Here is a 54,900-nt window from a genome sequence, read left to right on the forward strand (position 1 = left end):
AGGCATGTGCGCGGACGGTCCGGGTAGGCAGGTGGGTGCAGACCGGACAGATCAGCGACCACGGTTTCCTCGCCGACGGCCGCACGGCGGCGTTGGTGGACCGCGCCGGCTCGGTGAACTGGTGGTGCCCGGGTCGGTTCGACGCGCCGTCGGTGTTCGCGCGGCTGATCGGCGAGGACGCCGGACACTGGTCGATCCGCCCGGAGGGGGACTTCACAGTCGAACGCTGCTACCTCGAGGGCACCCTGGTGCTGCGGACCGTCTTCCGCACCGCCCAGGGCGAGGTGGAGTTGACCGACGCGCTCGCCCTGGAGCCCGGCGCGCGCGAGCACGACGTGGGGCTGCGCTCACCCCAGGTGCTGGTCCGCAGCGTGCGGGGTCTCTCCGGCGAGGTGCCGATGGTGGTGCACTACCGACCCCGCTTCGAGTACGGGCGCACCACGCCGTTCCTCGTCGAGCGGGACGGGGCGGTGGAGGCCGTCGGCGGGGCCAGCCGGCTCACGCTCGTCAGCGACGTGCGGCTGGACTACGGTGACGGCGAGGCCACCGCGACGTTCGCCGTCCGCGCCGGCACGACCCACAACTTCGCCCTCGGGTACGCCCCGACGTACGACGCGCAGCCGCCGCAGGTCCCCGAGGCCGACCAGACGATCGCCGACACGGCCGAGGGATGGCGCTCCTGGGTCCGGCAGCACGAGTACCACGGGATCTACGCCGAGCAGGTGCGGCGCAGCGCGCTGGTGGTGCAGGGCATGACGTACCGACCCAGCGGAGCGGTGGTCGCCTCGGTGACCACCTCGCTGCCGGAGAAGCTCGGCGGGGACCGGAACTACGACTACCGCTACGTCTGGGTGCGCGACTTCACCCTGACGCTGCGGGCGCTGTGGCGGACCGCCTGTTACGACGAGGTGCAGCGGCAGTTCACCTGGCTGGGTCGGGCGATGGGCCGGACCGACGAGGAGCCGGTGCCGATCATGTACGGGGTGCTGGGGGAGCGCGACCTCACCGAGCACCGCCTGGATCAGCTCGCCGGTTACCGCGACAGCCCGCCGGTGATGATCGGCAACGACGCGTGGCGGCAGCGACAGAACGACATCTACGGCGAGGCGTTGGACGCCGCCTGGCTGATGCGCGATCGGCTGGAGCCGTTGGAGCCGGACGTCTACCACCTGCTCCGGTCCCTCGCCGACCAGGCGGAGCGGGACTGGAAGCTGCCGGACGCGGGGATGTGGGAGGAGCGCGGGATCCAACGCCACCACGTGTCCTCGAAGGTGCAGTGCTGGGTGGCCCTGGACCGGGCGGTCCGCTTCGGCGAACGGCTCGGTGAGCCGTCGGACGTGGCCCGCTGGGCGGCCGCCCGCGACGAGGTGCGTGCGGCGGTGCTGGACCGGGGATGGAGCGACCGGCTCGGGGCGTACACCGGCAGTTTCGAGTCCGAGGAGCTGGACGCGTCGGTGCTGATCATGCCGCTGGTGGGGTTCCTCCCGGCCGACGACCCGCGGATGCGCTCGACGACCCTCGCGGTGGAGGGGCAGCTGTCGCACGACGGCCTGCTGCGGCGCTGGGACGGCGACCCGGCGGGGTTCGTCATCTGCTCGTTCTGGTTGGTGTGCTGCCTGGCGCTCGCCGGTGAGCGGGACCGGGCGCACGAGTTGTTCGAGGCGCTGGCCGGGCGGCTCAACGACCTCGGGCTGTTCGCCGAGCAGATCGACCCGTCGACCGGGGAGCAACTGGGCAACTTTCCTCAGGCCTTCTCGCACATCGGCCTGATCAACGCCGCCGGTGTGCTCAGTGACGTCGAACAGAACCCGGCGCTGCGCGATCGCGGCATGCCGCCGGCGTACTTCACCCCGATGTCGCGCTGAACTGCCCGGAGCGAACGCCCCCGAGCGTCCCCGGGTGGACGGGCCCGGTTCGGGGGATGATGCCCGCATGAGGCTGGTGCTCACGGCGGACACGCATCTCCCGAAGCGAGCCCGGGACCTCCCGGGGCCGCTGTGGACGGCGATCGAGGCGGCGGACGTGGTGCTGCACGCCGGCGACTGGGTCGACGAGTCGCTGTTGGACGCGATGACCGCCCGCGCGCGACGGCTCATCGGCGTGTACGGCAACAACGACGGCCCGGCGCTGCGCGCCCGGCTGCCGGAGGTGGCCCGCGTCGACCTCGACGGGCTGCGGGTCGCCGTGGTGCACGAGACGGGCCCCCGCACCGGCCGGGAGCAGCGGTGCGCGGCCCGCTTCCCCGACGTCGACCTGCTGGTCTTCGGGCACTCGCACATCCCGTGGGACAGCGTGGCGCCCGGTGGGCTGCGCCTGCTCAACCCCGGGTCGCCCACCGACCGCCGCTCCCAGCCGCACGCCACCTACCTGGAGGCCGAGACGGCCGGGGCCTGCCTGACGCGCGTCCGGCTGCACACCCTGCCGCGTCCCTGAACCGGTTCTGCCTACTGGCCGCGGCCCGTCTCGGCCTGGAGCTCGTCGATCCGCTTGGACGCCTCGGCCTTGGTCAGGTCGTCCGGCAGTGTCGCGTCCGCCTCCCGGGCCAGCGTGGCCAGGTACGACTCCTGGGCCGCCGTGGGCGGCTCGTCGCCGGTGACCCACTCGTCCGGGTCCTTGATCGCGCCGCGCGGGTCGGGCTGATCGTTGCTGCGGTCCGTCATCATCATCACCCTTTCTTCGAACAGGTGTGCCAGTACCCCGATCGCCGCCGGTTCATGCCGGTCCGCGGCGACAGTCGCACCTACGATCACCTGATGAGCGTGAACTCCTCGGGCGTGGTGGTGGTCGGGGCGGGCATCGCCGGGGTGACCTGTGCGGTGGAGCTGGTCCGGGCCGGGGTGCCGGTGCAGGTCCGTGAACGGGGGCACGTCTGCGGCGGCCGGATGGCCAGCAAACGTTTCGACGGCCGGCCCGCCGACACCGGCGCCGCGTACTTCACCGCCAGCGACCCGGACTTCGCCGCAGTGGTCGACGAGTGGCGTGCCGCCGGCCTGGTCCGGGAGTGGACCGACACCTTCTGGTCGTACGACACGAACGGCCGCCACGACGTGCCCGGTCCGCTGCGCTACGCCGCGCCGCGCGGGCTGCGGTCGCTTGTCGAGAACCTGGCCGGCGCGGTGCCGGTGACCGTCGACCGGTTGGTGCTCGCCGTGGAGCCCGGCCCGGCCGTCGACGGCGAGCCGTGCGCGGCGGCCGTCCTGGCCATGCCGGGGCCGCAGGCCGCCCTGCTGCTCGATCCCGCCCTGGCCGACGCCACCCGTGTCGTACAGGCGCAGACCTGGTCGCCGACCCTGGCCGCGGTGCTGCGTTTCCCGTCCCGGCGCTGGCCGCGCTTCCACGGCGCGTTCGTCAACGACCACCCGGTGCTCAACCTCATCTGCGACGACGGCGACCGGCGCGGTGACGACGCGCCGGTGCTGGTGGCCCACACCGTGCCGGAGTTCGCCGCCGGGCACCTGGCCCAGCCCTCCGGCGCCGGACCGGCGATCGAGCAGGCCGTGCGGGACCTGCTGGGACTGGCCGAGGAGGCCACCGACGTGCACGTGCACCGCTGGACGTACGCCAAGCCGGCCGGTGACGTCACCGGCAACACCCACCACCTCGACACCGACGGGATCGGCCTGGCCGGCGACGCGTTCGGCAAGCCCCGCGTGCAGAGCGCCTGGCGCTCGGGCCGCGACCTCGGCCGGGCGCTGGCGGCCCGCCTGGGCTGACCGCCGCCGCCCGGCCGCTCGCGCTCAGGGGTGCCCGGCGGCGGCGACGGGCTGGGCGGACTCGTCCCGTTCGGACGGGTCCTCGGTCCGCTCGCCCTTCCGATCCAGCAACTGCATGACCGGCGTCGCCGCTACGCCGTGCACCACCACGGAGACGAGCACCACCAGCCCGACGGTCGCCCACAGCAGCTCCGCCTGCGGAAAGTCCGCCTTCGTGGTGGCGTACGCCAGGTAGTAGAACGAGCCGACGCCACGGATGCCGAACAGCGAGATCACCCAGTGCTCGGCCGGTCGGCCCGGCGCTCCGCGTAGCGACAGCCAGCCGAGAGCCGGCCGGACCAGGAAGACCAGCGCCAGCCCGACGGCCGCGGCCGGCCAGGTCAGCGGGCCGAGCAACCCGCCCACGATCGCGCCGCCGAGAAGCAGCAGCAACACCAGGGTGAGCAGCCGCTCGACCTGCTCGGCGAAGTCGTGCAGCACCGAGTGGAACTCGTGGGTCCGTTCGGCGGCGCGGATGGCGCGCGCGGCCACGAACACCGCCAGGAAGCCGTACCCGCCGGCCACCTCCACCAGCCCGTATGCGAGGAAGGTGGCGGCCAGTGCCAGGAAACCCTCGGCGTGCCGGGCCAGCCGCAACTCGCTGGGCGCCCGGAAGAACAGCTTGCCGAGCAGCCAGCCGATGAGCAGGCCGCCGCCCACACCGACGCCCACCTTCCAGAGCACGTCGACGGTGAACCACTCGGCCAGCCACGCGCGCGGAGCGAGGCTGGTCGAGGCGATCGCGATGGCCGCGTAGACGAACGGGAACGCCAGCCCGTCGTTGAGGCCCGCCTCCGAGGTCAGGGCGAAGCGGACCTCGTCCTCGGAATCCTCCACGTCGGTGGGCTCGCCGACCTGCACGTCGGCGGCGAGCACCGGATCGGTGGGCGCGAGCGCGGCGCCCAACAGCAGCGCCGCGGCCGGCACCAGGCCGGCCCACCACCATCCGAGCAGCGCCACCGCCGCGATGCACAGCGGCATCGCGATGACCAGCAGCCGCCAGGTGGACGACCACCGGGCCCAGCTCAACGGCCGGTCGATCTTCAACCCGGCGCCCATCAGGGCGACGATCACCCCGATCTCGGTCAGGTGGGTGGTCAGCTCGGGGTGGGCCAGCGGATCCGGTGTCGGCAGCCCGACCGGCAGGAGGAAGACCAGCATGCCGAGGGCGAGGAACGCGATCGGCATGGACAGTGGGCGGCGCTCCAACACCCGGGGCAGGATGCCCGCGAGCAGTGCGCCCACTCCCACCAGCGCGAACGCGACGTCTACCGGCTCCACGGACACCACCTCTCGCCGCACCCGCGCGGTGCGGGCAGGTGGCCACAGACCATGCCCCGGAAGACTTCCGGCTATGCGTGTGCGTCGCGGTGAACCGGAGTGAGTCTCACCTCGGCCGGGTGAGCGGGGAATCCGCCAGCTCGGCCAGGAGCGCGGCCGGGTCGTCGTACACGGCCACCGCGCCGGCGCCGGCGAGTTCCCCCCGGCTGGTGCCGCCGCAGGTCAAGCCGACGCACGGGATGTCCAGCTTGCCGGCCGCGGCGACGTCCCAGACCGAGTCGCCGACGAAGACGACGCGCTCGGCGCTCAGACCGGACTGCTCCAGTGCCGCCTCGAGAATGTCCGGCGCCGGCTTGCTCTCCTGCGCGTCCGCCGAGGAGGTCACGGTGTCCACCACGTCGTCGGCGTTCAGGGCCCGGCGCAGCGCACCCACCTCGTGTTCCGCGGCGGAGGTGGCGAGCACCACCCGCAGCCCCCGCTCGGCGCACGCCCGCAGCAGGTCCACCGCACCGGGCAGTGGAGTCAGCCGTTCCCAGTACTCGGTGTACAGGGTGTCGTGCGCCTCGCGCAGTTTCGGGTCGTCGTCGCGGTCGCGCTCCGGGCCGAGCAGGTGGTCCAGCAGCTTGTCCGAGCCCATCCCGATCGAGCGGTGCACGGTCGCCATCGGCACCGGGTGGTCGGCCTGGCGCAGCGCCTCCCACCAGCTCACCGTGTGCAGGTAGGTGGTGTCGACGAGCGTCCCGTCGATGTCGAAGAGCACCCCGTGGGGTTGTTCGGTGGCCATGGGCGCACTCCTACCCGTTCGGCGGCCGGCTGATTCGTCCGGGATTCCCGGCGGGCCGGCCGACCTCAGCGAGACTCGGCCGGCGGGACGAGGATCTCGAACCAGACCGTCGAACCGCGCACCGACGGGTCGGTGCCCCAGGCGTCGCTCAGCTCCTCGATCAGGCCCAACCCGCGCCCGCGACTGCTCAACGTGTCGGTGCGGGCCCGGGTCACGGTGCCTCGGGTCCCGGAATCGGCGACCGAGACCAGCAGCCGCTCCGGACTGAGGTCGATCTCCACGCGGGCGGCCGTGCCGGCGTGCAGCAGCGCGTTGGTGGTCAGCTCGCTGGTGCAGAGCACCGCCGCGCCGATCACCGACTCGGGCACCTGCCACTCGGTGAGCTGGCCGGTCATCCAGTGCCGGACCCGGCTGGGCGCGGTCGGTTCGGCCGGCATCTCCATCGCCGTCGACCGGCTCGGCTTGAGCGCGTGCTCGACCGCCAGCACGGCCACGTCGTCCTCGGTGCCGCCGGACACCGCGGCGGTCGCCACCGCGCAGAGGGCGCGCGGGTCACTCGTGCCGGCCTTGGCCACGGCGTCGCCCAGGGCGTCCAGCCCGGCGGTGAGGCTCTGTCGCCGACGCTCCACCACCCCGTCGCTGAACAGCAGGAGGGTGTCGCCGGGCGGGAACGCGACAGTGACGGTAGTCGGCCGCCCACCCAGCCCCAGCGGGGGACCGGTCGGCAGTTCCACGTACTCGGCGTGCGACCGGCCGTCCGCGGCGCAGCGCCGGATCAGTGGAGCGGGATGACCGGCGCTGGCCAGGGTCAGCTCCCGCCGCTCGGCGTCGATGACCCCGAACGCCACGGTGACGAACAGTTCGTGGGTGCCGGCCTCCACGCCGAGGCTTGTCACCAGCCGGTCCAGCCCGGCCAGCACCGCGTCCGGCGCGGGGTCGGCCAGGGCCAGCGCCCGCAGTGCCGCCCGCACCTGCCCCATCCGCGCCGCCGCCTGCACGTCGTGCCCGGCGACGTCGCCCAGCACCACGCCCAGCGCGCCGGTGGGCAGCAGGAACGCGTCGTAGAAGTCGCCGCCGGCCGCGTTGCCGTCCACCCCCGGGTCGTAGCGGGCCGCGATCCGCAGTCGGGGCAGGTCGGGGAGGTGCTCCGGCAGCATGCTGCGCTGCAGCAACTGGGCGGTGCCGTGCTGGGTCTCGAACCGCCGTGCCCGCTCCGCGGCCTGACCGATCAGCTCGGCCGAGGCGGCCAGCAGTGCCCGCTCGGCGGCCGACCAGGAGTGCGGGACCTGGTAACCGACCGTCAACCCACCCCGGATCACCGACGTGCCCAGCGGCAGCACGGCCATCGACCGGACCTTCTGGTCGTGACGGTCCACGGCGGTCTCGCGCAGCGGCTGCCCGTCGCGGGTGAACGACGGCTCACCCGAGCGGGCCGCGAGCGCGACCGGGCTCGACCAGTCCGCAGGCGCCCGCCGCCACAGCGGCGGCAACCGCTCGTCGGCCTCGTCCATCAGCTCGCCACGGACCCGACGCACCATCCGCCAGCCGCCGCCACCCTCGTCGACCACGAACGCGACCCGGTCGGCGTCGAACGTGGTGATGGTGTGGCGCAGCGCGACGCGAGCCACGTCGTCGAGGGTGAGGGTGCCGGCGAGCGCGGCGGCGACCTCGCTGAGACTCTGCAACTGCTCGGTCACGTGGGTGGTTTCGGCGGCGACCGTCAGGATCCCCACGATCTGCCCGGCGCTGTCCCGTACGGCCGAGTGCCCCCGGGTGAAGACCACCTGCTCGACCACCCCGGAGCTGTCCCGGACCAGGGGGAGCGTGGACTCCTTCTCCAGGAACGGCACACCCTGCCGGTAGGCGCGCTCGATCACGTCACCGAAGCCGGGCAGCGCCCAGACCTCCGCGTACACCTCGGCGGCCGGGCGGCCGAGGGCAGCCGGGTGCTTGCTCCCCAACAACTCGGCGTAGCCGTCGTTGTAGAGCAGGACGAGGTCGTCGCCGTACGCCAGAGCCATCGGCATCGGCGAGGCGAGGATCAGCTCGACCACGGCACGGACCGCCGGATCCCACCTCGCACGCGGCCCGAGGGGAGTGTCGGACCAGTCGTGGTCGAGCGCAGCGGCCGCACCGGGCCCGGTGGATGCGCCGGGGACCGGGATTGCTGGCGTGGGGACTCGCCCGACCGTTCCTGGCATGTTCGCAGCCTAGCCGGCCGTCGGCCAGCCGCATCCGATCATGTGCGCGGGTCGCGGCCGACCTCGGCGGGATGCCTGTTCGGGCAGGTCAGGGCCCCTGTTGGTCGACTTGTCGGAAAAATGGCAGCGAGCCGCGCGGACTGCCGTACCGGTGGCCGGGTATGCGCCCGGCGCAGTCCATGCGACAGGAGGGACATCATGCTGAAAACCCTCGCGGTTCGGCAGGCCGACATCGGCGATGCCATCGCCGACACCTGGAGGTCGGTGCTGCTCTTCATCCCGAAGGCAGTGGCCTTCATCGTCATCCTCGTGGTCGGCTGGCTCATCGCCAGAGCGGTCCTCAAGATCGTGGATGCGGTGCTGGAACGGGTGCGCTTCGACCAGGCGGTCGAACGCGGAGGCATCAAACGGGCACTCGAGAGAACGAAGTACGACGCCAGCGACATCCTGGCCAGGTTGGCGTACTACGCCGTCCTGCTGTTCACCCTGCAGTTCGCCTTCGGAGTCTGGGGGCCCAACGCGATCAGTGACCTGATCAGCGGTGTGGTGGCCTGGCTGCCGCGCGCGTTCATCGCGATCGTCATCGTGGTGGTCGCGGCCGCGATCGCCAACGCCGCCCGGGATCTGGTCACCGGGGCGCTGGGCGGACTCTCGTACGGCAAGGTCCTGGCCGACCTGACGGCGATCTTCATCATCGCGCTCGGCGTGATCGCCGCGCTGAACCAGGTGGGCATCGCCACCACTGTCACCACTCCGGTGCTGATCGCGGTGCTCGCCACGGTCGCCGGAATCCTGATCGTCGGCGTCGGCGGTGGTCTGGTGAAGCCGATGCAGAACCGCTGGGACGGCTGGCTCGACCGGGCCGCCCAGGAAGCCCGGGCGGTGCAGGAGCACCGGCGGGCCACCTCGGCCGGGCGCGGTGACATGGAGCGGCAGATGGCCGACCGTGGCGGCGACCGGACCCAGGCCATGCCCCGGGTCGACGAGCAGTCGACGATGTCCGGTGGGCGCGGCACGTACCAGTCCGGTGCGGCCGACGAGACCCAGCAGTACCGCCCGTAGCGGGGCGACGGCACGACCGTGCGGGGGAGGGCGTCCGCGTCACGCGGGCGTCCTCCCCACGTCGCGAGTGGTGTACGGGGTGACCGGCCGGTCAGGAACGGTCGAGCGAACGGGCCAGCGCGCACACGGCGACGAGCCGGGCGAGCGGCCACTCCGGCTCGCTCCAGTCCACCGGGCCCCGCGGCGGCGTCCACCCGTGCTCCAGGGCGGCCTCACGTACGCCCTCGGCGTAGCCGGCGAGCGTCGCGGCGGTCAACGGCCGCCGGTCGCCGTCCAGGCTGTCCCGCACGGCGGCGGCGTGCTGGTCGACGAGCGCCAGCAGTCCGGGACGCGCGGCGGCGGCGGCGAGGCCGGCCGTGCCCACGGAGACGGTGAGGGCGGCCAGGGTGGACCGCGCCGACTCGACGGCGGTCCGGGAGGCGACCCGGTTGAACGACACACGCATGGTGACCGAGGCTAACCGACAGGTGACCGGTCGGCCTCGGCCGCTCGGCGGGTGTCGGCTGTGTCACCGGACGAGTCGGGGCTGGCCGCGGGGGTTGATCCGGGACAGACGGGGCAGCAGTCAAGGGACGGCGCAGCGTGGCACAGAGCACGGCGGCGCCGGGTGGGCGGCAGACAGCAGGGAGGCAACCGATGGGGGAACCGACGGACGGGCCGGACGAGCGGCACCGGCGGCCGGCGGGGGTGAGCGACGAGACGGTCGCCGCGCTGGGCAAGCTCAGCGAGGCCCTGGAGTGCGTGGAACGGGCCCGTGGGCACCTGTACTCGCTGCACCAGCTGATCGGGCACGCCGACCTGATGCTCGACGACGCGGTGGAGCAGTTCCGTGCCGCCGGCCATCCGCACCTCGCCGAACGGATCGACACCGAGCTGCTCGGCCGCAACGTGATCGCCGGCCGGTGGACGTTCCAGATCGTCGAGGACTTCGACGACGGCTACCACGCGCTGTTCCGCGAGCTGGACCGGCAGGCCCGCGACGAGTTGGTGGGCGGGCGGCGTCATCTGTACGAGGCGGAGATGAAGGAGCGCCGCCGCACCCGGGGTCGACCGGGACACGAGGCCCGGCCGACCGGTGACGGCTAGGCCTAGTCGCCTGTCGCGTTGGCCGGCCGGCGACGGGCGGCGTCGTCGGCGATGATCACGGTCGCCACCATGAGCGCGACGCAGAGGCTGAACAGCCAGGAGTCGTCGGAGACGAGCCAGGCCGACACGGGCGCCTGCAGCGCGGCGAGCAGGAAGCCGAGCCAGGCGAGACGGCGCTGACGCGTGGAGAGGATTCCGGAGCCTTGATGCATCCCGAAATTCTTACGCGAACTGACCCGTTTGCCGTCCCCCGATCGGCCGATTCTGGCTGAGCTGTCCGCTTTCTCAACCATCGGGACACCAGTTCTTGTCGCGATGCACGGGCGGCTCCCGCCTCCGCTAGGGTGCGCTGCGGCAGGATGGTCTCCCGTGTCCACCTCGCCCGCGCCGCCCCGCGCCACGCTGCTCCTGCTGGCCTACCTCGCGTTCGTCAGCCTCGGCCTGCCCGACGGGCTGCTCGGTGTCGGCTGGCCGTCGATCCACGCGGACCTCGGCGTACCCACCGAGGCGGTCGGGCTGCTGCTCACCGCGGGCACTGTCGGCTATCTCACCTCCAGTGTGCTGGCCGGGTTCACGCTGGCCCGCGTCGGCGTGGGCGCGCTGCTCGCCGGCAGCACCCTGCTGGCCAGCCTGGCGCTTACCGGTTACGCCGTGAGCCCCGGGCTGGCCGTGCTCGTGGGCTGCGCGCTGCTGCTCGGGCTGGGCTCCGGTGCGGTCGACTCCGGGCTCAACGCGTACGCCGCCGGGGCCTTCGGCCCGCGACACATGAACTGGCTGCACGCCTTCTTCGGCCTCGGCGTGGCGATCGGTCCACTGATCATGACGGCGGCGCTCAGCGGTGGGCTGACGTGGCGGTGGGGGTACGGCATCGTGGCCGGCGCCCAGGTCGCCCTCGCCATCGCCTTCGTGCTCACCGTACGCGCGTGGCAGCGCCGCGATCCCGCTCCCGAGGCGGGCGGTGCGGCGACCGGCGCCGTGCCGGCGATCCGGGTGCCCGTCCTCGCCACGCTGCGGCTGCCGGCGGTCTGGTCCGGGGCGCTGGCCTTCGCGCTGTACGTGGCCATCGAGGTGTCCGCCGGACTCTGGGCGTTCCTGTTGCTCACCGAGGGGCGCGGTCTGAGCGCCGCCGTGGCGGGCGGCTGCGTCTCCGCGTACTGGGGAAGCCTCTTCGTCGGCCGCGTGGTGCAGGGCGTGGTGGCCGAGCGGCTGGGACCCCGCTCGGTGTTGCGGGTCAGCCTGGCCGGTATGGCCGTCGGTGCGGCGCTGATCGCGGTGCCCGGGTCGGCGGCGCTGGCGGTGCTCGGCCTGGTCGTGGTCGGCTTCGCCGCCGCGCCGGTGTTTCCGCTGCTCACCCTCACCACCGCCGACCGGGTCGGCGCGGCGCACGCCGACCGGGCCATCGGGCTCCAGATCGGGGCCGCCGGTCTGGGGGCGGCGCTCGTCCCCGGCGGGCTCGGCGTGCTGATCAGCAACGTGTCCGTGCAGGTGCTCGGCCCGGCCCTGGTGGTGCTCGCGCTGGCGCTGATCCTGCTCTACGAGCTGGGCGCCCGCCGGCCCGCCGCCGGGTCGGGGCGGACCGGCGTCGCCGGAAGCGGGCCGGAGCGGACCGCCGCGCCCGACGCGGACTATCCGTTGTCCGGTCCGGTCCGTCCGGTCGTCGACGGGCGGTAGGCACGCTGCGGGTCGGTCGGCTCCCGCCCCGCGCCCTCGGCCTGACCGTCGCGGTCGGCCGCCGCCGGCCCGTGCCCGAAGGCAGCCTCCTCACCGGCGTCGTTGCCGGTCACGTCGTCGGCCTGCCCGTCGATGCTGGAGCCCGCCACGGCGCGCTCCAACTCCTCCAGCGGAAGCCGTTCCTCGTCGCGCCACACCCTGTCGTCCGTCATGACATCAGCCGTACCCGGGCGTGATGATCGCAAACTGGCGTCGGTCGGGCCGGAACGCCACGATGGCCGCCGGACATCCGGCGGCCATCGTCGTTGGTGCGAGGGATCACGGCTGCGGGCGGTCCACCGAGCCACGCCAGGCGCCGGTCTCCTGACCGCGCCGCTCGATGAACGTCTTGAACCGCTCCAGGTCGCCCTTGGCCCGCCGGTCGACGATGCCGAGCTTGTCGCCGGCCTGCTCGACCACCCCGTGCGGCTCGAACTCGAGCTGGAGGGTGACGCGGGTCTTGGCCTCGTCCAGGCGGTGGAAGGTCACCACACCCGCCTGCTGGGTGCCGCCCGTGGAGCGCCAGGCGACCCGCTCGTCGGGCAGTTGCTCGGTGATCTCGGCGTCGAACTCACGCTTCACGCCGGCGATGTCCACCGTCCAGTGGGTCATCGTCTCGGAGAGCTGCCGGACCTCCTGCACGCCCTCCATGAACTGGGGGAACTCCTCGAACTGCGTCCACTGGTCGTACGCGGTGCGCACGGGGACGGCAACCTCGACGTGTTCGGTTACGCCACTCATCAGGAATCCTCCTTCAGTCGCGGGTGAGGACCGGATCGGGGGACGATCCTGCTCACCAGCGGGTTGTCTCGTTCTTGTGGCCGAGCGCGGCCCACACCTCGGAGACCGTCTGGTACTCGGTGCCCTCGGGCAGGCGTTCCAGCGCCGCCACGATGTCGTCCGGCGCCTCGTTCTCACGGGCGCTGGCGATGAGCACCAGTCGGTCACCCGGCAGCGCGCTCATCGAGATGAACCGGCCGAGCCGGCTGCGCTGCTCGACGTCTGTGGAACTCATCCCCTGCGGGGTGCCGGTGCGCAGGTCGCCCGCCGGGGCCGTGGTGGTCTCCGGCTGGTCCTCGCCGGCCGGTTCCGGCACCCGGGACTCGTCGACCCGAGAGCCACCGGTCCCCGGCCCCTGGACGAGGCCGCTGACCTCCTGGCTCATCTGCTCGTCGATCCTCGGTCCGTGCTTGCTGTTGCCACGCTCCATGCCTTCTGCGCTACCCGGCACCCCGGCGGGTAAACCGGCACCGGGTCACGAACCGGCCCGGCGGTCGGACATCCGGGCGGACAACAGGCGCTCAGGAGTCGGCGGGCCTGCGCGGCGGCAGCACCGGCTCCTCCGGGTCCGGATCGCCCGCCTGCAACTGCCGTCCCCGCTGCACCTCGGCGTTGATCTGCACGCCGAGCATCAGTGCCGAGTTGGACAGGTAGAGCCAGACCAGGAACGCGATGGCCGCGCCCAGGCTCCCGTAGGTCGTGTCGTAGGCGGCGAAGTTGGTCACGTAGAGGCCGAAGCCGAAGGACACGGCAGCCCAGGAGACCAGGGCCACCGCGCCGCCGGGGGTGAGCCAGCGGAAGCGGGGTTGGCGCACGTTCGGCGCGATCCAGAACAGCAGGGACAGCAGCACCATCATGACCATGGCGAGCACCGGCCACTTCGCCACGCTCCACACCGTGCGGGCCAGGCCACCGGCGTGGATCAGGTCGCCGACCGCGTCGGTGACCGGGCCGCTGACGATCAGCGCGAGGGCGACCACCGCGAGCAGCAGCAACGTCACCGCGGCCAGGCCGATCTGCACCGGACGCAGCTTCCAGACCGGCCGGCCCTCGGTCACCCCGTAGATCGCGTTGGAGGCGCGGGTGAACGCCCCGATGAAGCCCGACGCCGACCACAGGGCGCCGAGCAGACCGAAGCTCAGCAGCACCTTGACGTTGCTCTGCTGCACCACGACGGCCCGGATCACCCCGATCATGCCGCCGTCCTCGTCGGCCACCACCGACCCGGCACCCACCTGCCGGGCGAGGTCGACGACCGTGTCCAGGGTCCGCTCGCCGTCGGAGACCAGACCGACCAGGGCCACCACGACGATGGCGGACGGGAAGAGCGCCAGCACGCCGTAGTAGGTGAGCGCGGCGGCCCAGTCGGAGCAGTTGTCGTTGACGAAGTTCTGCACGCTGCGGACCAGCACCCCACGCCAGGTCCGCCAGCTCAGCTGTCGCATCCGGCGGGGCACCCGCTCGCCCGGCGTGCCGGCGCGTGTCGTACCGGGCTCCGTGGTCGTCATGCCCGCTCCCTGTGCCCCGGCCACCGGATGACCGGTCGTCCGGTCGGGCCTGGCCGGGCCGGTACCCACCGTGGGACATCGACAAACCGGCGCCGGCGCCGCCATGGCGTGCCGTCCCGCCCGCGGGGACACCGTGGTTTGTCGTCGCACCCGCGGGGAATCCTCACAGTCACGCTGTCGACACGGAGGAGGACGAGATGCCCGGGCGCGAAGACCTGCCCAGCACGCTGCGGCGCTCCCCAGACAAGGCGCAGCGCACCTGGGAGAAGACACACGACTCGGCGGTGGAGACCTACGGCGAGGGCGAGCGGTCGCACCGCACCGCCTTCGCGGCGGTGAAGCACCAGTTCGAGAAGGTGGGCGACCACTGGGAGCCGAAGGGCCGCAAGGGCCCGAGCGATCGCCAGGCCGCCGGCGGCGGCCCGGAGCGGCGCGCACCCACCGCGGGTGGGGTGGACGCCAACGCCAGCAAGGACCACCTCATGTCGGTGGCCCGCAGGCTGGACGTACCCGGCCGGTCGAGCATGACCAAGCCGGAGCTGGTCACGGCCATCGAGAAGGCCAACGACCGGGCCACCCGCAAGGCTCGCGGCGACTGACCCACACCCAGCGCGGTACGGGCGGACGCGCCACCCCTGCGTCCGCCCGTACCGTTCACCAGTGCCCGCCGCCGGGCGCCTCGATGTGCACCGCCTTCACGGCGCTGAACTCGTCCAGCAGCTCCGGGCCGTACCCGAAGCCCTGCCCACTGGCCCGACGCGGATGCGCGGCGCCGCCGGGCGCCCCGCCGAACACCGAGTTGACCTTCACGGTGCCCACCGGCAGCTCCCGCCAGGCCCGCTGCGCATGGCTCATCGACGCGGTCAGTACGGTGGCCGCCAGCCCGTACGGGGAGTCTCCGGCGCAGGTCAACGCCTCGTCGAAGGAGTCGACCACCACCACCGGGGCGACCGGCCCGAACGTCTCCTCCCGCACCAGCACCATGTCGTGCCGGCAGTCGGTGACCACTGTCGCCGGGTAGTACGCCCCCGGCCCGTCCGGCACCTCCCCGCCGGTACGCACCCGCGCGCCGGCCGCCACCGCCGCGCTCACCTGCCCGTGCACGTGGTCACGGTGCCGCCTGTCGACAAGCGGGCCCAGCTCGGTGCCCGGGTCCCGGCCCGGCCCCACCCGCAGAGCCGCGGCCCGCCGCACCAGCGCGGCCACGAAGTCGTCGGCCACGTCCCGGTGCACGTAGATCCGCTCCACCGCGACGCAGATCTGCCCGGCGTTCGCGAACGCCCCGAGCGCGGCCTGCTCCGCCGCCCACTCGGGATCGACACCCGCGTCGACGACAAGCGGGTCGCTGCCGCCGTTCTCCAGCAGCACCTTGGCGCCGGTACGGGCCGCCGCGGCGGCGATCTTCCGCCCGGTGGCGGTGGACCCGACGTGCGCGACCACGTCCACGTCCTGTGCGGCAAGCGCCGCGCCGACCTCCGGTCCACCGGTGAGCAGGGACAGCACGCCGGCCGGCAGCGCCTCGTCCAGGGCCCGCGCCAGCAGCCAGCCCGTCGCCGGAGTCCGCTCGCTGGGCTTGTAGAGCACCACGTTGCCGGTGACAAGCGCCGCGCCGAGCAGGCCGCAGGAGACCGCCACCGGATCGTTCCAGGGGGTGATGGCGGCGACCACGCCGCGCGGCTGCGGAGTCAGGAAGTCCACCGCGTCCAGTGCGCCGTTCAGCGTCCGCCCGCCGCGCAGGGGAGCCAGTTCCGCGTACTGTCGCAGCGTGCCGATGCCCGCCTCGACGCCGCCGCGGGCGTCCGCGAGCGGCTTGCCCATCTCCGCGGTGACCGCGGCCGCCAACTCGTCGGTGACCGCCGCGACGGCGTCCGCGGCCCGGTGCAGCGCCGCCGCCCGCTCCGCCGGCGCGGTCGCCGCCCACTGCCCGGCCGCGTTCCGGGCCGCCTGCGTCGCCTTGCCAACCTCGTCGGCCGTCGCGACCGGCACCGAGCTGACCGGTTCGCCATCCGCCGGATCGTGGACGACCAGCTCGCCGCCGGCGCCGCCCGCGCCCCACACCCCGCCCACCAGTTGCGCAACCGTGTACATGCGGCGCTGGATGCCCCCGCCCCGGCGAGGCAAACGCGTTTCGCCCGGTTGTGCGCCGGGTAGGCGGATCGGGTGACTACCACCGGCGCGCAGAGCGCGGACGCCGTCGTCGTCGGAGCCGGGCACAACGGCCTCGTTGCGGCGAACCTGTTGGCCGACGCCGGTTGGGACGTGGTGGTGCTGGAGGCGACCGCCGTGCCCGGCGGCGCGGTCCAGTCCGCCGAGGTGACCGCGCCGGGCTACCTGAGCGACCTCTACAGCTCGTTCTACCCCCTGGGGTACGCCTCGCCCGTGCTGGACGGCCTCGACCTGGGCGCGTACGGGCTGTCCTGGCGGCACTCCCCGGACGTGTTGGCGCACCTGCTGCCCGACGGCCGGGCGGCAGTGATCAACCGGGACCCGGACGTCACGGCGGCCTCGCTGGAACAGTTCGCGCCCGGCGACGGCAAGCGCTGGCTGAACGCGTACACCGACTGGCTCGACGTGGCCGAGCCGATGCTGACCACCATCACCACGCCGTTCCCGCCGGTACGCGGCGGGCTGGGCCTGCTACGCCGGCTGCGGATCGCGGGCGCCCTGCGGCTGGCGCGGCGACTCGTGGTGCCGGTGCGCAAGCTCGGCGACGAGCTCTTCGACGGCCCCGGCGGGCCGGCGCTGCTGGCGGGCTGCGCCCTGCACACCGACCTGTCCCCCGAGGAGGCCGGCTCCGGCGTGTACGGCTGGCTCCTGGCCATGCTCGGCCAGCAGGTCGGCTGGCCGGTGCCCGACGGCGGCGCGCGGCAGATCACCAACGCGCTTGTGGCCCGCCTGGAGGAACGCGGTGGCCGCATCCTCTACGGCGCGCGGGTCGACCGGGTGCTCACCGCACGCGGCCGGGCGATGGGCGTGCGCACCGTGGGCGGCGCGCTGTGGCGGGCCCGTCGGGCCGTCCTCGCCGACGTGCCGGCCCCGGCCCTCTACCTCGACCTCGTCGGGGCGGCGGCGCTGCCGTCACGACTCGTCGAGGACCTGGCGCACTTCCGGTGGGACGGCTCGACGCTGAAGGTGGACTGGGCGCTCTCCGCCCCGGTGCCGTGGACCAACCGGGACATCGCCGGCGCCGGCACGGTGCATCTCGGCGCGGACCTCGACGGACTGACCCGCTACGCCGGCGAGCTGGCCCGCGGCGAACTGCCCCGTGACCCGTTCCTCCTGGTCGGGCAGATGTCCGTGGCCGACCCCAGCCACTCGCCCCCGGGCACCGAGTCGCTCTGGTCGTACACCCATCTGCCGTTCCGGCACGACTGGCGGGCCGAGGAGATCGCCGGGCACGTGCAGCGCATGGAGGACGTGCTGGAGGCGGCGGCCCCGGGCTTCCGGCAGCTCATCGTGGGCCGGCACGTGGCCGGGCCCGCCGACCTGGAGAAGGGCGACCCGAGCCTGGTGGGGGGCGCGCTCGGCGGGGGCACCGCCGCCGCGTACCAGCAGCTGTTCCTGCGCCCGATTCCCGGCCTGGGCCGGGCGGACACCCCGGTGGACCGGCTCTTTCTGGCCAGCTCGTCGGCGCACCCGGGCGGTGGGGTGCACGGTGCCCCGGGCGCGAACGCGGCCCGCGCGGCCCTGGCCCGCGACCGCGCCCTGACGGGCGCCGCCTACGCGAAGGTCATCTCCACGGCGAACCGGGCGATCTACCCCACCTGACCGGACCCCGCCTCGGTGATCAAGAGGTTTGCGTCGGATTCCGGCTCGCCGGCGACGCAAACCTCTTGATCAACACGGGGGAGGGGTCAGTTCGTGATGTTGCGGTGTTTGCTGCGGAGGCGGAACGGCATCAGGGCGCTCTCGACCTTGGTCGCCGTGGTCATCTTGGAGACGCCGTCGCGCCGCTCCTCGAAGCGGATCGGGACCTCCAGGATCGTGTGCCCCAGCTTGGTGGCCAGGTAGTGCATCTCGACCTGGAAGCTGTAACCGTTGGACTGCACCCGGTGCAGGCCGATGTCCTTCAGCGCGTCGGCCCGCCAGATCTTGAAGCCGGCGGTCAGGTCCCGGATGCGCACCCGCAGCAGCGTGTGCACGTAGAGGTTCGCCCAGCCGCTGAGCGCACGCCGGTACAGCGGCCAGTTCTCGTCCAGCTCACCACCGGGCACGTACCGGGAGCCGATCACCACGCCGGCCTGGGTGGACAGCAGCGCGCCGAGCATTCCCGGCAGCGCCTCCGGCGGGTGCGACAGGTCCGCGTCCATCTGCGCCACGAACTCGGCGCCGCCCTCGAGAGCCCGGCTCATCCCGTCGACGTACGCCCGACCCAGGCCCTCCTTGCCGGCCCGGTGCATCACCTCGATCCGCTCCGGATACTCGATGGCCAGCTTGTCGGCCACCTCGCCGGTGCCGTCGGGGGAGTTGTCGTCGGCGACGAGGATGCGCAGCCCCGGCAGCGGTAGCGCGAGCAGCCGCTCGACCAGCGCCGGGAGGTTGCCCGCCTCGTTGTAGGTGGGCACGACGACTGTCAGGTGTGCGTCTCGCCACGGCGACGGCAGCTGGACGGGCTCGATCATGTCGGACATCCTCGGTTTGCGGACTGGACTACCTGAGAGGGTAGCCAGTTGCCCGATCCGGATTGAAAAGGCTCCCCGTCGGTCGGGCCGGCCGCAGGTGGCGACACGCTCAGCGCAGGCGGCGGGCCATCGCGGTGAGGGCCATCGCGACGCCGGCGAGGGCGAGGCCGGACACCGCCGGTTTGTGGGTGCCCACCCAGAGCGCCGCCGAGCGCCGCCGCGCCTGGTCGCCGAAGATGCCCGCCGCGCCCCGGTCCCGGTCGTCGTCGCCGGGGTGGTCCAGGTTGTCCCGCCAGGTGGCCGGGTCGATCTCGTCGCCGGTCTGCTGGCTGTCGTACCCGTCGCGGGCCAGCTTGCGGTCCAGCAGGCCGGGGAACAGGATGTCGCCCAGCCGGGCCTGCCACGTCGGGCCGCCCACGTTCAGCTCCCGGGTGCCCCGGTCGGCGGCCCACACGATGGCCCGCGCCGCCACCTCGGGCGCGAAGATCGGCGGCACCGGCTGCGGGTGCCGGGGCAGGCGGGTGCGGACCCAGGAGAACTGCGGCGTGTTCACGGCGGGCAGCTGCACCATCGACAGCTTCACGCCCGGGCAGTCGTGCAGCAGCTCGGCCCGCAGCGAGTCGTTGAACCCCTGCACGGCGTGCTTGCTCGCGCAGTACGCCGACTGCAGCGGGATCCCCCGGTAGGCCAGCGCGGAGCCCACCTGCACGATCGCGCCCCGGCCGCGGGCCCGCATGTGCCGCAGCGCCGCGAGGGTGCCGTGCACCGTGCCGAGGTACGTCACCTCGGTGACCCGGCGGAACTCGCGGGCCGGGATCTCCCAGGCCGGCGCGAACACCGACACCATGGCGTTGTTGATCCACACGTCGATGCCGTCCCAGTGGTGCACCACGTCGTCGGCGGCCTGCTGCACGGCGCCCGCGTCGGCGACGTCGACCTGGTACACCCGCACGTCGGCGGCGCCCAGCGACAGGCACTCCCGCTCGGCCGCCGCCAGCCCCGCCGCGCCCCGGGCCAGCAGCGCCAGCCGGGCGCCCCGGGCCGCGTACGCGCAGGCCACCGCGCGGCCCACACCGGCGCTCGCGCCGGTCACCACCACCGTCTGCGTCACCGGGAGCCCTTCTGTCGGGTGGCGATGTCGGACAGTCGGGCCAACGTCTCCCGGTTACGCAGGTGCAGCACCAGGTCGTTGGCCTTGTTGCGGACCCAGCGCAGCGGGCCGGCGGCGAAGTCCTCGCCGAGGCGGACGCGGGTCGCGCCGCCGTCGACCGGTTCCAGGGTGAACGCCACGATCGCCTCGCCGGCCGGCCACAGCCCGGCGCGCAGCACCAGCCGGTGCGGCGGCTCGCAGGCGAGCACCGTCGACGCGTCCTGCAACGAGAACGGCCACGGCCCGGCCCGGTGGTGCAGTTGGCTGCCCACCCGGGGCCAGGCGTCGTCCACGTCGCGCACGTGCGCGGTCCCGACCACCCAGTCGCTGTACGTCCACCCGTCGGCCAGCACGTCGAACACCTGCTGCGGGGGAGCGTCGATCACTTTCTCCACTATCGCCACTGGGCTCCCATACCCGCGTCGCCACGGAGGCTAACGGGCCGGCGGGTTAGCTTCTCGGAAGTGGCGGGTAAGGCCGACCCGGGGCACCGCCGGTGGCGTTGGCCCACCGCGCCGACGACCACGTTTACTCCTCGGGGCGCCGGGAACCCGCCGGCTGTGCGACAGGACCAGGAGGATCCGTATCAGCGCAGGTCAGCCCGGGTGTACGCCGGTGCTGGTCGGGCTGGTCACGGGCCTGCCGCACCCACCGCGGGCGTCCTGTACGACGCGGTCCTGCTCGACCGCGACGGCACCCTGATCGAGGACGTGCCGTACAACGGCGACCCGGAGAAGGTACGCCCGGTCCCGGGGGCGCGGGCGGCGCTGGACCGGCTGCGGGCCGCCGGGTTGCGCCTGGCGGTGGTGACCAACCAGTCGGGCCTGGCCCGGGGCTACTTCAGCGAGGAGCAGATGCGGGCGGTGCACGCCCGCGTGGAGGAGCTGCTGGGTGGCTTCGACGCCTGGCTGGTCTGCCCGCACGACGACTCCGACCGATGCGACTGCCGCAAACCCGCGCCCGGTCTGGTGTACGCCGCCGCCCGCGAGCTGGGCACGAGCGCCTCGCGCTGCGTGCTGGTGGGCGACATCGGCCGCGACGTGGCCGCCGCCCTGGCCGCCGGGGCGGCCGGGGTGCTGGTGCCCACAGCGGTGACCCGCCCGGAGGAGATCGCCGCCGCCGGCTGGGTGGCCGCGGACCTGCCCTCGGCGGTGGACGAGATCCTGCGCCGTCAGCGGGCCGTGCAACCCGCCGAGGTCGGCGAGCGGGTGGGCACGGCGTTGGTGGTGCGCTCGGACTCGGCCGGGGACGTGCTCGTCACCGGGCCGGCGATCCGCGCCGTCGCGGCCGGGGCGCGGCGGGTGGTGCTGCTCTGCGGCCCCCGCGGACGCGCCGCCGCCGAGCTGCTGCCGGGTGTCGACGAGATCATCGAGCACCCGCTGCCGTGGATCGACCCCGCGCCGGCGCCTGTCGACCCGGACGCGATGCGGGGCCTGACCTCCCGCCTCGCCGCCGTCGGCGCGGACGAGGCGGTGGTCTTCACGTCGTTCCACCAGTCCGCCCTGCCGCTCGCGCTGCTGCTGCGGATGGCCGGGATCACCCGGATCGCCGCGATCAGCGACGACTACCCGGGCTCCCTGGTGGACATCCGCCACCGGGTGCCGGTGGGCGTCCCCGAACCCGAGCGGGCGCTCTCCCTCGCCGCCGCCGCCGGCTATCGGCTGCCGGTCGGCGACGAACCCGTGCTCCGGCTCCGGGACGACGCCGTGGCGTCCCGCCCGGTCGCCGCCGGTGACCCCGGTTACGTGGTGCTGCACCCCGGCTCGGCCGCCTCGAGCCGGGCCTGCCCGACCGAGCTGGCGGCGCGGATCGCCGCGGCGCTGACCACCGCCGGGCATCGGGTGCTGGTCACCGGCGGGCCCGACGAGCGTACGGTCACCGCCCGGGTCGCCGCGGCGGGCGGCACCGACCTGGGCGGCCGGACCGACCTGGCCGGGCTGGCCGGGCTCGTCGCCGACGCCGCCGCCGTGGTGGTCGGCAACACCGGGCCCGCGCACCTGGCCGCCGCGGCCGGGGTGCCGGTCGTGAGCCTGTTCGCGCCGACCGTCCCCTTCGGGCAGTGGGGTCCCTACCGGGTGCCCACCGTCCGGCTCGGCGACGCGGGCGCGCCCTGCCGGGACACCCGCGCGGCGAGCTGCCCGGTCCCCGGGCACCCCTGCCTCAGCGGCGTCGACCCGGCCGAGGTGGTCGAGGCGGTACGCACGCTCCTGCCCAGCGGCGGTGGCATCCGATGAACCTCCTGCTCTGGCACGTGCACGGCTCCTGGACCACGTCCTTCGTGCACGGCAGCCACCGCTACCTGATCCCCACCACACCCGACCGTGGCCCGTACGGCCTCGGCCGGGCCCGCACCTACCCGTGGCCGGACAGCGCCGTCGAGGTGGCCCCCGACGACCTGCCCGGCAGCGACGTCGACCTGGTCATCCTGCAACGGCCGGAGGAGATCGACCTGGCCGAGCAGTGGCTGGGCCGGCGCCCGGGGCGCGACGTGCCCGCCATCTACGTCGAGCACAACACCCCCAAGGGCGACGTGCCGAACACCCGCCACCCGATGGCCGACCGCGCCGACCTGCTCGTCGCCCACGTCACCGGGTTCAACCAGATCTTCTGGGACACCGGCACGACGCGCACCCGCGTGGTCGACCACGGCATCGTCGCGCCGTCCGTGTCGTACACGGGTGAACTGGACCGCCTCGCCGTGGTCATCAACGAGCCGGTGCGGCGGGGCCGGGTCACCGGCACGGACCTGCTGCCCCGCTTCGCCGAGATCGCGCCGCTGGACGTGTTCGGCATGGGCGTGGCAGGCCTCGCCGACCACCTCGGGTTGCCGGCCGACCGGCTCACCAGCCACGACGACGTCCCCCAGGACCGGATGCACGCCGAGTTGGCCCGCCGGCGCGCGTACCTGCACCTGTGCCGCTGGACCTCCCTCGGGCTCAGCCTCATCGAGGCGATGGCGATCGGCATGCCTGTCGTCGCGCTCGCCACCACCGAGGCGGTGACCGCGGTGCCCCCGGAGGCGGGGGCGCTCGCCACCCGGATGGACACCCTGCTCGACGCCGCCAGCCGGTTCATCGCCGAGCCGGCGGCCGCACGTCAGGCCGGCGTGGCGGCACGGGCCGCCGCGCGCGACAGATACGGCCTCGACCGTTTCCTCGCTGACTGGGACCGGCTGCTGGAGGAGGAAGTATGCGGATCGCGATGATCTCGGAGCACGCCAGCCCGCTCGCCATCCTCGGAGGCGAGGACGCCGGCGGCCAGAACACGCACGTCGCCGAGCTGTCCGCCGCGCTCGCCGCCGCCGGGCACGACGTGCGGGTCTACACCCGCCGCGACGCCCTCGACCTGCCGGTGACCGTACGCGCCCCGGACGGGTACGACGTGGTGCACGTGCCGGCCGGTCCGGCCGAGCCGGTCGCGAAGGACGCGCTGCTACCGCACATGCGGGAGTTCAGCAGGTGGCTTGTCGAGCGGTGGCGCGGCGGGGACTGGACGCCCGAGGTGATCCACGCGCACTTCTGGATGAGCGGCCTGGCCGCGTTGACCGCCGGTCGGCAGACCGGGGTGCCGGTGGTGCAGACGTACCACGCGCTGGGCACTGTCAAGCGCCGTTACCAGGGCGTGCAGGACACCAGCCCGGCCCGGCGCATCTCCTACGAGCGGGAGTTGGGCCGTTCGGTGGACCGGGTGGTCGCCCAGTGCCGCGACGAGGTCGGGGAGCTGGTCCGGATGGGGGTGCCCCGGTCCCGGATGACAGTCGTGCCCTCCGGGGTCAACCTCGCCTCGTTCGCCCCGCTCGGGCCGGTCGCCGACCGTGAGCCGGGCCGAGCCCGGATCCTGACCGTGGGACGGCTGGTCGAGCGCAAGGGTTTCCAGACGGTGGTCCGCGCGATGGCGCTGGTGCCCGACGCCGAGTGTGTGGTGGTCGGTGGCCCGCCCGAAGGGCTGCTGGAGACCGACCCGTACGCCCGGAGGCTGCGCGCCCTGGCCGAGTCGTGCGGGGTCGCCGACCGGGTGCACCTGGTCGGCGCGGTGCCCCGGGAGGAGATGGGCCGCTGGTACCGCTCGGCGGACCTGCTGGTCGCCGCCCCCTGGTACGAGCCGTTCGGGTTGACCCCGCTGGAGGCGATGGCGTGCGGTGTGCCGGTCGTCGGCACCGCCGTCGGCGGCATCCGCGACACAGTGGTCGACGGCACGACCGGTGACCTCGTACCGGCCCGGGATCCGCAGGCCCTCGCCACCGCGATCCAGCGGCTGCTCGACGACCGGATCCGCCGCTTCCGGTACGCCACGGCGGCGCGGGAGCGGGCCCGGTCGCGCTACTCGTGGGCGGTCGCCGCGGAACGTCTGGCCGAGGTCTACGGTGAGGTCGCCGCGGTGCGCCGGCCCACCCGGGTGGTGGCCTGATGCCGGCGGGCAGCCCGCTCGACGAGCACCTGACCAACCTCGCCGCGGCACTGGCGCCCTACCGCCGGTGTGAACCGCAACTGGCGCGCTGGGGCGCGGACCTGGCGCACCGGCTGACCGGCGGCGGACGGCTGCTCGTGGCCGGCAACGGCGGCAGCGCCGCCGAGGCTCAGCACCTCACCGCCGAGCTGGTGGGCAAGCTGCACGACGACCGCCAGCCCCTGTCGGCCATCGCCCTGCACGCCGAGACCAGCGCCGTGACCGCCATCGCCAACGACTACGGCTACGCCGACGTCTACGCCCGTCAGGTCCGCGCCCACGGCCGGCCCGGCGACGTCCTGTTGCTGCTCAGCACCAGCGGCACCAGTCCCAACCTGCTCACCGCCGCGCACGCCGCCCGCGAGGCCGGCCTGACCACGTGGGCGCTCACCGGGCCTGCCCCCAACCCGCTCGCCGACGCCTGCGACGAGGTGCTCGCCGTGCCCTCGGCGGACAGCCAGGTCGTCCAGGAGCTGCATCTCGTGACCAGCCACCTGATCTGCGAGTACCTGGAACGGGAACTGGCCGCCGCCGGTGCCGTACGCGTGCCCGCCGAGCCGGCGCCTGCCGGTCGGCTCGCGTCCGGGCCGGTGCGGACCGGGGTCGAGGTGGTGCTCGACGGTGGGGCCGGACAGCAGGTCGACGCGTGAGGATGAGGAGGACACCGTGAGGGGACCCGTGGTGGTGGTCGGGGACACCCTGCTCGACCGGGACGTGGAAGGGGTGGTGAACCGCCTCTGCCCAGACTCCCCGGTACCGGTGCTCGACGAGACCTCGGCCGTCGACCGGCCCGGCGGCGCCGGCCTCGCGGCGGTCTTCGCGGCCGCGCAGGGCGCCGACGTGGTGCTGGTGACCGCCCTCGCCGACGACGCCGGGGGCGCGCGGCTCAGCGCGCTGCTCGCCGCCGCCGGCGTGCAGGTGTACCCGCTGAGCCTGTCCGGTTCGACGCCGGAGAAGATCCGGCTGCGGGCCCGGGGCCGGGTGCTGCTGCGGCACGACCGTGGCGGCGCCTCCGGTGAGCCGGGCCAGCCCTCCGACGAGGTGCTGCGGGTACTCGCCCGGGCATCGGCAGTGCTGGTCAGCGACTACGGCCGGGGTGTGGCCCGCCAGCCCGCGTTGCGCGCCGCGCTGGCCGCCACCCGCGCGCCTGTCGTGTGGGACCCGCACCCGCGTGGTCCGGCGGCGGTGCCCGGCGTGCACCTGGCCACTCCGAACGAGTCGGAGGTACGTGAGCTGGTCCCCGCGCTGCCCGGCGCGTCCCGGCTGGCCACCGCGTCCCGGGGCGCACAGGGACTGCGGCGGCGATGGCGGGCGGGCGCGGTCGCGGTGACGTTGGGCGGGGACGGCGCACTGCTCTGCCACGCCGGGTCGACACCGCTCGTGGTGCCCACCCCGGGCAGCGCCGAGGGCGACACCTGCGGGGCCGGCGACCGGTTCGCCGCCGCCGCCAGTCTCGCGCTGGCCCAGGGCGCGCTGGTCTCCGAGGCGGTGCAGGCGGCGGTCGCCGAGGCGTCCGCGTACGTGGCGGGTGGGGGAGTGGCCACGGCCCTGCCGCCGGAGCAGCCGTTTCCGCACGTCCTGCGGGCGGGATCGAACCGCGGACCGGCGAGCGGGCACGCAGTCGCCGGCCCTGGTGGTGGTGAGCGGGTGGGCGTCGCGGCGGTCGCCACGCTGCTCGCCGAGGTGCGGGGCGCCGGCGGCACGGTGGTGGCCACCGGAGGCTGCTTCGACCTGCTGCACGCCGGGCACCTGGCGACCCTGCAGGCCGCCCGGCAGCTCGGCGACTGTCTGATCGTCTGCCTGAACTCCGACACCAGCGTGGCCGGGCTGAAGGGGCCGGACCGGCCGGTCATGGCCGAGGGCGATCGGGCCCGGCTGCTGGCCGCGCTGAGCTGCGTCGACGCCGTCCTCGTCTTCGACGAGCCGACGCCGGAGGCGGTGCTGTCCTGGCTGCGTCCGGACGTCTGGGTCAAGGGCGGCGACTACGCGACCGGCGGCCCGGACGCGGTCGGGCTCCCCGAGGCCGAGGTCCTGCGCCGCTGGGGCGGGAACACGGTGGTGGTGCCGTACCTGGACGGTCGTTCCACGAGCGACCTGATCGCCCGTTCGACGGGCGGGCCGGCCGCCGACGCGGGTGGGCGACCGCAGCAGCCGGTCGGCGTCGCCGCGCCGGTGTCGACGACGCGGGAGCGCACCCGATGACCGCCACGAGGTCCGGCGCCGGGCCGACCGTCCTGGTCAGCGGCGGGTCCAGCGGGCTCGGCGCGGCGGTGGTCGCGGCGGTGGCCGCCTCCGGTGGCCGTCCGCTCGTGCTGGACCGGCAGCCACCTGTCGACGGCGTGTCCTGGACCGAGTGCGACCTCGCCGACACCCGTGCCGCCGAGGTGGCCACCCAGCACCTCGCCGAGCAGGCCGGCGGCCTGGACGCGGTGGTCACGGCCGCCGGCACGGACGTGCCGGGTCGGCTCGCCGACGTGCCGGGGGAGACCTGGGACCGCATCGTCGCCGTGGACCTGCTGGCCACCGCGGCGGTGATCCGGGCCGCGCTGCCGTTCCTGCTGACCTCGCGCGGTCGCATCGTCACTGTCGCCTCCACGCTGGGCGTCAAGGCGGTCAGCGACGCCACGGCGTACTGCGCGGCGAAGTTCGGCGTGGTCGGGTTCACCCGCGCCCTGGCCGCCGAGCTGGCCGGCCAGGTCGGGGTCACCCTGCTCATTCCCGGGGGGATGCGCACCGCGTTCTTCGACGAGCGCGACCCGCAGTACCGGCCGGGGCCGGACGCCATCCTCAACGACCCCGTCGACACGGCCGCGGCGGTCATGTTCGCGCTCAACCAGCCGCCCGGCTGCGCGGTGCGCGAGCTGGTGGTCTGCGCCGAGCAGGAGACGTCGTACCCGTGATCCTCGTGCTGCGCGCCCTCGGCGTCGGCGACCTGGTCACCGCGGTGCCCGCCCTGCGGGCGCTGCGGGCCGCGTACCCCGACAGGGAGCTGGCGCTCGCCGCGCCCGCCGGCCTGGCCCCGCTTGTCGACCTGATCGGGGGCGTCGACCGGCTGGTGGACACCGCCGGGCTGGACGGGCCGTCCTGGCCCGGCCCCGCACCGGAGGTCGCGGTGAACCTGCACGGGCGCGGCCCGCAGTCGCACCGGCTGCTGGCCGCCTCCCGCCCGGGGCGGCTGGTCGCCTTCGCGAACGCCGACGCCGGGTTCGGCGACGGGCCGCGGTGGGTCGACGCCGAGCACGAGGTGGACCGCTGGTGCCGGCTGCTGTCCTGGTACGACATCCCGACCGACCGCGGCGACCTGGGCCTGCGCCGGCCCGGCTCGACCGGCGGCCCGGCCGGGGCCACGCTGCTGCACCCGGGCAGCAAGGTCCCCGCCAAGCGGTGGCCCGCCGAACGGTTCGCCGCGCTCGCCCGGGCGCTCGACGAACGGGGGCACCGGGTGCTGGTCACCGGTTCGGCCGACGAACACGCGCTTGCTGCCCAGGTCGCCCACGCGGCCGGCCTGTCGCCGGACGCCGTGCTGGCCGGCCGGACCGACCTCGGCGCGCTTGCCGCGCTCGTCGCCGACGCCCGGCTGGTGGTCAGCGGGGACACCGGCGTGGCCCACCTGGCCACCGCGTACGGGACCGCGTCGGTGGTGCTGTTCGGGCCGGTGCCTCCGGCGGCGTGGGGGCCACCGCCGGACCGGCCCCGACACCGGGCGCTCTGGGTCGGTACGGGGGATTGGCGTAGATGGGACGGGGTAGGAAGCCACCCGACATTGACGGCCCTGCCCCTCGACGAGGTGCTGGCCGCCGTGGACGAGGTGGAAAGGGCGGTGCGGATCTCCGGTGCGGTTGCGGCGTAGCGACCCGGGTCGTCCCGGTTACGGGCGACGCCGGCGCGGCAAGGGCTGGACCTTCGTCGATCCGAGCGGTGTGGTCGTGCGGGATCCCGCGACCCTGGCGCGGCTGCGGGAGCTGGTGATCCCCCCTGCCTGGCAGGACGTGTGGATCGCGCCGCACGCGAACGGGCACATCCAGGCGACGGGCATCGACGCGGCCGGCCGCAAGCAGTACGTCTACCACCCGGTGTGGCGGGAGAAGCAGGACGCGGCGAAGTTCGACCACATGCTGGAGGTGGCCCGGCGGCTGCCGGCGCTGCGGGAACGGGTGGGGCAGGACCTGGGCGGGCGGGGGCTGGGTCGGGACCGGGTGCTGGCCACGGTGGCCCGCCTGCTCGACATGGGGATGTTCCGGGTCGGCAGCGACCAGTACGCGGCCGGCGACGACCCGACGTTCGGCGTGTCCACCCTGCGTCCGGAGCACGCCCGTAGACGCGGCGACTGCGTGGTCTTCGAGTTCCCCGCCAAGGGCGGCATCGAGCAGGTGCGCCGGATCGAGGACCCGCAGCTGTGCGAGGTGCTTGTCAACCTGCGTCGGCGTCGCCGGCGGGCGGACCGGCTGTTCGGCTACTGGGACGGCCGGGAGTGGCGCGACGTGCGCAGCGACGAGGTCAACGGCTACCTGCGGGAGGCCAGTGGCGGCGAGATGACCGCCAAGGACTTCCGCACCTGGCACGCCACGGTGCTGGCCGCCGCCGAGTTGGCCGCTGCCGACCCGGCCCGCTCGGTCACCGCCCGGCGCAGGGCGGTGGCGGCGGTGATGCGTGCGGTGGCGGAGCTGCTGGGCAACACCCCCACGGTGGCGCGGACGTCCTACGTGGACCCGCGGGTCGTCGACCTCTACCACGACAACACGGTGGCGCCTGTCGACCCGGGTGCGCCGCGCGAGGAGGTCGAACGGGTCGTGTTGGAGCTGCTGGAGAAGGCCTGACCGGCCCCGCCGACGATCCTGGGGGGGAAGCGACGGGGCCGGGGTCCCGGCCCGGGGGCGACACCGGGCGGCCGCCCGCCGCACCCCGCGGCGGGCGCCTCGCCACGGCCCCCGTTCGTGACCGCCGTCGAGCCCCGGTGCGGGGGCGCCGTCTCGGCCACGTCGATGGTCAGTCTGACCCGGACGAGTTGACTCTGGACGCCAGGCGGTTGACCGCCAGCGCCGGAAGCGCGTTGCCGTCGCGACACGCCTGCGGACTCATCCCGTACGCCGCCCGGAACACCCGACTGAAGTGGGCCTTGTCTCCGAACCCCCACCGCGTCGCGATGACCTGCACGGGCTGGGTCCGCAGCGTCGGGTCGGTCAGGTCGCGTCGGCACCGCGCCAGACGAAGGTCCCGGATGTACGACGCCACGGTGGAGTTCTCGGACTCGAAGAGGCGGTGCAGTGTGCGCAGCGAGATGTGGTGGGCGTCCGCGACGACCTGTGGGCCGAGCGTCGCGTCGCCCAGGTGACGGTGGACGTACGACTGCACCTGGGTGAGCAGCGCCCGGCGGCGGACCTCGGTCGGCACGGCGTCCTCGGCGGCGAGGTGCCGGCCGAGCATGGTGGTGGCCAGGTCGAGCCCCACCGTGCCGAGTCGGCCGGCGTCGTCGGCGTGGTACTGCTCGGAGTGCCCGGTCACCCGGAGCAGGAACTGCGCCAGCAGCGCCCCGATGCCCTCGCTGCCGGACATCCGGCCCCCGTAGAGGGCGGCCATCCGCTGTGGTGGCAGCGGCAGCGCGGCGTGCGGGATCATCGTGATGATCGAGGAGGCCTGGTCCCGCTCCGGCTCGGTCGCGTGGTGGCGCACGTCGTGCGGCCGGGACGCGTCGTAGAAGGTGAACTCGCCGGTCAGGATCTCGCTGCGGCGACCGTCCTGGCTGGACGCGCCGATGCCGCCGGTGGTGAGGGCGAGGATGTACAACTCCCGGTCGGACTGACGGACGAGCTTCCGGGTCCGGGTGACGTCCAGCGACGGGTACTCGTACTGCACCAGTTCGATCGGGCCGAGTCCGATGAAGTCGGCGCGGGCGGCGAAGTCGTCGCTGTGCCCGGAGTGGATCCGCACCGGCACCGAGGTGCGCGCGATCAGGTCCAGCCACATGCCGAACCGTTCGCCAGGCGGCAGGACGGTGGTGTCGATGGAGTCTCTCGGCAGCATCGGGGCTCCTCGCTCAGCCCGCCCGGCGTCGGATCAGCGCCTCGACGCCGTCGAGGATCCGGTCCAGGCCGAAGGTGAACTCGTCGTCGGGGTCGTCGTCCTGGTTGAGCACGCCGGCGCCCAGCACGCGGTGCAGTGCGGGGAAGCGGGCCGGGTCGATGAGCCGGGCCACCAGCCGACCGTACGCCGGCATCATCTCGCTGGGCTCGACGCCTGTCGCCCGGCTGCCCTCGGCGATCTGCGACGTGAGGGTGGCCTCGTTGCGGACGTACCCGGTGAGCAGCAGGAGCACCGACATCTTCTCGCCCTCGGCGAGCGTGGTGCCGTCGAGGCAGCGCAGACCGTCCTCCATCCAGCCGAGCTGCTGCGGAGTGATCGGTGGGCCACTGATCGGCACGTGCAGCAGCCAGGGCCGTTGCCGCAGGACATCGTGCTCGGCCCAGGCCCAGCGGGTGAGGCCCGCGCGCCAGTCGTCGTGGGGCGGAGGCGGCCCGGGGGAGGGGCCGTACCCGGTGTCCACCATGAGCATGAGCAGCTCGTCCTTCGAGCCGACGTACCGGTAGAGGGCCATGGTGGCGGCGCCCAGCTCCTTGGCCACCCGGCTCATCGACACGGCCGCCAGGCCGTCGGCGTCGGCCACGCGTACGGCGGCGTCCACGATGGTGGGCACGCTCATCCCCGGGCGAGGGCCCTTGGGTGGCCGTTCCCGCAGCCCCCACGCGCTCTCGATCGCCGGCGGGAGCACGGGCCCGCTGTCGTCTGTCTTCGCCGCCACATTTCCTCCTTGCTTCGCCATCCTAGTTCTGCGTATGGTCTACGCATAACAGCGTACGCCATACGCAGAGGAGAAACTGATCATGACTTCTGTCCCCACCACACCGGCACCCCGCGCGGGCCGGCGGGAATGGATCGGGTTCGCGGTGCTGATGTTGCCGTTGCTCCTGGTCTCGATGGACGTGTCGGTGCTCTACTTCGCCGTCCCGTTCATCAGTGAGGAGCTGCGGCCCAGCGCCACCCAGCAGCTCTGGATCTTCGACATCTACGGCTTCGTGCTCGCCGGGCTGCTCATCACCATGGGCGCCCTCGGTGACCGGATCGGGCGGCGTCGGCTCCTGCTGCTGGGCGCCACCGCGTTCGGCGCCGCGTCCCTGCTGGCCGCGTACGCCGACAGCGCCGCGACGCTCATCGCCGCCCGCGCCGTGCTCGGCGTCGGCGGGGCCACCCTGATGCCGTCCACGCTCGCCCTGGTGCGCAACATGTTCCACGACGCCAAGCAGCGGGGCACCGCGATCGGCATCTGGACCGCCACGCTCACCGGCGGCATCGCCATCGGCCCGGTGCTCAGCGGCGTCCTCCTGGAGCACTTCTGGTGGGGTTCCATCTTCCTGATCAACATTCCGGCGATGCTGTTGCTGCTCCTGCTCGCCCCGGTCCTGGTGCCCGAGTTCCGTAACCCCGTGCGCGGGCGGTTCGACCTGCTCAGCGCGGCGCTGTCGCTCGGCGCGCTGCTGCCGGTGATCTACGGCATCAAGGAGATGGCCCGCGACGGCGTCAGCCCGGCCCGGGTGCTGGCCGTCGTCGCCGGTCTGCTCGTCGGGGCGCTCTTCCTGTACCGGCAGCGGACCCGGGCGTACCCGATGGTCGACCTGGCGCTGTTTCGCCGCCACGGCTTCGCCGGGTCCCTCGCGGTCAACCTGCTGGCGATGTTCGCTCTCGTCGGGTTCGCCATCTTCACCACCCAGCACCTGCAACTGGTGCTCGGCCTGAGCCCGCTGCGGGCGGCGCTGTGGAGCCTCGTGCCGTCCCTCGCCGTGGGCGGCGTCGCCCCGGCCGCGGCCGCGCTCGCCCAGCGTGTCGAGCCGGGCGTACCTGATCGGCGCCGGCTTCGTGATCGCCGTGCTCGGCTTCGCGGTGCTGACCCGGGTCACGCCCGAGACGCCGCTCTGGCTGCTGCTGCTCGGCGCCAGCGTGTACGCGGGCGGTCTGGTGATGGTGATGTCGCTCGTCACCGAGCTGGTCCTCGGTGCGGCGCCGCCGGAGCAGGCCGGTGTCGCCTCCGCGCTGACCGAGTCGAGCAGCGAGCTGGGCGGCGCCCTGGGGATGGCCATCCTGGGCAGCGTGGGCGCCGCGATCTACCGCCGCGAGGTCCTCGACGAGCTGCCGGCCGGGCTGCCGGACCAGGCCCGCGAGGCGGCCGGGGAGACGCTGGGCGGCGCTCTGGCCGTGACCCGGGGACTGCCGGCGGAGGTGGGTGACGCGGTGCTGCACGCCGCCCGGTTCGCCTTCACCGACGGGCTGCACCTCGCCGCGATCGCCGCCATGGTGGCGATGGTCCTGGGCGCGGTGACCGCGCTGGTGACGCTGCGCGGCGTCCGGCCGGCCGACCCGGCGGCGCTGGCCGCCGAGTCGACCCAACCGAGCGGTACGCCGCTGCCGGAAGCGTCGTCGGTCAGTCGTTGAGCACGTGCGCGAGCCGGTCGCGGAACCGCCGCTCGGAGTCGCTCACCGACTCGCCGCCGATGCCCAGCAGACCGCCGCTGGAGGCGGCGCCGACCACCTGCTCGGCGATCTTCACCAGCCAGTGCTTGTACGCGCCGGCCTCGCCCTCGTCGACCCGGGCGGCCAGCAACGCGGACGCCTCGCCGGCCCGCACCAGCACGTCGTCGATCATCGCGCCCGGGTCGGCGGGCGCGATGACCGGCAGCTCCTCGCCGCTGTCCGGGTCGCCGACCCGCGCGACGATCTCGCCGGCCACGGCGGCGACCAGCGGGCTGGCCGACTCCCGGCCCGCGGCGATGGTCTCCAGCCCGGCCGCGTTCTCCGCCATGGTCCGGCGGGTGCCGTCGGACTCGGCGGCGCTCGCCGCGGTCAGCACCGACTGCGGCAGGCCGACCAGCAGCCCCCACTCCCCGTCGGAGAAACCGAAACCGGTGTACGCCGGCTGCTCGATCACGGCAATGCCCCTTCCGCCCTGCTCAGTGTGGTCAATCCACGGGCCCCGCACCGGTGCCCGGGTCAGGCTAGTCCAGGGTCAGCAGACCCTGCTCGGACACCACGCGCACCGACAACGTCTTGTACCCGACCTCATCGAAGAGGACCGTCATCTTGTCGTCCTCGTAGGAGAGCACCAGGCCGTTGCCCCACTCCGCGTGGCGCACCTGGCTGTGCACCGGGAACGGCCCGACCGCGCCCTGGTCGGCGACGCTGGTGCCCCGGTGGCAGTTGTCGCAGTGCGCGCAGACCTCGGTCATCTGCTCGCCGAAGTAGGCCAGCAGGGTCTGCCCGCGGCAGGCGGTGGTCTCGGCGAAGGCCCGCATCATGTCGGTGCGGGAGCGGGTAACCGTCTGCTGGCGTTCCGCCTCGGCCAGTGCCGCCGCGGCCGCGTCGGTCGGGTTGGGCGAGTAGCGGGGCGCCCCGATGCGTTGCCGAGCGCGCGGCTCGGCGGCGCCGACCTGCTCCAGCAGCGAGAGGTACTGGCCCAGCTTGCGCGGGCCGAGGCCGGTGGTCTCGCGCAGCTCGGTCTTGGTGGCCGGCTTGCGGCGCAGCAGCGCGGCCAGGTCCCGCAGCTCGTCGGCGTCCGGCAGGCCGCCGCTGAAGAACCGTTGCAGGCCCACGTCCTCGGCCTGCCAGAGCAGCAGCACCCGGGCCGGCTGCCCGTCGCGTCCGGCCCGGCCGATCTCCTGGAAGTAGCTGTCCGGCGAGTCGGGCAGCGCCATGTGCACCACCCAGGCGATGTTCGGCTTGTCGATGCCCATCCCGAACGCCGAGGTGGCGACCATGATCGGCACCTGGTCGGCGAGGAACGCCTCGTGCAGTTCGTTGCGCGCGCCGGCCGGCATCCCACCGTGGTAGAACTGCGCCGGGAAGCCGGCGTCGGTCAACCGGGCGGCCAGCTCCTCGGCGGAGCGGCGGGTCGGCACGTAGATGATCCCCGGCCGTTCGTCGTCGCGCAGCAACGCGATCAGTCGCCGCCACCGGTAGTCCTCGGTGGGGCAGTGCGCCACCTCCAGGAACAGGTTGGGCCGGTCCAGCCCGGAGACCACCACCTCGGGGTCGTGCAGCCGCAGCCGGGCGATGATGTCGTCGCGTACCGGCGGGGAGGCGGTGGCGGTCAGCGCGACCACCGGCGGCCGGCCGATGCCCTCGATGAGGTGGCCCAGCGCCAGGTAGTCCGGCCGGAAGTCGTGCCCCCAGGCGGAGATGCAGTGCGCCTCGTCGATAGCCACCAGCGCCGGCTTCAGCGCGGCGACCTCGGCCATCCGGTCGGGGTTGCTCAACTGCTCCGGCGTGATGAACAGGAACTCCGCCCGGCCCGACCGGATCTCGGCGATCGCCTCGGCCTGCTGCGCGGCCGACTCGTTCGAGCTGATCCGCACGGCTCGCAGCTCCGGACGCTGCCGCTCGTTGAGCGCCGCGATCTGGTCCTGCTGGAGGGCCAGCAGCGGGGAGATCACCACGGTCGGGCCGGGGATCAGGCTGGCCGGGATCTGGTAGATCGCCGACTTGCCGGCCCCGGTGGGCAACACCACCAGGGCGTCACGTCGCTTCATCACCGCGCGCATGGCGGCGAGCTGGTTGGGCCGCAGCGCTTTCCAGCCGAAGAGGCTCCGCGCCGCGCGGCGCAACGTCATCGAGTGCGTGGACAGTTTCATCGAGGGCCGGAGGTACCCGAGCCCACGACCGCCGAAACGCGTTCGGCGATCATGGGCTCGAGCTGATCCGGAACTCAGCGCAGGCGGGGGAGCACCTCGCGCTGGTAGAGGTCGAACAGACCCTGGAAGTGCGGGCCGGTGTTGGCCACGTACAGCTCGTCGAAGCCGGCCTTGGCGTACTTGTCGATCATCTCCAGGTGCGCGTCGGCGTTGTTGCCGCAGACGAACGCGTCCCGCACCATCTCCGGCGTGACCAGTTCGGCGGCCTGCTCGAAGTGGCGCGGCGACGGCAGCACCTGGGACAGCTCGCCCGGCACCCCGGCGTTGGGCCAGCGCTCGTACGCGATCCGCGCGCCCTCCTCCTCGCTGGACGCGTACGCCGCCTTGAAGCCGGCCTGGCACGGCTTGTCGCCGCCGCCGTTCTCCCGGAAACGTCGGACCAGGTCGCCGTCGGGCATGGTGCTCACGTAGCCGTCGCCGATGCGGGCGGCCAGGTCGACGGCCTTCGGCCCGAAGCCGGAGACGTAGATCGACGGCGGCGTGTCGGGCAGCGTGTAGATGCGGGCGTTCTCCACCGTGTAGTGCGTGCCGCGGTGGTTGACGAAGCCGCCGCCCCACAGCTCCCGCAGCACCTCGACGGCCTCCTCCAGCATCTCCAGCCGGACGTCGGCCTGCGGCCAGGCGTCGCCGAAGATGTGCTCGTTGAGCGCCTCACCGGTGCCGACGCCGAGCACGAACCGCCCGCCGTGCAGCACCGCGCTCGTCGCCGCCGCCTGGGCGATCACGGCCGGGTGGATCCGCACGGTCGGGCAGGTCACCGCAGTGGTCACCGGCAGCGAGCAGACCTGGCTGAGCGCGCCGATCATCGACCAGACGAAGGGGCTCTGCCCCTGCGCGTCCACCCAGGGGTGATAGTGGTCGGAGATCCACAGCGCCTCGAAGCCGGCCTCCTCGGCGCCGCGGGCCTGCGCCAGCAACTCGGCCGGCGTGTACTCCTCACTGGACAGAAAGTAACCGATCTTCATCGCTTCCCCTTCGGCACGCGGACCTGCTGATGGGGAGAGCCGTACCCCGGTGGTCGTCGGCCACACCCGGCGTCGGTCGGCGGCCCGCGCTCAGCGGCGGCCGAACATGGCCCGGATCGCCGCGAGCAGCAGCAGGGCGCCGACGACCAGGCCGAGCAGGCGTACGCCGGGGATGTCGGCCGGGCTCGTGGCGTCGGCCAGCAGGGCGGAGTCCATCCCCGCACTCTCCCGGGAACGGTGCCGCCGGGCAACTGTAAGGTTTATTGACTATTGAATCGCTCGGTGTGACCATGGCAGCACCGCCTGGGTGGCGGTGCGCCGAGGGCGCGCGAGAGATGGGGTACGGGGGCCGCATGAGCGAGCGCAACCAGCGGGTCGGCGGTAACGCGCCGGTGCCCGTGACCGACGCCTACCGTTTCGAGGGGACGGCGTGACCGCGTCCGCCGGGCACCTTCCGGCACTGGCCGCCGCCGTCCTGCAACCCGGGTTCGTCGGCACCACGCCGCCGCCCTGGGTGTGCCGCTGGCTCGGCGAGGGGCTCGGCTCGGTGGTGCTCTTCGCCCGCAACGTCGTCGACACCGCACAGGTGGCGGCGTTGACCGCCACGCTGCGCGCCGAGCGGCCGGACGTCATCGTGGCGATCGACGAGGAGGCCGGCGACGTCACCCGCATCGAGTCGGCCCGGGGCAGCTCCCGGCCGGGCAACTTCGCCCTCGGCGCGGTCGACGACCCGGCGCTGACCGAGGCGGTCGCCCGCGACCTCGGCGTCGAACTGGCGGCGGCCGGGGTGACCCTCGACTACGCGCCGGACGCCGACGTCAACTCCAACCCGGCCAACCCGGTGATCGGCGTCCGGTCGTTCGGGGCCGACCCCACGCTCGTCGCGCGGCACACGGCGGCCTGGATCCGCGGGTTGCAGAGCGGCGGCGTGGCCGCCTGCGCCAAGCACTTTCCCGGGCACGGTGACACCCGCGTCGACTCCCACCACGACCTGCCCCGGATCACCGCCGACCGGGCCCGTCTGGACGCCTGCGAGCTGGCGCCGTTCCGCGCCGCCGTGGCGGCCGGCGTGCAGGCGGTGATGACCGGCCACCTGCTGGTGCCCGCGCTCGACGACCGGCTGCCGGCCACGCTGAGCCGGCGCATCCTGGGCGGGCTGCTCCGCGACGAGATGGGTTTCTCCGGCGTGGTGGTGACCGACGCGGTGGAGATGCGCGCGGTCGCCGACCGGTACGGCTTCGCCGGCGCGGCGGTGCGGGCGCTCGCCGCCGGGGCGGACGCGATCTGCGTCGGCGGTGAGCGGGCCGACGAGGAGGCGGCCCGGGAGCTGCGCGACGCCATCGTGGCCGCCGTCGTCTCCGGTGCGCTGCCCGAGGAGCGCCTCGCCGAGGCCGCCAAGCGGGTCGGTCAACTCGCCGCCTGGACGGTGGCCGCCCGCGCCGCCGGCCCGGGTTCCGTCCGTGGATCCGCCGACGTCGGGCTGGTCGCCGCCCGCCGTGCCGTGCGGGTCACCACCGGCCCGGACGCGCCCCGCGCGCTGCCGCTGACCCGCGCCGCGTACGTGGTCGAGTTCGAGCCGCCGCGCAACATCGCCATCGGCGCGGAGACCCCGTGGGGCATCGGGGAGCCGTTGGGCGAGCTGCTGCCCGGCACGACGACGGTCCGCCACGCCGAGCCCGACGTGCCCGCGGATCCGGGGGCCGGAGCCGGGGACCGTCCCCTCGTCCTGGTGGTCCGTGACCTGCACCGGCACGAGTGGATGTGCGCGGCGGTCCGGCGGGCGCTGGTCGCCCGGCCCGACGCCGTCGTGGTCGAGCTGGGCGTGCCCGAGCTGGTCACCGGGTCGGTGCACCTGGCCACGCACGGCGCCACCCGGGCCAGTGGGCAGGCCGCCGCCGAGGTGCTCACCGGCCGGGCCCGCTGACCCGACCCGCTCGGTTACGGCTGCTCGGCGACCAGGTCGGCGTACTCGGGGTGCTTGTCGATGAACGCGGCCACGAACGGGCACTGCGGCACCACCCGGCCGCCGCGCTCGCGCACCTGATCCAGCGTGCCCCGGATCAACGCGCCGCCGACGCCCCTGCCCTGGAAGCCGCGGTCCACCTCGGTATGGGTGAAGACCAGCACCTCCCCACGCGGCACGTACGCGGTGAAGCCGGCCAGCGCGTCGTCGACCAGGATCTCGAAGCGGTTCTTGGCGGGGTTGTCCTCGACGAGGGTGCTCACCGTGCCATTGTCCCCGTCCGGTCGACCACCGCGTCGAGTTCGGCGAGCAACCGGTCCACCTCGTCGGCGGTGTTGTAGTGGTAGATGCTGGCCCGCACCGCGCCGCCGCTGTCGCGCAACCCCATCGTCTGGAAGTACTCGTAGGCGTAGTAGTCGCCGGACGACAGGCACAACCCGGCGTCGCCCAACGCCTGCTGCGTCGCCGCCGGCGACATCCCGGCGACCCGGAAGGAGACCGTCGGGCAGCGCCGGGCCGGCGAGCCGTAGACGGTGATCGCGGGCCGCGCCGCGAGCCCGGCGAGCAGCCGGTCCAGCAGCGCCTCCTCGTGCGCCTGCGCGGCGGCCAGGCCGGCCCGCAGCCGCGCCCGGCGGTCACCTGCCGCGTCCGGGTCCAGCCCCGCGAGGTGGTCCACCGCTGCGGTCACGCCGGCCAGCAGCGCGAAGCTCGGGGTGCCGTACTCGAAGCGCTCCGGCACCGCGTCCGAGGACGGCACCAGCTTCGCCGGGCGCAGCGCCGCCCACCGGGCCGGGTCGGCCACCATCGCGGCCAGGTGCGGCCCGGACCACTTGTACGCGCTGGTGACCAGCACGTCCGCGCCGAGCGACGCCAGGTCGGTCGGCCCGTGCGGCACCGAGTGCACCCCGTCGACGCAGACCAGCGCCCCGACGGAGTGCGCGATCTTGGCGATCGCCGGCACGTCCGGCACGGTGCCGATGGCGTTGCTGCCGGCGGTCACCGCGACCAGCCGGGTCCGCTCACCGACCAGGTCGGTGTACTGGCCGGTGGGCAGCTCACCGGTGTGCCTGTCGAACTCGGCCCAGCGCACCGTCGCGCCGGCCGCCTCGGCGGCCTGCACCCACGGGCGCACGTTGGCGTCGTGGTCGAGCCGGGAGACGACGACCTCGTCCCCCGGTCGCCAACCGGCGCCGAGCGTACGGGCCAGGGTGTACGTCAGCGCGGTGGCGCTCGGGCCCAGCACCACACCGTCCGGCTCGGCCCCGAGCAGGTCGGCGACCGCCTGGCGGGCCGCCGCCACCACCTCCAGCGAGCGGCGGCCCGGCGCGAACGCCGCGCTGCGATTGCCGACGGCCGCGCGCATGACGTCGGTGACCGCGTCGATCACACCGGCCGCGGTCTGGGTCCCTCCGGCGCCGTCGAAGTGGACGAAGCCCTCGGTCAGGGCGGGATAGGCGGCCCGGGTGCGGGCGATGTCGAAGGCCATGTCGGGACCCTAGCCGGGGTTCCTCCGGCGCTCGCTCCCGCCTGGGCGTCGCGAACGTCTCGTACCCTTGGCGAGGTGACGAACCGACCCGCCACCATCCCCCCACCCCCCGTCCGCCGCGCCGCCGGGCTGTTCGCCGGTCTGGCGCTCGGCCTCGCCGTGCTCGCCGGTTGCAGCTCCCAGGGCGCCTCCACCGACTGCGGCCTGGACGCCTGCACGGTCACCTTCGAGCGGGGTGTCGACGCGAGCGCCACCATCCTGGGCGTCGAGGCCAAGCTGGTCGGCGCCGAGGGCGACCAGGTGACCGTCGAGGTCGCCGGCGAGCAGCTCACCCTCACCACCGGCCAGCAGGCCACCGAGGCCGGCGGCTTCGCCGTCACGCTGGACAGCGTCACCGACCAGCAGGTCAAGATCCGCGTTTCCCGCAACCCGGGCAACTGACCTGGCGGGAGGCGGTGGCCGACGTTTGGGGATCTTCGCAATCGGAGATTGTGACGGCATGTCACTCACCCGTAGCGCCGAAGCCACCGCCTCCCGAACGGCGGACAGCCGGTGGCTGGAACTCCTCGCCCGGGCCGGCTTCATCGGCTACGGCATCGTGCACCTGCTCTTCGCCTGGCTGGCCCTGCAGATCGCGTTCGGCACGTCGTCCGACGACGGCGACCAGTCCGGCGCGCTGCGGACGCTCTCCGAGCAGCCCCTCGGTAAGTTCCTGGTCATCGCCGTCGCGGTCGGTCTGCTCGCGATGGCGATCTGGCAGGGGCTGGAGGCGGCCGCCGGGCACCGCGCCGAGCGCGGCAAGGAGCGGGTCACCGAGCGGCTGGCCTCGGCCGGCCGGACCATCGTCTACCTCTACTTCGCGTGGACGGCGTTCAAGGTCTTCTCCGACGCCGGCTCGAACAGCGCCGACAGCCAGGAGGCGCTGACCGGCAAGCTGATGACCTCCACCGGGGGCCGCTGGCTGGTCGGGCTGGCCGGGCTGGTGGTCGCCGCGATCGGTGTCGGCCTGGTGATCTACGGGCTGAAGAAGTCGTTCGAGAAGCACCTCAAGACCGGCGAGATGAGCCCGAAGACCCGCACGCTCGCCCGCCGACTCGGCATCGCCGGGTACGTCGCCAAGGGCGTCGCGTACGGCATCGCCGGCCTGCTGGTGATCGTCGCGGCGGTGAACTACGACCCGAAGAAGGCCCGTGGTCTGGACGCCGCGCTGCACACGTTGCGCGAGCAGTCGTACGGCACGTTCCTGCTGACCCTTGTCGCCCTGGGCATCGCCTGCTTCGGCGTCTACTGCTTCCTCCAGTCGCGGTACCGCAAGGTCTGACGCTGGTCGATATCGGGGATGTCGGGCACTATTGGGCTTTTGCCCGAAGTACCGACCCCCGGTCGAAGGGAAGCGACCCACCCGTGCAGAGCTATCTCGAAACGGCCGTCGCCGCGCTCGCCGCGGCGGCGGTCGCCCTTTTCCTGGTCGAGGTCGTCCACCGGCTCACCCGACGGTTCGGCCGTCGGTCGCAGCTGTTGACCGAGCTGACCGACCACGCGCACCGCCCGTTCCAGGTCGCCGCCACGGTCCTCGCGGTGCAGTTCGCCGTCCGTTTCAGCACCGGGTACGCCGTCGGCGTGAGCTGGCGGCGGCTGCTGCTGCACCTGCTGGTCCTCTGCGTGATCGCCAGCGCGGCCTGGTTGGTGGCGGCGCTGCTGATCGTCGTGGAGGACACGGCACTCGCCCGGTTCCGCGTCGACGTGCCGAACAACCGGCACGCCCGGCGGGTGCGTACCCAGGTGGTGATGCTGCGGCGGCTGACCGTCGCGGTGATCGTGATCCTGACCGTCGGCGTGATGCTGATGACGTTCCCGAGCGTGCGCGGCATCGGCGCCGGTGTGCTGACGTCCGCCGGTGTGGTCGGTGTGGTCGCCGCGCTGGCCGCCCAGAGTCTGCTCGGCAACGTCTTCGCCGGGCTCCAGCTCGCCTTCAGCGACGCCGTCCGCCTCGACGACGTGGTGGTCGTCGAGGGGGAGTGGGGTCGGATCGAGGAGCTGACCCTCAGCTACGTGGTGGTCCAGATCTGGGACGACCGGCGGCTGATCCTGCCCACCTCGTACTTCACCAGCACGCCCTTCCAGAACTGGACCCGGACCGAGGCCGCCGTGCTCGGCACCGCCGAGTTCGACGTCGACTGGGCGGTGCCGGTGCAGACCATGCGGGAGGAGCTGCGCCGCCTGGTCGAGGGCACCGAGCTGTGGGACGGCCGGGTCTGCGTCCTGCAGGTCACCGACGCCACCGGCGGGACGGTACGGGTGCGCGCGCTGGTCAGCGCCGCCGACGCCGGCAGCCTGTGGGACCTGCGCTGTCTCGTCCGCGAGCACCTGGTGGCCTGGATCCGGGACAACCGGCCCACCGCGATGCCCCGGATGCGCGCCGAGCTGGGCGACGCCGGCAGCAACCTGCCCTGGCAGTGGGTGCAGCCGCGGCGACCGACCCGCCGTCCGGGCGCCACGGAGGCCGCCGACGACGCGCGCGTCTTCGGCGGCAGCGACGACGGCGACGCCCGCAGCGAGGCCTTCGTCGGCCCCGAGGAGACCGCGCCCTCCCGCGCCTGACGCCGTCGCCGCGGCGATCCCGGCATGATCGCGCTCGATCCGGAATCGGGTGGCCTCCTCGCGTCGAGGAGGCCACCCGATCCGTGTTCGGGCGCGATCTCCGTGCCCTGTCCGGCGCGGGCTCGTGATCGGCGGGGTGGGTGAGAGGTTTGGGCGGGCTTGGGTGGGGGATCTGCTGCCGGGCGTCTCTTCGGCGATTGTGGGGTTCGGCCCGCCGGGTTCCGCGGCGCGGCGATCGGACAACAGGAACGGTGGCCGACCATGGGCGCTCTAGGATTGACGGGCGGCAACTCCGGGCATACAGCGCGGTGATGAGGAAAGGAGGACAGCATGGCTGACGTGGCAAATGCCCGCACATCCCGCAATGGGAGCGAGCCCTCCACCGCCGAGCTGGTGCAGCGGGCCACCGAACAGGTCTCCCGTCTGGTGCGAGACGAACTGGCGCTGGCCCGGGCGGAGTTGACCCAGAAGGGCAAGCACGCCGGCATCGGGATCGGCCTGTTCGGCGGCGGCGGCGCGCTGGCGTTCTACGGCCTGGGCGCGCTCGTCGTCACGGCGATCCTGCTGCTCGACCTGGTGCTGCCCGCCTGGGCCGCCGCGCTCATCGTCGCGGTGGCGCTCTTCCTGGTGGCCGGCATTCTCGCGCTGGTGGGAAAGAAGCAGGTCAGCCGTGCCGTCCCGCCGATGCCGGCGGCAGCGGTCCGCAGCCTCCGGGCTGACGTGGACACCGTCGCCGCCGCGGTGAAGGACAGGGGTCGGGCATGACGGGCAACGGGACGGGCGACACCGAGGCCCTCCGCGAGGAGATCCGCCGTACGCGGGTCGAGCTGGGCGAGACGATGGAGGCGCTGGCCGCCAAGGCCGACGTCAAGGCCCGCCTCAAGGAGTCCGCCGAGCAGGCGCGGGAGCGGATGCGCGAGCAGGCGGCGCAGACCGTTGCCCGGGTCCGCGGGCAGGCCGCGCGTGGCGCCGGAATGGCACGCGCGCAGGCGTACGACAAGGGCGGCCTGGTCCGCGAGAAGAGTGAGCTGGTTCGACGCAACCCGGTGCCGTGGGCGGCGATCGCCGCCGGTGCGGTGGCCACCGTGGTCGTGCTGATGATCGTGCGGGGGAGGCGTAGGTGAGCAGGAGCATCGGCAAGGTGGCGTACCGGCCGGTCGGCGTGTTGTTGGGTATCGCCGCGGGCACGGTGGCCGGCGCGATCTTCCGGCAGGTCTGGAAGGTCACGGCGGGCGACGGCGAGGCGCCCAACGCCACCGACGAGGACCGCGGCTGGGGCGAGATCCTGGCCGCCGCCGCGTTGCAGGGGGCGATCTTCGCCGTGGTCCGCGCCGCCGTGGACCGGGGCGGAGCGGTGGGCGTCCGCCGGATGACCGGCCACTGGCCGGACTGACCGACGCATCGACTCAGGCCCCCTTCCCGCATCGACGGGAAGGGGGCCTTTCGCACGGCTCGGCACGCCGCCCGACGATCTCAGACATCCGTCAGGTCACATGTCGGAGAAATTCGTGGGAGAGGTCGTGACAGACTTTTCGGGTCCGTGATTTGCTGTTCCACGCTGCTGCGAGATGGCGTGGGTTGAGAGAAGTTCCCTTCGTGGGGGCCGCCTCAGGCGTCGCTGCTCGAAACGGCCAATCGGCCGTACGGCGTGCACGGCCACCAGTTTTAGAGGGAGATACAGATGGCGCAGGGAACCGTGAAGTGGTTCAACGCTGACAAGGGCTTCGGCTTCATCACCGTCGACGGCGGGGGTGCTGACGTGTTCGTCCACTTCTCGGCCATTCAGACGAGCGGCTACCGCTCGCTGGAGGAGAACCAGCGGGTGGAGTTCGAGATCGCCCAGGGTCAGAAGGGCCCGCAGGCCGAGCAGGTCCGTCCGCTCTGAGCAGAAGGGCTGGCCCTCGTCGGTCAGTGGACGACCCGGCCAGGGGTCGTTGTAGTAAAGCCCCGTATCCCTTCCGGGATGCGGGGCTTCCCACTGTCGTCCGTCAGAGTCGGCGGCGCGAGCGCAGGCCCAGCCAGAGCACGACCAGGCCGACCAGGGCCACGATCGGGCCGATCACCGCCCAGATCCGCTCGTCGGTCATCGCGCTGCCGCTGACGTAGCCGAGGCCCTGCACCGTCCACACCGCACCGATCACCACGGCCAGCAGGCCGAGGGTGAGCGTCAACCAACCCCTCATCGCGCGCCCTCCTTCCCGGACGGGGCGGCACACCGCCCCCGGGTGCCAGCATCGCCGCTGTGGCGGCGCGACGCGAGCACCCGGGGTGGGCGGCTCACCACCGGTCGTGCACCTGCGGGCGGATCAGCTCGTCGTAGACCTCGCGTACACCGGTCTGTTGGGCGGCCGTGAGCGGCGGCAGGTCGGCCGCGGCGGCGTTGCGCCGGGCCTGCTCGGCGTCGCGGGCGCCGGGGATGACGACTGTGACACCGGCCTGGTCCAGCACCCACCGCAGCGCGAACTGCGCCATCGTGCGGTCGGAGTCGACGAGCGGCGCCAGCCGGCGTACGGCCGCGAGCCCCTGGGTGTAGTCGACGCCGGAGAACGTCTCGCCCACGTCGAACGCCTCGCCGTGCCGGTTGTAGTTGCGGTGGTCGTCGGCGGCGAACTCGGTGTGCTCGTCGTAGCGGCCGGAGAGCAGCCCGCTGGCCAGGGGCACCCGGGCGATGATGCCGACGCCTGCCTGCGCGGCCGCCGGCAGCACCTGCTCCAGCGGCTTGTGCCGGACGGCGTTGAGGATGATCTGGACGCTTGCCACACCGGGGCGGGCGATGGCGGTGAGCGCCTGGTCGCAGGTCTCCACGCTGACCCCGTACCCCGCGATGGCCTTCTCGGCGACGAGGGTGTCCAGGGCGTCGAACACCGCGTCGTCGGCGAAGACGGCGCTCGGCGGGCAGTGCAGCTGGACCAGGTCCAGGGTGTCCATTCCGAGGTTGGCCCGGGACCGGTCGGTCCACTCTCGGAAGTGGGCCAGGGTGTACGCCTCCGGCCGCTGCTCGACGCGCCGGCCCATCTTGGTGGCGACGGTCAGGCCGGCGTCCGGCCGGGTGCGCAGGAAGCGGCCGATCAACTGCTCGCTGCGGCCGTCGCCGTACACGTCGGCGGTGTCCAGGAAGGTGACTCCGGCGTCCACCGCGGCGGTGAGCACCGCCATGGCGTCGGCCTCGCTGACGGTGCCCCAGTCGGCGCCGAGCTGCCAGGCGCCCAGGCCGACCACTCCGACGGTCCGGCCGAGCCGGTTGAAGCTGCGCTGTTCCATGCCCCGAGCCTAGTGATCGGGTTGCCGGCCTGCCACGCGAGCCGTACGGTAAACAAGACGGACGTACGGTTTGGAGGCGACGATGTGGGATCCGACGACGTACCTGCGCTACGGCGACGAGCGTTCCCGGCCGTTTCACGACCTGGTCGCCCGGGTCCCCGCCGACCGGCCCCGGACGGTGGTCGACCTCGGCTGCGGCCCCGGCCAGCTCACCGCCACCCTCGCCGAGCGCTGGCCGACCGCCCGGGTCGTCGGCCTCGACTCCGCGCCGGAGATGATCGACCGGGCGCGCGCCCTGCCGAGTTCTGTCGAGTTCGCCGTCGCCGACCTGCGCGACTGGCGGCCGGCCGGCGACGAGGACGTGGTGGTCACCAACGCGGCGTTGCAGTGGGTGCCCGGCCACCAGGAGCTGCTGCGCCGCTGGGCCGTCGAGCTGCCCGCCGGCGCCTGGCTCGCCATGCAGGTCCCCGGCAACTTCGACGCCCCGTCGCACCGGGCGCTGCGCGAGATCGCCGGCCGACCGGCCTGGCGTGCCCAGGTGGCCCCGCTGCTGCGCGCCGACCCCGTCGACGACCCGACGGACTACGCGGAGCTGCTGACCGCCGCCGGCTGCGCGGTGGACGCCTGGGAGACTACCTACGTGCACCTGCTGCCGGCCGAACCCGCCGCCGACCACCCGGTGCTGGCCTGGATGGAGGGCACCGCGCTGCGCCCCGTCCGGGCCGCCCTGGACGCCGCCGGCTGGTCGGCCTTCCGGGCCGAGCTGGGAGTACGGCTCACCGCCGCGTACCCGGTGCGGCACGGTCAGGTGTCCTTCCCGTTCCGCCGCGTCTTCGTCGTCGCCCGCACCGGCGCCCATGCCCAGGAGAACCAGTGACCGACCTGTCCACCTTCATCGCCGGCCTGCCCAAGGTGGAGCTGCACGTGCACCACGTCGGCTCCGCCTCGCCCCGGATCGTCGCCGAGCTGGCCGCCCGGCACGAGGGCCGCTCGCCGGTGCCGGCCGACCCGGCGGCCCTCGCCGACTACTTCGAGTTCCGCGACTTCGCGCACTTCATCGAGGTCTACCTGAGCGTCGTCGACCTCATCCGCGACCCGGAGGACGTCTGGCTCCTCACCCACGAGGTGGCCCGGGAGCTGGCCCGCCAGCAGGTCCGCTACGCGGAGCTGACCATCACCCCGTACTCGCACGTGCGGCGGGGCATCCCCGCTCCGGCGTTCTGCGAGGCGATCGAGGACGCTCGCAAGCGCGCCGCCGCCGACTTCGGCCTCGACCTGCGCTGGTGCTTCGACATCCCCGGCGAGGCCGGCCTCCCGGCGGCCGAGGAGACGCTGCGCATCGCGCTTGACGAGCGCCCGGACGGCCTGATCAGCTTCGGTCTCGGCGGCCCGGAGATCGGCGTACCCCGGCCGCAGTTCCGGCCCTACTTCGACCAGGCCCGCGCCACCGGGCTGCGCTCGGCGCCGCACGCCGGGGAGACCACCGGTCCGCAGACGGTCTGGGACGCGCTCAACGAGCTGGGCGCCGAGCGCATCGGGCACGGCATCTCCGCCGCACAGGACCCGGAGCTGCTCACCTACCTCGCCGAGCGGCAGATCGGGATGGAGATCTGCCCGACGTCCAACGTGCGGACCAGGGCCGTGGCCAGCCTCGACGAACACCCGCTGCCCCGGCTGGTGGAGGCCGGGCTGCTCGTCACCATCAACTCCGACGACCCGCCGATGTTCGGCACCACCCTCAACGACGAGTACGCGGTGGCGGCCCGGCTGCTCGGGGCGGGCCCGGGGGAGCTGGCCGCGCTGGCCCGCGACGCGGTGACCGCGTCCTTCCTCGACCCGGCCGGCAAGCAGCGGATCACCGCCGAGATCGACGCGTACCTCGCCACCGCCGGCTGACGCCGGGCGGGGCCTGGTGAGCGGGGCGCGCGGCGGGAGCGTGGGTGTGGGGGGACCTGAGACTCCCGCCGCGCGCGCGGCTCCACCGGCCGGTGGGTGCGCGGTGCGCTGGCCGGTGGAACTGGTGGGTTCGTGCTCTGATCCTGTCAGCCCGCGAGCGTCCGACCGCAGTCGTTAACCGCGATCTAAGGAAGACTTGCGCCGCCGCACAGCCCCGGTCCGCTCAGCCGATCGGAGCGCCCACCTCAGCCGATCGGCGCGGGGTGCCCGGTCGTCGGTCCGGGAGTGGTCAGTCGTCGGTGGGGCGCTGACGGGGCCAGCGACGGCCGCTCGTCTTCTGGTCCCGGGCGTCGCGCGCCATCCGGCCCACGAGGCCGAACCGGCTGACCTGCCGGGGCGTCGCCTCCGGGTCGGCGAGCAGCATCACCACGCTGGCACCGCCCAACCGGGCCCGGTCGATGCTTACCGAGCCGTTGGCCTGCAACGCCACCCGCTTGGCGATGTCCAGGCCGAGCCCCGTCGAGCCCTGGTCGCTGGTGCCCCTCCGCAGCGCCCGGTCCGGGTTGGCGATGCCCGGGCCCGCGTCGTCGATGCGGATCGCCACGTACCCGTCGCGGCGGGACACGGCCACCTCGAACGCCGTGCCCTGCGGGGTGTAGCGGAAGACGTTGCCGATCACGGCGTCCAGCGCGGCGGCCAGCTCGGCGCGCGGCACCGGCGCGGGGATGCGCAACTGCGCGCCGTTGACCCGGTGCGGCCGGTTCTGGTCACCGGCGAGCGCCGCCCAGAACACCATCCGGTCCCGGACGACCTCGCTGACGTCGCACATCGCCGGACCGGCCTCGTGGGCCACCGCCTTGCGGGTGGTCTTGATCAGCACGTCGATCTCACCTTCGAGGGTGACGATCGCCTGCCGGATCCGCCGGATGCCCCGCAGCCGGTCCAACTCCGCCGGGCTGAACGAGCCCACACTCGTGTCGTCGGACTCCAGCGCCTCCGCGTCCAGCCGGAGCACTGTCAACGGTGTCCGCAGCCGGTGGGACAGGTCCGCCACCAGCTCCCGCTCGTCGGTGCGCGCCGCGTCCAGCCGGTCGGCCATGCGGTTGAAGGCGTACCCGGCCTCCGCCAGCTCACGGGGGCCCGTCGGGTCCACGCGTACGCCCAGGTCGCCGTCGCCGATCGACAGGGCGGCCTGGACCAGACCTCGCGTGGCGTCCACCGCGCGGGCGGCCACCCGGTCGACCACAAGCACCGCCGCGCCGGCCATCGCCGCGCCCACCCCGAACAGCAGCAGCCAGGTGCCGCCGGCGCCCTCGCCCAGCGTCGAGTCCGCCACGAACACCTCGACCACCGCCGTCTTGTCGCCGAGGACCACCGGGTCGAGCCGGACCACGCCGCCGTCGACGTCGGTGACAAGCGAGCGCCGCTCGGCGCGGGCCCGGTCCAGGTCGCTGCCGCTGGCGCGGCCGGCGGTCTCGTCCAACCCCAGCCCGTGCACCACCGGCCGGGTCGCCGCGCCGTCACCACTGGCCACGACGGCGCGTTCCACCACCGCCGGATCCGTGCTCACCGCCAGCGCACCCGTCACCAGCGCGCTGCGTCGGGCCGCGTCGGCGATCGCCTCCTCCCGCGTCTGCCCCCGCAGGCTCAACCCGAGCGGGATCAGGAACGCGAGCGCTACGAGACTGCACATGCCGGCCGTGAGCAGGGCCAGCGCCGTCCTCAGTCCGGTGCCACCAGCCGGAACCCGACCCCCCGCACGGTGCGCAGGTAGCGCGGCTTCGCCGCGGACTCGCCCATCTTTCGGCGAAGCCAGTACAGGTGTACGTCGATGGTCTGATCCTCGCCGACCGATGGCTGCCGCCATACCTCCTCCAAGAGTTCCCGGCGGGACACTACCCGCCCGGGTCGTGCGGCGAGATACGCCAGCAGGTCGAACTCCTTGCGGGTCAGCGCCAGTGGCTCCCCGTCGAGTTGGGCGCTGCGCTCACCGACGTCGACCCGCAATCCGCCGACGGTGTGCACCGCGGGCTGCACCGTCCGGCTGGCTCGCCCGGCGCGTCGCAGCACTGTGGTGATGCGGGCGTCCAGGTGCGCGCCCGTGAACGGCTTCACCATGTAGTCGTCGGCCCCGGCGCGCAGCAGCTTGACCACCGACTGCTCGTCGTCGCGGGCGGTGGCGATGATGATCGGGACGTCGGTGATGCCGCGCAACATCCGCAGCGCGTCGGAACCGTCCAGATCGGGCAGGCCGAGGTCCAACACCACCAGGTCGGGTGTCTCCGCCGCGACCCGGCGCAACGCGTCCAGGGCGGTGCCCACGGCGTGCACGGCATGCCCCCGGTCAGCGAGGGACCGCAGCATCGCGCCGCGTACGACGTGATCGTCTTCGACCAGGAGCACGGAGGCCACGACAAGACCGTACTTGGCCTGGCAAGTTGATCGCGTTGCGACGTACCTGTGAACCGGGCAAGCTGGTACGACGATGTCCTTCACCCTGTTCGCCGATGCCCGCCTGGCGCTCGCCCGGGACAGCCTCGCCGGCCTCTCCACCGGCGACGCGCTCGGCGCGCAGTACTTCCTGCCGGGGCCGCCGGAGGACCTCACCGACGCCACGCTGCCACCCGCGCCCTGGGAGTGGACCGACGACACCGAGATGGCCTGCTCGGTCCTCGCCGAGCTGGCCCACTCCGGTGACGTCGACCGCGACCGGCTGGCCCTGGCCTTCGCCGAGCGGTGTGCGCCACGCCGGGGCTACGGGGCCGGCGCGATGGCGATCCTGCGGCTGATCCGCACCGGCACCCCGTGGCCGCTGGCCGCCGCGTCCGCCTTCGACGGCCAGGGCTCCTGCGGCAACGGGGCGGCGATGCGGGTCGGTCCGCTGGGGGCGTACTTCGCCGACTCCACCGCCCATGCCGCGGCGCAGGCGCGCGCCTCGGCCGAGGTGACCCACGCGCACCCGGAGGGAGTCGCCGGCGCCGTCGCGGTGGCGGTCGCCGCCGCCCTCGCCGCACGGGCCCGCCTCGACGGGCACCGGCCAGCCCCGGACCGCCTGCTCGCCGGGGTCGCCGCCGCACTGGACCCGGGCAGCGAGGTGCACCGGAGCGTGAGCCGGGCGGCAGGGCTGCTCGGTCGACCTGTCGACCGGGTGGTGGCGGAACTCGGCAACGGCTCCCGGGTGACCGCGCAGGACACCGTCGGATTCACCCTCTGGGTGGCCGCGACCCACCTCGACGACTATCCGACGGCGATCCGGAGGTGCGTCCGGGCGGGCGGTGACATGGACACCACGGCCGCCATCGTCGGGGCGATCGTGGCCGCGTACACGGGTGTCGGAACCCCGGGCGGGGTGCCCGAGGCGTGGCTGGCCGCCCGCGAGCCGCTACCCACCTGGCTCCCCTGACCACCGCGCCGGTCGGCACCTGCCGAGGCCGGGCGTGATCCACTCGACATCGCCGATATCGGGGTAACCCGGCGGCGGGATACCCCGGTATCGGCGATGTCGTGTCGATCATGGCGCGAGGCCGGGTTTCGTGCCCGGCGGTGGCTCAGCCGGCGCTGTTTGCCCCGCCCATGGTCAACTCGGCTTCCTGTAAATCGGGCTGTCCGCGCGGCCCGGATGCCGCGGTTTCCGGGAACCCGAGTGGATCATCGCGATGCTGCGGGAACAGCGGGCTGGGGGTCGGCGGGCGCGGCGGTGTCGTCCGCGCGGCCGGTCACCTCGGCGAGCGCCGTGGCCTGGTGCGGGTCGTCGGTCGCCTCGGCGAGCGCCGGGGCCTGGTGCGGGCCGTCGGTCACCTCGGCGAGGGCCGCATCCTCGGCCGGGTCGCCGGTGATCTCGGCGAGGGCCGCATCCTCGGCCGGGTCGCCGGTGATCTCGGCGAGGGCCGCGTCCTCGGCCGGGTCGCGTCGCCGCCACCGGCTGACAAGCCAGCCGATCGCCGCGCCGCCGCCCAGGCCGGCCAGCAGCCCACCGGCGAGCATCGCGTCCGCGTCGCCGGACTCCTCGCCGGAGCCACCCGACCCGCCCACCGCCGCGCCGCCGGCAGCGCTGTCACCGCCAGCAGTGTCGGCGGGACCGTTCGCCGCGCCGGCCGCCGGAGCGCCGTGCCCGCCGTGTCCGGCCGGTCCGGCCGCGCCCGCCGCCGCGGGCAGCAGCGTCAGCACCGGGGCCCGGTGCGCGCCGCCGGCGTCCGCCCACCGGACGACGGTGCCGTCGGCGTACGTCTGGACGACCTCGAAGGTGAGCCGCTCCGCCTGCGGCAGGGGGCCCATGGACAGGGCCAGCCTGGCCGGGCCGGACGTGGCCGCGCCGACGCGAACCCAGGTCACCGCCGTGGCCACGGTGCTCACCCCGGACGAGTGGATGCCGGCCACCGGCGTGTCCAGCGTACGAGAGGTGATCTTGGGCGCCCAGCCGTCGACAGACATCGGGTAGACCTCGGCCACCGGGGCGTCGGCCGGCAACCGGACCTCGATCCGGGTGGTCTTCGTGCCGGCCCGCTCCTCGGGCACGCTGAACTCCAGCCGTACGGCGTCACCCTGCCGTGCCTCGGTCGGGGTGGTCGTCACGTCCGCGGCGTGCGCCGCCGTACCGGGCCAGAGCAGCAGCCCCGCGGCGGTCAGCGCGGTCACCGCCGCGATCCGCCGCGGGCGGCCTCCGCCGTGCGTGCTCGCCATCTCGTGCCCCCATCCGTCTCGACGCGACCGGCACCGGTTTCCGGCCACACCCTGTAGTTCGGCTCGGAGGCGCGAAAGGTTCAACGCGAGCCGTCTGGAAGGCGCCGACGGTGCGACCGATAGCATCGGCCAAGAGCCGAGGATCGGCACCGTTTCGTACTGCTTGGAGGAGTCACCGTGTCCGCACCCCGTACCCCCGCCGTGGCCGACCCTGTCGTCGTCGCCGCCGGGACGACGGCGGCCGACGCGGTGGCCGCGGCCGGACTGCCCGCGAACGGCCCCAAGGCGATCGTCGTGGTCCGCGACCCGCAGGGTCAGCTGCGCGACCTGGACTGGTCGCCGGCCGAGGAGACGACCGTGGAGCCGGTCAGCCTGGACTCGCCGGACGGGCTCAACGTGCTGCGCCACTCCACCGCGCACGTGCTCGCGCAGGCTGTGCAGGACGTCTTCCCCGAGGCCAAGCTGGGCATCGGCCCGCCCATCGAGAACGGCTTCTACTACGACTTCGACGTCGCCAAGCCGTTCCAGCCCGATGACCTCAGCAAGATCGAGAAGCGCATGCAGGAGATCGTCAAGAGCGGGCAGCGGTTCCGTCGTCGCCGCTTCGGCAGCCTGGACGAGGCGCGCGCCGAGCTGGCCGACGAGCCGTTCAAGCTGGAGCTGATCGAGGTCAAGGGCGAGGGCCTGGACACCGACGAGGTGATGGAGGTCGGCGGCGGCGAGCTGACCATCTACGACAACCTCGACGCCAAGGAGGACAAGGTCTGCTGGTCGGACCTGTGCCGGGGCCCGCACCTGCCGACCACCCGACTGATCGGCGCGTTCAAGCTGATGCGCTCCGCCGCCGCGTACTGGCGCGGGTCGGAGAAGAACCCCCAACTGCAGCGGGTGTACGGCACCGCGTGGCCGACCCGCGACGAGCTCAAGGCGTACCTGAAGCTGTTGGAGGAGGCCGCCCGGCGCGACCACCGCAAGCTCGGCGCGGACCTGGACCTGTTCAGCTTCCCCGACGAGATCGGCTCCGGCCTCGCGGTCTTCCACCCCAAGGGCGGCATCATCCGCCGGGAGATGGAGCACTACTCGCGGCGGCGGCACGAGGAGGCGGGGTACGAGTTCGTCAACACCCCGCACATCACCAAGGCGCAGCTGTTCCAGACCTCCGGTCACCTGCCGTACTACGCGGACACCATGTTCCCGCCCATGCAGTTGGAGGGCGCGGACTACTACCTCAAGGCCATGAACTGCCCGATGCACAACCTGATCTTCAGGGCGCGCGGGCGGTCGTACCGGGAGCTGCCGCTGCGGATGTTCGAGTTCGGCACGGTCTACCGGTACGAGAAGTCCGGCGTGGTGCACGGCCTGACCCGGGTCCGCGGCCTCACCCAGGACGACTCGCACATCTACTGCACCCGCGAGCAGATGGCCGGCGAGCTGACCACGCTGCTCAGCTTCGTGCTGGACCTGCTGCGCGACTACGGGCTGGACGACTTCTACCTGGAGCTGTCGACCCGGGACGACTCGCCAAAGTTCATCGGCGCGGACGAGGACTGGGCGGAGGCGACCGAGGCGCTGCGGACCGCCGCCGAGACCTCCGGCCTGGACCTGGTGCCCGACCCGGGCGGCGCGGCGTTCTACGGGCCGAAGATCTCCGTGCAGGCGCGGGACGCGATCGGCCGGACCTGGCAGTTGTCCACCCTTCAGGTCGACTTCAACCAGCCGGAGCGGTTCGGTCTGGAGTACCAGGCAGCCGACGGCAGCCGGCAGCGGCCCGTCATGATCCACCGGGCGCTGTTCGGGTCGATCGAACGGTTCTTCGGGGTGCTCACCGAGCACTACGCGGGCGCGTTCCCGGCCTGGCTGGCACCGGTGCAGGTGGTCGGCATCCCGATCCGCGAGGACCACACCGACTACCTGCACGGCTTCCTCGCGGCGCTGCGCGCCGAGGGCATCCGGGCCCAGGTGGACGCGGGTGACGACCGGATGCAGAAGAAGATCCGTACCGCCCAGCAGCAGAAGATCCCGTTCATGGTGATCGCCGGTGACGACGACGTGGCCGCCGGCACGGTCTCCTTCCGCTACCGCGACGGCTCCCAGCGCAACGGGGTGCCGATCGCCGAGGCGGTCACCCACGTCCTCGACGTGGTCAGCTCACGGACCAACATCGGCCCCTCCGCCGCCGCCGAGTAGCGCGACCGCCGCACGGCCCGCGAGCCGCTCGCGTGCCGCATGATCGCACTCGATCCAGGACGTAGTGGCCTCCCCGGCGCGGGAGGCCACTACGTCCATGTTCGAGCCCTGATCATCCCCGGCCCGGGTGGCGCCCGGAGGCGGGCGACGGCCGGTGTCAGATGCCGCAGGTGGGCGCGGACCAGCCGCCGACAGCCGCCACGTGGGTGTGGTCGTTGTGGTCCGGGTAGCCGGGGCCGAGGATCTGGCCGAAGCCGTGGCTGCGGGCCTGCTGGGCCAGCCGGCACAGCGACGGTGAGCCGACCAGGTCCACCGCGTCGCCGTACAGGTGCCGGCTGTTCGACGCCCCGCCGACCGCGCTGTTGCAGGCGTAGCTGCGGAAGCTGCTGCTGATCGCGATGGGCACGTCGCCGAGGGCGTGCCGCAGCGCCTGGAGCTTCCACATCGAGACGAGCGCGTTGGCGCGGGCGGTGCTCGCCGCGACCGCTCCGCCGGCCCAGGTGCTGTTGCAGTTGTTCAGCTCCGCGTAGCTGAAGTTGACGGGTGTGCAGTCGTCGTCCTGGAGGGCGTACAGCCGGTTGAAGGTCTGCGGGCCGGCGACGCCGTCCGCGCCCAGTCCGTACGCCTGCTGGAAGCGGATCACCGCGGACCGGGTCGCCGGGCCGTAGGCCCCGTCGATGGTGAGCACGGCGCCGTAGCCGGGGTAGCCGGCGACGCGGATCTGGAGTTGCCGGACGTCCTCGCCG

59 protein-coding genes (1 of these 59 running past the window's edge) are annotated in these 54,900 nt (G+C 73.6%); 31 read left to right on the forward strand and 28 right to left on the reverse strand.

The window, feature by feature from the left end; genetic code table 11:
• Positions 1-35: 35 nt before the first annotated feature.
• A complete protein-coding gene (locus MILUP08_RS12335; protein ID WP_007458050.1) occupies positions 36-1,865 on the forward strand; it encodes a glycoside hydrolase family 15 protein in 1,830 nt (609 codons plus the stop codon).
• A gap of 67 nt (positions 1,866-1,932) precedes the next feature.
• Positions 1,933-2,433 (forward strand): metallophosphoesterase family protein, encoded by a 501-nt coding sequence (locus MILUP08_RS12340; protein ID WP_007458052.1) that lies wholly within the window; start codon positions 1,933-1,935, stop codon positions 2,431-2,433.
• 11 nt (positions 2,434-2,444) lie between these two features.
• Here the strand turns inward: MILUP08_RS12340 and MILUP08_RS12345 are convergent, their stop codons facing one another.
• Positions 2,445-2,660: a DUF3072 domain-containing protein gene (locus MILUP08_RS12345; RefSeq protein ID WP_039905876.1), complete on the reverse strand. Its 216-nt coding sequence runs from the start codon at positions 2,658-2,660 to the stop codon at positions 2,445-2,447.
• A gap of 114 nt (positions 2,661-2,774) precedes the next feature.
• Between MILUP08_RS12345 and MILUP08_RS12350 the strand changes: the two genes are divergently transcribed.
• Positions 2,775-3,713, forward strand: coding sequence for an NAD(P)/FAD-dependent oxidoreductase (locus tag MILUP08_RS12350; protein ID WP_039907852.1), 939 nt, complete (start codon positions 2,775-2,777; stop codon positions 3,711-3,713).
• 24 nt (positions 3,714-3,737) lie between these two features.
• Here the strand turns inward: MILUP08_RS12350 and MILUP08_RS12355 are convergent, their stop codons facing one another.
• The 3 genes from MILUP08_RS12355 to MILUP08_RS12365 all read right to left on the reverse strand — a co-directional run bounded on the left by MILUP08_RS12355 (position 3,738) and on the right by MILUP08_RS12365 (position 8,018).
• Entirely contained in the window at positions 3,738-5,033 is a 1,296-nt protein-coding gene (locus MILUP08_RS12355; RefSeq protein ID WP_007458059.1) for a cation:proton antiporter domain-containing protein, read from the reverse strand.
• A 106-nt stretch (positions 5,034-5,139) separates the two neighbouring features.
• Positions 5,140-5,817 (reverse strand): HAD family hydrolase, encoded by a 678-nt coding sequence (locus MILUP08_RS12360; protein WP_007458060.1) that lies wholly within the window; start codon positions 5,815-5,817, stop codon positions 5,140-5,142.
• Positions 5,818-5,882: 65 nt separating this feature from the next.
• The gene (locus tag MILUP08_RS12365; protein ID WP_039905879.1) at positions 5,883-8,018 is read right to left on the reverse strand and encodes an ATP-binding SpoIIE family protein phosphatase; all 2,136 of its coding nucleotides are present in this window, start codon (positions 8,016-8,018) and stop codon (positions 5,883-5,885) included.
• Positions 8,019-8,216: 198 nt separating this feature from the next.
• On the opposite strand from MILUP08_RS12365, the gene MILUP08_RS12370 reads away from it, so the two are divergent.
• On the forward strand, positions 8,217-9,080 hold the full coding sequence (locus tag MILUP08_RS12370; protein WP_007458065.1) for a mechanosensitive ion channel family protein: 864 nt from the start codon (positions 8,217-8,219) through the stop codon (positions 9,078-9,080).
• Positions 9,081-9,171: 91 nt separating this feature from the next.
• On the opposite strand, the gene MILUP08_RS12375 is transcribed toward MILUP08_RS12370, so the two are convergent.
• On the reverse strand, positions 9,172-9,525 hold the full coding sequence (locus tag MILUP08_RS12375; protein WP_007458067.1) for a DUF6401 family natural product biosynthesis protein: 354 nt from the start codon (positions 9,523-9,525) through the stop codon (positions 9,172-9,174).
• 191 nt (positions 9,526-9,716) lie between these two features.
• Between MILUP08_RS12375 and MILUP08_RS12380 the strand changes: the two genes are divergently transcribed.
• Positions 9,717-10,166: a hypothetical protein gene (locus MILUP08_RS12380; protein WP_007458069.1), complete on the forward strand. Its 450-nt coding sequence runs from the start codon at positions 9,717-9,719 to the stop codon at positions 10,164-10,166.
• A gap of 2 nt (positions 10,167-10,168) precedes the next feature.
• On the opposite strand, the gene MILUP08_RS12385 is transcribed toward MILUP08_RS12380, so the two are convergent.
• A complete protein-coding gene (locus MILUP08_RS12385) occupies positions 10,169-10,378 on the reverse strand; it encodes a hypothetical protein (RefSeq protein ID WP_039905880.1) in 210 nt (69 codons plus the stop codon).
• 157 nt (positions 10,379-10,535) lie between these two features.
• On the opposite strand from MILUP08_RS12385, the gene MILUP08_RS12390 reads away from it, so the two are divergent.
• Positions 10,536-11,837 (forward strand): MFS transporter, encoded by a 1,302-nt coding sequence (locus MILUP08_RS12390; RefSeq protein ID WP_007458073.1) that lies wholly within the window; start codon positions 10,536-10,538, stop codon positions 11,835-11,837.
• Here the strand turns inward: MILUP08_RS12390 and MILUP08_RS12395 are convergent.
• The 4 genes from MILUP08_RS12395 to MILUP08_RS12410 all read right to left on the reverse strand — a co-directional run bounded on the left by MILUP08_RS12395 (position 11,792) and on the right by MILUP08_RS12410 (position 14,164).
• On the reverse strand, positions 11,792-12,049 hold the full coding sequence (locus tag MILUP08_RS12395) for a hypothetical protein (protein ID WP_007458074.1): 258 nt from the start codon (positions 12,047-12,049) through the stop codon (positions 11,792-11,794). The genes MILUP08_RS12390 and MILUP08_RS12395 overlap by 46 nt on opposite strands.
• 106 nt (positions 12,050-12,155) lie before the next feature.
• Positions 12,156-12,617, reverse strand: coding sequence for an SRPBCC family protein (locus tag MILUP08_RS12400; protein WP_007458075.1), 462 nt, complete (start codon positions 12,615-12,617; stop codon positions 12,156-12,158).
• 52 nt (positions 12,618-12,669) lie between these two features.
• Entirely contained in the window at positions 12,670-13,086 is a 417-nt protein-coding gene (locus MILUP08_RS12405; protein WP_007458076.1) for a DUF2795 domain-containing protein, read from the reverse strand.
• Between the two features lie 91 nt (positions 13,087-13,177).
• Positions 13,178-14,164: a YihY/virulence factor BrkB family protein gene (locus MILUP08_RS12410; RefSeq protein WP_007458077.1), complete on the reverse strand. Its 987-nt coding sequence runs from the start codon at positions 14,162-14,164 to the stop codon at positions 13,178-13,180.
• Between the two features lie 197 nt (positions 14,165-14,361).
• Between MILUP08_RS12410 and MILUP08_RS12415 the strand changes: the two genes are divergently transcribed.
• Positions 14,362-14,763 carry a ChaB family protein gene (locus MILUP08_RS12415; RefSeq protein ID WP_007458078.1) on the forward strand — a complete coding sequence of 134 codons (402 nt, stop codon included), beginning with the start codon at positions 14,362-14,364 and terminating at the stop codon, positions 14,761-14,763.
• Positions 14,764-14,818: 55 nt separating this feature from the next.
• Here MILUP08_RS12415 and MILUP08_RS12420 read toward each other — a convergent pair whose 3' ends face one another.
• A complete protein-coding gene (locus MILUP08_RS12420; RefSeq protein WP_007458079.1) occupies positions 14,819-16,252 on the reverse strand; it encodes an aldehyde dehydrogenase family protein in 1,434 nt (477 codons plus the stop codon).
• Positions 16,253-16,324: 72 nt separating this feature from the next.
• On the opposite strand from MILUP08_RS12420, the gene MILUP08_RS12425 reads away from it, so the two are divergent.
• The gene (locus tag MILUP08_RS12425) at positions 16,325-17,932 is read left to right on the forward strand and encodes a phytoene desaturase family protein (RefSeq protein WP_007458080.1); all 1,608 of its coding nucleotides are present in this window, start codon (positions 16,325-16,327) and stop codon (positions 17,930-17,932) included.
• A gap of 86 nt (positions 17,933-18,018) precedes the next feature.
• Here MILUP08_RS12425 and MILUP08_RS12430 read toward each other — a convergent pair whose 3' ends face one another.
• The 3 genes from MILUP08_RS12430 to MILUP08_RS12440 all read right to left on the reverse strand — a co-directional run bounded on the left by MILUP08_RS12430 (position 18,019) and on the right by MILUP08_RS12440 (position 20,340).
• The gene (locus MILUP08_RS12430; RefSeq protein ID WP_007458081.1) at positions 18,019-18,786 is read right to left on the reverse strand and encodes a polyprenol monophosphomannose synthase; all 768 of its coding nucleotides are present in this window, start codon (positions 18,784-18,786) and stop codon (positions 18,019-18,021) included.
• 109 nt (positions 18,787-18,895) lie between these two features.
• On the reverse strand, positions 18,896-19,897 hold the full coding sequence (locus MILUP08_RS12435; RefSeq protein ID WP_007458083.1) for an SDR family oxidoreductase: 1,002 nt from the start codon (positions 19,895-19,897) through the stop codon (positions 18,896-18,898).
• Positions 19,894-20,340, reverse strand: a complete 447-nt coding sequence (locus MILUP08_RS12440; protein WP_007458085.1) for an SRPBCC family protein — start codon at positions 20,338-20,340, stop codon at positions 19,894-19,896. The genes MILUP08_RS12435 and MILUP08_RS12440 overlap by 4 nt, the downstream gene beginning before the upstream one ends.
• A 156-nt stretch (positions 20,341-20,496) precedes the next feature.
• Here MILUP08_RS12440 and MILUP08_RS12445 point away from each other — a divergent pair, with 156 nt between their 5' ends.
• The 8 genes from MILUP08_RS12445 to MILUP08_RS12480 are packed head-to-tail and all read left to right on the forward strand — an operon-like array spanning position 20,497 to position 29,199.
• Positions 20,497-22,170 carry an HAD-IIIA family hydrolase gene (locus MILUP08_RS12445; RefSeq protein WP_039905884.1) on the forward strand — a complete coding sequence of 558 codons (1,674 nt, stop codon included), beginning with the start codon at positions 20,497-20,499 and terminating at the stop codon, positions 22,168-22,170.
• Positions 22,167-23,141, forward strand: coding sequence for a glycosyltransferase family protein (locus MILUP08_RS12450; RefSeq protein ID WP_007458089.1), 975 nt, complete (start codon positions 22,167-22,169; stop codon positions 23,139-23,141). The genes MILUP08_RS12445 and MILUP08_RS12450 overlap by 4 nt, the downstream gene beginning before the upstream one ends.
• Entirely contained in the window at positions 23,126-24,343 is a 1,218-nt protein-coding gene (locus MILUP08_RS12455; RefSeq protein ID WP_007458090.1) for a glycosyltransferase, read from the forward strand. Before MILUP08_RS12450 ends, MILUP08_RS12455 begins: the two co-directional genes overlap by 16 nt.
• Entirely contained in the window at positions 24,340-25,032 is a 693-nt protein-coding gene (locus MILUP08_RS12460) for a D-sedoheptulose-7-phosphate isomerase (RefSeq protein WP_039905886.1), read from the forward strand. The genes MILUP08_RS12455 and MILUP08_RS12460 overlap by 4 nt, the downstream gene beginning before the upstream one ends.
• Before the next feature lie 16 nt (positions 25,033-25,048).
• Complete coding sequence (locus MILUP08_RS12465) at positions 25,049-26,584, forward strand: PfkB family carbohydrate kinase (RefSeq protein ID WP_007458092.1); 1,536 nt, start codon at positions 25,049-25,051, stop codon at positions 26,582-26,584.
• Positions 26,581-27,282 (forward strand): SDR family oxidoreductase, encoded by a 702-nt coding sequence (locus MILUP08_RS12470; RefSeq protein ID WP_007458093.1) that lies wholly within the window; start codon positions 26,581-26,583, stop codon positions 27,280-27,282. Before MILUP08_RS12465 ends, MILUP08_RS12470 begins: the two co-directional genes overlap by 4 nt.
• On the forward strand, positions 27,279-28,232 hold the full coding sequence (locus tag MILUP08_RS12475; RefSeq protein WP_007458094.1) for a glycosyltransferase family 9 protein: 954 nt from the start codon (positions 27,279-27,281) through the stop codon (positions 28,230-28,232). The genes MILUP08_RS12470 and MILUP08_RS12475 overlap by 4 nt, the downstream gene beginning before the upstream one ends.
• On the forward strand, positions 28,216-29,199 hold the full coding sequence (locus tag MILUP08_RS12480; RefSeq protein ID WP_007458095.1) for a DNA topoisomerase IB: 984 nt from the start codon (positions 28,216-28,218) through the stop codon (positions 29,197-29,199). Before MILUP08_RS12475 ends, MILUP08_RS12480 begins: the two co-directional genes overlap by 17 nt.
• 169 nt (positions 29,200-29,368) lie before the next feature.
• On the opposite strand, the gene MILUP08_RS12485 is transcribed toward MILUP08_RS12480, so the two are convergent.
• Entirely contained in the window at positions 29,369-30,403 is a 1,035-nt protein-coding gene (locus MILUP08_RS12485; RefSeq protein WP_007458096.1) for a helix-turn-helix domain-containing protein, read from the reverse strand.
• A gap of 13 nt (positions 30,404-30,416) precedes the next feature.
• Positions 30,417-31,178: a TetR/AcrR family transcriptional regulator gene (locus MILUP08_RS12490; RefSeq protein ID WP_007458098.1), complete on the reverse strand. Its 762-nt coding sequence runs from the start codon at positions 31,176-31,178 to the stop codon at positions 30,417-30,419.
• An 82-nt stretch (positions 31,179-31,260) separates the two neighbouring features.
• Here MILUP08_RS12490 and MILUP08_RS12495 point away from each other — a divergent pair, with 82 nt between their 5' ends.
• Both MILUP08_RS12495 and MILUP08_RS36335 read left to right on the forward strand, forming a co-directional pair.
• Complete coding sequence (locus tag MILUP08_RS12495) at positions 31,261-32,658, forward strand: MFS transporter (protein ID WP_007458101.1); 1,398 nt, start codon at positions 31,261-31,263, stop codon at positions 32,656-32,658.
• On the forward strand, positions 32,627-32,863 hold the full coding sequence (locus tag MILUP08_RS36335; protein ID WP_202805211.1) for a hypothetical protein: 237 nt from the start codon (positions 32,627-32,629) through the stop codon (positions 32,861-32,863). Before MILUP08_RS12495 ends, MILUP08_RS36335 begins: the two co-directional genes overlap by 32 nt.
• Here the strand turns inward: MILUP08_RS36335 and MILUP08_RS12500 are convergent.
• From MILUP08_RS12500 to MILUP08_RS37100, 4 genes are all read right to left on the reverse strand, one after another.
• A complete protein-coding gene (locus MILUP08_RS12500) occupies positions 32,853-33,356 on the reverse strand; it encodes a hypothetical protein (RefSeq protein ID WP_007458105.1) in 504 nt (167 codons plus the stop codon). The genes MILUP08_RS36335 and MILUP08_RS12500 overlap by 11 nt on opposite strands.
• Before the next feature lie 67 nt (positions 33,357-33,423).
• The gene (locus MILUP08_RS12505) at positions 33,424-35,055 is read right to left on the reverse strand and encodes a RecQ family ATP-dependent DNA helicase (protein WP_007458107.1); all 1,632 of its coding nucleotides are present in this window, start codon (positions 35,053-35,055) and stop codon (positions 33,424-33,426) included.
• 74 nt (positions 35,056-35,129) lie between these two features.
• Entirely contained in the window at positions 35,130-36,080 is a 951-nt protein-coding gene (locus MILUP08_RS12510; RefSeq protein WP_007458109.1) for a TIGR03557 family F420-dependent LLM class oxidoreductase, read from the reverse strand.
• Positions 36,081-36,170: 90 nt separating this feature from the next.
• Positions 36,171-36,296: a hypothetical protein gene (locus tag MILUP08_RS37100; RefSeq protein WP_007458111.1), complete on the reverse strand. Its 126-nt coding sequence runs from the start codon at positions 36,294-36,296 to the stop codon at positions 36,171-36,173.
• Between the two features lie 74 nt (positions 36,297-36,370).
• Here MILUP08_RS37100 and MILUP08_RS35850 point away from each other — a divergent pair, with 74 nt between their 5' ends.
• Both MILUP08_RS35850 and MILUP08_RS12515 read left to right on the forward strand, forming a co-directional pair.
• Positions 36,371-36,514 (forward strand): hypothetical protein, encoded by a 144-nt coding sequence (locus tag MILUP08_RS35850; protein WP_167626039.1) that lies wholly within the window; start codon positions 36,371-36,373, stop codon positions 36,512-36,514.
• On the forward strand, positions 36,511-38,004 hold the full coding sequence (locus MILUP08_RS12515) for a glycoside hydrolase family 3 protein (protein ID WP_007458116.1): 1,494 nt from the start codon (positions 36,511-36,513) through the stop codon (positions 38,002-38,004). The genes MILUP08_RS35850 and MILUP08_RS12515 overlap by 4 nt, the downstream gene beginning before the upstream one ends.
• Before the next feature lie 14 nt (positions 38,005-38,018).
• Here MILUP08_RS12515 and MILUP08_RS12520 read toward each other — a convergent pair whose 3' ends face one another.
• Both MILUP08_RS12520 and MILUP08_RS12525 read right to left on the reverse strand, forming a co-directional pair.
• A complete protein-coding gene (locus tag MILUP08_RS12520; RefSeq protein WP_007458118.1) occupies positions 38,019-38,306 on the reverse strand; it encodes a GNAT family N-acetyltransferase in 288 nt (95 codons plus the stop codon).
• On the reverse strand, positions 38,303-39,529 hold the full coding sequence (locus MILUP08_RS12525; protein WP_007458120.1) for a cysteine desulfurase-like protein: 1,227 nt from the start codon (positions 39,527-39,529) through the stop codon (positions 38,303-38,305). Before MILUP08_RS12525 ends, MILUP08_RS12520 begins: the two co-directional genes overlap by 4 nt.
• A gap of 75 nt (positions 39,530-39,604) precedes the next feature.
• Between MILUP08_RS12525 and MILUP08_RS12530 the strand changes: the two genes are divergently transcribed.
• The 7 genes from MILUP08_RS12530 (at position 39,605) to MILUP08_RS12560 (ending at position 44,015) form a co-directional block, all read left to right on the forward strand.
• Positions 39,605-39,970 carry a hypothetical protein gene (locus MILUP08_RS12530; protein WP_007458121.1) on the forward strand — a complete coding sequence of 122 codons (366 nt, stop codon included), beginning with the start codon at positions 39,605-39,607 and terminating at the stop codon, positions 39,968-39,970.
• A 58-nt stretch (positions 39,971-40,028) separates the two neighbouring features.
• Positions 40,029-40,850: a DUF1206 domain-containing protein gene (locus MILUP08_RS12535; protein WP_007458122.1), complete on the forward strand. Its 822-nt coding sequence runs from the start codon at positions 40,029-40,031 to the stop codon at positions 40,848-40,850.
• Between the two features lie 83 nt (positions 40,851-40,933).
• Positions 40,934-42,130 carry a mechanosensitive ion channel family protein gene (locus tag MILUP08_RS12540; protein WP_007458123.1) on the forward strand — a complete coding sequence of 399 codons (1,197 nt, stop codon included), beginning with the start codon at positions 40,934-40,936 and terminating at the stop codon, positions 42,128-42,130.
• Between the two features lie 330 nt (positions 42,131-42,460).
• Complete coding sequence (locus MILUP08_RS12545) at positions 42,461-42,895, forward strand: phage holin family protein (protein WP_007458124.1); 435 nt, start codon at positions 42,461-42,463, stop codon at positions 42,893-42,895.
• Positions 42,892-43,254, forward strand: coding sequence for a DUF3618 domain-containing protein (locus MILUP08_RS12550; protein WP_007458125.1), 363 nt, complete (start codon positions 42,892-42,894; stop codon positions 43,252-43,254). The genes MILUP08_RS12545 and MILUP08_RS12550 overlap by 4 nt, the downstream gene beginning before the upstream one ends.
• The gene (locus MILUP08_RS12555) at positions 43,251-43,523 is read left to right on the forward strand and encodes a DUF4235 domain-containing protein (RefSeq protein WP_007458126.1); all 273 of its coding nucleotides are present in this window, start codon (positions 43,251-43,253) and stop codon (positions 43,521-43,523) included. Before MILUP08_RS12550 ends, MILUP08_RS12555 begins: the two co-directional genes overlap by 4 nt.
• A 288-nt stretch (positions 43,524-43,811) precedes the next feature.
• Positions 43,812-44,015 carry a cold-shock protein gene (locus MILUP08_RS12560; protein WP_007458127.1) on the forward strand — a complete coding sequence of 68 codons (204 nt, stop codon included), beginning with the start codon at positions 43,812-43,814 and terminating at the stop codon, positions 44,013-44,015.
• A gap of 103 nt (positions 44,016-44,118) precedes the next feature.
• On the opposite strand, the gene MILUP08_RS12565 is transcribed toward MILUP08_RS12560, so the two are convergent.
• Complete coding sequence (locus MILUP08_RS12565; RefSeq protein ID WP_007458129.1) at positions 44,119-44,313, reverse strand: hypothetical protein; 195 nt, start codon at positions 44,311-44,313, stop codon at positions 44,119-44,121.
• Between the two features lie 94 nt (positions 44,314-44,407).
• Positions 44,408-45,391 (reverse strand): aldo/keto reductase, encoded by a 984-nt coding sequence (locus tag MILUP08_RS12570; protein WP_007458131.1) that lies wholly within the window; start codon positions 45,389-45,391, stop codon positions 44,408-44,410.
• An 82-nt stretch (positions 45,392-45,473) separates the two neighbouring features.
• On the opposite strand from MILUP08_RS12570, the gene MILUP08_RS12575 reads away from it, so the two are divergent.
• Positions 45,474-46,268: a trans-aconitate 2-methyltransferase gene (locus tag MILUP08_RS12575; protein WP_007458133.1), complete on the forward strand. Its 795-nt coding sequence runs from the start codon at positions 45,474-45,476 to the stop codon at positions 46,266-46,268.
• Entirely contained in the window at positions 46,265-47,287 is a 1,023-nt protein-coding gene (locus MILUP08_RS12580; protein WP_007458135.1) for an adenosine deaminase, read from the forward strand. The genes MILUP08_RS12575 and MILUP08_RS12580 overlap by 4 nt, the downstream gene beginning before the upstream one ends.
• Positions 47,288-47,576: 289 nt before the next feature.
• Here MILUP08_RS12580 and MILUP08_RS12585 read toward each other — a convergent pair whose 3' ends face one another.
• Together MILUP08_RS12585 and MILUP08_RS12590 are read right to left on the reverse strand one after the other, a co-directional pair.
• On the reverse strand, positions 47,577-48,980 hold the full coding sequence (locus MILUP08_RS12585; protein WP_007458137.1) for a HAMP domain-containing sensor histidine kinase: 1,404 nt from the start codon (positions 48,978-48,980) through the stop codon (positions 47,577-47,579).
• A 29-nt stretch (positions 48,981-49,009) separates the two neighbouring features.
• A complete protein-coding gene (locus MILUP08_RS12590) occupies positions 49,010-49,699 on the reverse strand; it encodes a response regulator transcription factor (protein WP_007458139.1) in 690 nt (229 codons plus the stop codon).
• A 73-nt stretch (positions 49,700-49,772) separates the two neighbouring features.
• On the opposite strand from MILUP08_RS12590, the gene MILUP08_RS12595 reads away from it, so the two are divergent.
• Positions 49,773-50,690, forward strand: a complete 918-nt coding sequence (locus tag MILUP08_RS12595) for an ADP-ribosylglycohydrolase family protein (protein WP_007458140.1) — start codon at positions 49,773-49,775, stop codon at positions 50,688-50,690.
• Between the two features lie 245 nt (positions 50,691-50,935).
• On the opposite strand, the gene MILUP08_RS12600 is transcribed toward MILUP08_RS12595, so the two are convergent.
• A complete protein-coding gene (locus MILUP08_RS12600) occupies positions 50,936-51,967 on the reverse strand; it encodes a DUF1775 domain-containing protein (protein ID WP_007458142.1) in 1,032 nt (343 codons plus the stop codon).
• 177 nt (positions 51,968-52,144) lie between these two features.
• Here MILUP08_RS12600 and thrS point away from each other — a divergent pair, with 177 nt between their 5' ends.
• A complete protein-coding gene (gene thrS, locus MILUP08_RS12605) occupies positions 52,145-54,154 on the forward strand; it encodes a threonine--tRNA ligase (protein ID WP_007458144.1) in 2,010 nt (669 codons plus the stop codon).
• A 157-nt stretch (positions 54,155-54,311) separates the two neighbouring features.
• On the opposite strand, the gene MILUP08_RS12610 is transcribed toward thrS, so the two are convergent.
• Positions 54,312-54,900 carry the 3' portion of a D-Ala-D-Ala carboxypeptidase family metallohydrolase gene (locus MILUP08_RS12610; protein ID WP_007458147.1) on the reverse strand. Its footprint extends 140 nt past the window's final position, so the window shows 589 of its 729 coding nt (coding positions 141-729); the start codon falls outside the window, past its right edge — the gene reads right to left on this strand; its stop codon occupies positions 54,312-54,314.

Origin of the sequence: Micromonospora lupini str. Lupac 08, assembly GCF_000297395.2 — a bacterium.
GTDB lineage: Bacteria > Actinomycetota > Actinomycetes > Mycobacteriales > Micromonosporaceae > Micromonospora > Micromonospora lupini.

Bases quoted from the DNA above. Each gene is read 5' to 3' on its own strand.
- MILUP08_RS12510 (WP_007458109.1), bottom strand. From the start codon at position 36,080: ATGAAGATCGGTTACTTTCTGTCCAGTGAGGAGTACACGCCGGCCGAG.
- MILUP08_RS12560 (WP_007458127.1), top strand. From the start codon at position 43,812: ATGGCGCAGGGAACCGTGAAGTGGTTCAACGCTGACAAGGGCTTCGGC.
- MILUP08_RS12345 (WP_039905876.1), bottom strand. From the start codon at position 2,660: ATGACGGACCGCAGCAACGATCAGCCCGACCCGCGCGGCGCGATCAAG.
- MILUP08_RS12525 (WP_007458120.1), bottom strand. From the start codon at position 39,529: ATGGCCTTCGACATCGCCCGCACCCGGGCCGCCTATCCCGCCCTGACC.
- MILUP08_RS12430 (WP_007458081.1), bottom strand. From the start codon at position 18,786: ATGATCGAGCCCGTCCAGCTGCCGTCGCCGTGGCGAGACGCACACCTG.
- MILUP08_RS12380 (WP_007458069.1), top strand. From the start codon at position 9,717: ATGGGGGAACCGACGGACGGGCCGGACGAGCGGCACCGGCGGCCGGCG.
- MILUP08_RS12340 (WP_007458052.1), top strand. From the start codon at position 1,933: ATGAGGCTGGTGCTCACGGCGGACACGCATCTCCCGAAGCGAGCCCGG.
- MILUP08_RS12385 (WP_039905880.1), bottom strand. From the start codon at position 10,378: ATGCATCAAGGCTCCGGAATCCTCTCCACGCGTCAGCGCCGTCTCGCC.
- MILUP08_RS12495 (WP_007458101.1), top strand. From the start codon at position 31,261: ATGACTTCTGTCCCCACCACACCGGCACCCCGCGCGGGCCGGCGGGAA.
- MILUP08_RS12455 (WP_007458090.1), top strand. From the start codon at position 23,126: ATGCGGATCGCGATGATCTCGGAGCACGCCAGCCCGCTCGCCATCCTC.
- MILUP08_RS12415 (WP_007458078.1), top strand. From the start codon at position 14,362: ATGCCCGGGCGCGAAGACCTGCCCAGCACGCTGCGGCGCTCCCCAGAC.
- MILUP08_RS12505 (WP_007458107.1), bottom strand. From the start codon at position 35,055: ATGAAACTGTCCACGCACTCGATGACGTTGCGCCGCGCGGCGCGGAGC.
- MILUP08_RS12585 (WP_007458137.1), bottom strand. From the start codon at position 48,980: ATGTGCAGTCTCGTAGCGCTCGCGTTCCTGATCCCGCTCGGGTTGAGC.
- MILUP08_RS12360 (WP_007458060.1), bottom strand. From the start codon at position 5,817: ATGGCCACCGAACAACCCCACGGGGTGCTCTTCGACATCGACGGGACG.
- MILUP08_RS12405 (WP_007458076.1), bottom strand. From the start codon at position 13,086: ATGGAGCGTGGCAACAGCAAGCACGGACCGAGGATCGACGAGCAGATG.
- MILUP08_RS12485 (WP_007458096.1), bottom strand. From the start codon at position 30,403: ATGCTGCCGAGAGACTCCATCGACACCACCGTCCTGCCGCCTGGCGAA.
- MILUP08_RS12575 (WP_007458133.1), top strand. From the start codon at position 45,474: ATGTGGGATCCGACGACGTACCTGCGCTACGGCGACGAGCGTTCCCGG.
- MILUP08_RS37100 (WP_007458111.1), bottom strand. From the start codon at position 36,296: ATGGACTCCGCCCTGCTGGCCGACGCCACGAGCCCGGCCGACATCCCC.
- MILUP08_RS12595 (WP_007458140.1), top strand. From the start codon at position 49,773: ATGTCCTTCACCCTGTTCGCCGATGCCCGCCTGGCGCTCGCCCGGGAC.
- MILUP08_RS12450 (WP_007458089.1), top strand. From the start codon at position 22,167: ATGAACCTCCTGCTCTGGCACGTGCACGGCTCCTGGACCACGTCCTTC.
- MILUP08_RS12420 (WP_007458079.1), bottom strand. From the start codon at position 16,252: ATGTACACGGTTGCGCAACTGGTGGGCGGGGTGTGGGGCGCGGGCGGC.
- MILUP08_RS12395 (WP_007458074.1), bottom strand. From the start codon at position 12,049: ATGACGGACGACAGGGTGTGGCGCGACGAGGAACGGCTTCCGCTGGAG.
- MILUP08_RS12370 (WP_007458065.1), top strand. From the start codon at position 8,217: ATGCTGAAAACCCTCGCGGTTCGGCAGGCCGACATCGGCGATGCCATC.
- MILUP08_RS12565 (WP_007458129.1), bottom strand. From the start codon at position 44,313: ATGAGGGGTTGGTTGACGCTCACCCTCGGCCTGCTGGCCGTGGTGATC.
- MILUP08_RS12535 (WP_007458122.1), top strand. From the start codon at position 40,029: ATGTCACTCACCCGTAGCGCCGAAGCCACCGCCTCCCGAACGGCGGAC.
- MILUP08_RS12400 (WP_007458075.1), bottom strand. From the start codon at position 12,617: ATGAGTGGCGTAACCGAACACGTCGAGGTTGCCGTCCCCGTGCGCACC.
- MILUP08_RS12410 (WP_007458077.1), bottom strand. From the start codon at position 14,164: ATGACGACCACGGAGCCCGGTACGACACGCGCCGGCACGCCGGGCGAG.
- MILUP08_RS12545 (WP_007458124.1), top strand. From the start codon at position 42,461: ATGGCTGACGTGGCAAATGCCCGCACATCCCGCAATGGGAGCGAGCCC.
- MILUP08_RS12365 (WP_039905879.1), bottom strand. From the start codon at position 8,018: ATGCCAGGAACGGTCGGGCGAGTCCCCACGCCAGCAATCCCGGTCCCC.
- MILUP08_RS12550 (WP_007458125.1), top strand. From the start codon at position 42,892: ATGACGGGCAACGGGACGGGCGACACCGAGGCCCTCCGCGAGGAGATC.
- MILUP08_RS12470 (WP_007458093.1), top strand. From the start codon at position 26,581: ATGACCGCCACGAGGTCCGGCGCCGGGCCGACCGTCCTGGTCAGCGGC.
- MILUP08_RS12600 (WP_007458142.1), bottom strand. From the start codon at position 51,967: ATGGCGAGCACGCACGGCGGAGGCCGCCCGCGGCGGATCGCGGCGGTG.
- MILUP08_RS12375 (WP_007458067.1), bottom strand. From the start codon at position 9,525: ATGCGTGTGTCGTTCAACCGGGTCGCCTCCCGGACCGCCGTCGAGTCG.
- MILUP08_RS12570 (WP_007458131.1), bottom strand. From the start codon at position 45,391: ATGGAACAGCGCAGCTTCAACCGGCTCGGCCGGACCGTCGGAGTGGTC.
- MILUP08_RS35850 (WP_167626039.1), top strand. From the start codon at position 36,371: ATGGCAGCACCGCCTGGGTGGCGGTGCGCCGAGGGCGCGCGAGAGATG.